This window comes from Polaribacter sp. IC066 (assembly GCF_007997085.1).
Lineage (GTDB): Bacteria > Bacteroidota > Bacteroidia > Flavobacteriales > Flavobacteriaceae > Polaribacter.
In genome coordinates, this window is record NZ_VORR01000007.1 from 1 (window position 1) to 57671 (window position 57671).

General features: G+C 31.4%; 43 protein-coding genes. 27 read left to right on the plus strand and 16 right to left on the minus strand.

From position 1 onward, the window contains the following. The first annotated feature begins 118 nt into the window (after window positions 1-118). From ES044_RS03410 to ES044_RS03515, 22 genes are all read left to right on the plus strand, one after another. The gene (locus ES044_RS03410) at window positions 119-826 is read left to right on the plus strand and encodes a hypothetical protein (protein ID WP_147119591.1); all 708 of its coding nucleotides are present in this window, start codon (window positions 119-121) and stop codon (window positions 824-826) included. Between the two features lie 418 nt (window positions 827-1244). Further along, window positions 1245-1778, plus strand: a complete 534-nt coding sequence (locus ES044_RS03415) for an ester cyclase (RefSeq protein WP_147119590.1) — start codon at window positions 1245-1247, stop codon at window positions 1776-1778. Window positions 1779-1892: 114 nt separating this feature from the next. Continuing rightward, entirely contained in the window at window positions 1893-2942 is a 1050-nt protein-coding gene (locus tag ES044_RS03420; RefSeq protein WP_147119589.1) for a proline iminopeptidase-family hydrolase, read from the plus strand. A 136-nt stretch (window positions 2943-3078) separates the two neighbouring features. Next, entirely contained in the window at window positions 3079-3594 is a 516-nt protein-coding gene (locus tag ES044_RS03425) for a nuclear transport factor 2 family protein (RefSeq protein ID WP_147119588.1), read from the plus strand. Window positions 3595-3754: 160 nt separating this feature from the next. After that, on the plus strand, window positions 3755-4270 hold the full coding sequence (locus tag ES044_RS03430; protein ID WP_147119587.1) for a hypothetical protein: 516 nt from the start codon (window positions 3755-3757) through the stop codon (window positions 4268-4270). A gap of 137 nt (window positions 4271-4407) precedes the next feature. Beyond that, window positions 4408-4869, plus strand: a complete 462-nt coding sequence (locus tag ES044_RS03435) for an alpha/beta hydrolase (RefSeq protein WP_147119586.1) — start codon at window positions 4408-4410, stop codon at window positions 4867-4869. Next, window positions 4862-5302, plus strand: coding sequence for a hypothetical protein (locus ES044_RS03440; protein WP_317131226.1), 441 nt, complete (start codon window positions 4862-4864; stop codon window positions 5300-5302). The genes ES044_RS03435 and ES044_RS03440 overlap by 8 nt, the downstream gene beginning before the upstream one ends. A gap of 156 nt (window positions 5303-5458) precedes the next feature. Then, window positions 5459-6139 carry a tRNA (guanosine(37)-N1)-methyltransferase TrmD gene (trmD, locus tag ES044_RS03445; protein ID WP_147119584.1) on the plus strand — a complete coding sequence of 227 codons (681 nt, stop codon included), beginning with the start codon at window positions 5459-5461 and terminating at the stop codon, window positions 6137-6139. Next, window positions 6129-6887 carry a glycosyltransferase gene (locus ES044_RS03450; RefSeq protein WP_147119583.1) on the plus strand — a complete coding sequence of 253 codons (759 nt, stop codon included), beginning with the start codon at window positions 6129-6131 and terminating at the stop codon, window positions 6885-6887. Before trmD ends, ES044_RS03450 begins: the two co-directional genes overlap by 11 nt. A 5-nt stretch (window positions 6888-6892) precedes the next feature. After that, complete coding sequence (locus ES044_RS03455) at window positions 6893-8290, plus strand: ArnT family glycosyltransferase (RefSeq protein ID WP_147186885.1); 1398 nt, start codon at window positions 6893-6895, stop codon at window positions 8288-8290. A gap of 183 nt (window positions 8291-8473) precedes the next feature. Then, the gene (rplS, locus tag ES044_RS03460; RefSeq protein ID WP_147119581.1) at window positions 8474-8824 is read left to right on the plus strand and encodes a 50S ribosomal protein L19; all 351 of its coding nucleotides are present in this window, start codon (window positions 8474-8476) and stop codon (window positions 8822-8824) included. Between the two features lie 645 nt (window positions 8825-9469). Beyond that, window positions 9470-11692, plus strand: a complete 2223-nt coding sequence (locus ES044_RS03465; protein ID WP_147119580.1) for an NADP-dependent isocitrate dehydrogenase — start codon at window positions 9470-9472, stop codon at window positions 11690-11692. Between the two features lie 94 nt (window positions 11693-11786). Next, complete coding sequence (locus ES044_RS03470; RefSeq protein ID WP_147119579.1) at window positions 11787-13034, plus strand: efflux RND transporter periplasmic adaptor subunit; 1248 nt, start codon at window positions 11787-11789, stop codon at window positions 13032-13034. A gap of 6 nt (window positions 13035-13040) precedes the next feature. Beyond that, window positions 13041-14411, plus strand: a complete 1371-nt coding sequence (locus ES044_RS03475; protein WP_147119578.1) for an ABC transporter permease — start codon at window positions 13041-13043, stop codon at window positions 14409-14411. Window positions 14412-14413: 2 nt separating this feature from the next. After that, window positions 14414-15868, plus strand: coding sequence for a TolC family protein (locus ES044_RS03480; RefSeq protein WP_147119577.1), 1455 nt, complete (start codon window positions 14414-14416; stop codon window positions 15866-15868). 82 nt (window positions 15869-15950) lie between these two features. After that, window positions 15951-18320: a TonB-dependent receptor gene (locus tag ES044_RS03485; RefSeq protein WP_147119576.1), complete on the plus strand. Its 2370-nt coding sequence runs from the start codon at window positions 15951-15953 to the stop codon at window positions 18318-18320. A gap of 44 nt (window positions 18321-18364) precedes the next feature. Next, a complete protein-coding gene (locus tag ES044_RS03490; protein WP_147186887.1) occupies window positions 18365-19195 on the plus strand; it encodes a DUF4249 family protein in 831 nt (276 codons plus the stop codon). Window positions 19196-19413: 218 nt separating this feature from the next. Further along, on the plus strand, window positions 19414-20226 hold the full coding sequence (murQ, locus tag ES044_RS03495) for an N-acetylmuramic acid 6-phosphate etherase (RefSeq protein WP_147119574.1): 813 nt from the start codon (window positions 19414-19416) through the stop codon (window positions 20224-20226). Next, window positions 20223-20468 carry a DUF6095 family protein gene (locus tag ES044_RS03500; RefSeq protein WP_147119573.1) on the plus strand — a complete coding sequence of 82 codons (246 nt, stop codon included), beginning with the start codon at window positions 20223-20225 and terminating at the stop codon, window positions 20466-20468. Before murQ ends, ES044_RS03500 begins: the two co-directional genes overlap by 4 nt. Window positions 20469-20593: 125 nt before the next feature. Continuing rightward, complete coding sequence (locus tag ES044_RS03505) at window positions 20594-21607, plus strand: DUF6695 family protein (protein WP_147119572.1); 1014 nt, start codon at window positions 20594-20596, stop codon at window positions 21605-21607. Between the two features lie 132 nt (window positions 21608-21739). Further along, window positions 21740-24655 (plus strand): PEP/pyruvate-binding domain-containing protein, encoded by a 2916-nt coding sequence (locus tag ES044_RS03510; protein ID WP_147186888.1) that lies wholly within the window; start codon window positions 21740-21742, stop codon window positions 24653-24655. Further along, a complete protein-coding gene (locus tag ES044_RS03515; RefSeq protein WP_147186890.1) occupies window positions 24655-25962 on the plus strand; it encodes a serine hydrolase in 1308 nt (435 codons plus the stop codon). The genes ES044_RS03510 and ES044_RS03515 overlap by 1 nt, the downstream gene beginning before the upstream one ends. Here ES044_RS03515 and ES044_RS03520 read toward each other — a convergent pair. After that, window positions 25959-28787 carry an Npt1/Npt2 family nucleotide transporter gene (locus ES044_RS03520; RefSeq protein WP_147119569.1) on the minus strand — a complete coding sequence of 943 codons (2829 nt, stop codon included), beginning with the start codon at window positions 28785-28787 and terminating at the stop codon, window positions 25959-25961. The two genes, ES044_RS03515 and ES044_RS03520, sit on opposite strands and share 4 nt — an antisense overlap. Before the next feature lie 19 nt (window positions 28788-28806). After that, window positions 28807-29718: a serine hydrolase gene (locus tag ES044_RS03525; RefSeq protein WP_147119568.1), complete on the minus strand. Its 912-nt coding sequence runs from the start codon at window positions 29716-29718 to the stop codon at window positions 28807-28809. 794 nt (window positions 29719-30512) lie between these two features. On the opposite strand from ES044_RS03525, the gene ES044_RS03530 reads away from it, so the two are divergent. Further along, entirely contained in the window at window positions 30513-31421 is a 909-nt protein-coding gene (locus tag ES044_RS03530; protein ID WP_147119567.1) for a hypothetical protein, read from the plus strand. A gap of 211 nt (window positions 31422-31632) precedes the next feature. Here the strand turns inward: ES044_RS03530 and ettA are convergent, their stop codons facing one another. The 4 genes from ettA to ES044_RS03550 form a co-directional block, all read right to left on the minus strand. Continuing rightward, window positions 31633-33324: an energy-dependent translational throttle protein EttA gene (gene ettA / locus ES044_RS03535; protein WP_147119566.1), complete on the minus strand. Its 1692-nt coding sequence runs from the start codon at window positions 33322-33324 to the stop codon at window positions 31633-31635. Between the two features lie 62 nt (window positions 33325-33386). After that, window positions 33387-33569, minus strand: a complete 183-nt coding sequence (locus tag ES044_RS03540) for a CAL67264 family membrane protein (RefSeq protein WP_147119565.1) — start codon at window positions 33567-33569, stop codon at window positions 33387-33389. A 109-nt stretch (window positions 33570-33678) separates the two neighbouring features. Beyond that, window positions 33679-34671: a UDP-3-O-(3-hydroxymyristoyl)glucosamine N-acyltransferase gene (gene lpxD, locus ES044_RS03545; RefSeq protein WP_147119564.1), complete on the minus strand. Its 993-nt coding sequence runs from the start codon at window positions 34669-34671 to the stop codon at window positions 33679-33681. Window positions 34672-34760: 89 nt separating this feature from the next. After that, the gene (locus ES044_RS03550) at window positions 34761-36785 is read right to left on the minus strand and encodes an NADPH-dependent 2,4-dienoyl-CoA reductase (RefSeq protein ID WP_147119563.1); all 2025 of its coding nucleotides are present in this window, start codon (window positions 36783-36785) and stop codon (window positions 34761-34763) included. 447 nt (window positions 36786-37232) lie between these two features. Between ES044_RS03550 and ES044_RS03555 the strand changes: the two genes are divergently transcribed. Beyond that, the gene (locus ES044_RS03555) at window positions 37233-38615 is read left to right on the plus strand and encodes an NAD-dependent succinate-semialdehyde dehydrogenase (protein WP_147119562.1); all 1383 of its coding nucleotides are present in this window, start codon (window positions 37233-37235) and stop codon (window positions 38613-38615) included. A gap of 232 nt (window positions 38616-38847) precedes the next feature. Here ES044_RS03555 and ES044_RS03560 read toward each other — a convergent pair whose 3' ends face one another. From ES044_RS03560 to ES044_RS03595, 8 genes are all read right to left on the minus strand, one after another. After that, window positions 38848-39555, minus strand: coding sequence for a pirin family protein (locus ES044_RS03560; protein ID WP_147119561.1), 708 nt, complete (start codon window positions 39553-39555; stop codon window positions 38848-38850). Between the two features lie 137 nt (window positions 39556-39692). Next, window positions 39693-40559: a pirin family protein gene (locus ES044_RS03565; RefSeq protein ID WP_147186892.1), complete on the minus strand. Its 867-nt coding sequence runs from the start codon at window positions 40557-40559 to the stop codon at window positions 39693-39695. A 124-nt stretch (window positions 40560-40683) separates the two neighbouring features. Next, complete coding sequence (locus ES044_RS03570) at window positions 40684-41121, minus strand: MarR family winged helix-turn-helix transcriptional regulator (RefSeq protein ID WP_147119559.1); 438 nt, start codon at window positions 41119-41121, stop codon at window positions 40684-40686. A gap of 544 nt (window positions 41122-41665) precedes the next feature. Beyond that, on the minus strand, window positions 41666-41914 hold the full coding sequence (locus ES044_RS03575; RefSeq protein WP_147186894.1) for a glutaredoxin family protein: 249 nt from the start codon (window positions 41912-41914) through the stop codon (window positions 41666-41668). A gap of 2 nt (window positions 41915-41916) precedes the next feature. Next, on the minus strand, window positions 41917-42453 hold the full coding sequence (locus ES044_RS03580) for an NADPH-dependent FMN reductase (protein ID WP_147119557.1): 537 nt from the start codon (window positions 42451-42453) through the stop codon (window positions 41917-41919). 3 nt (window positions 42454-42456) lie between these two features. Beyond that, window positions 42457-42843, minus strand: a complete 387-nt coding sequence (locus tag ES044_RS03585) for an OsmC family protein (RefSeq protein ID WP_147119556.1) — start codon at window positions 42841-42843, stop codon at window positions 42457-42459. Window positions 42844-43185: 342 nt separating this feature from the next. Continuing rightward, entirely contained in the window at window positions 43186-44877 is a 1692-nt protein-coding gene (locus ES044_RS03590; RefSeq protein ID WP_147186895.1) for a hypothetical protein, read from the minus strand. 656 nt (window positions 44878-45533) lie between these two features. Next, window positions 45534-46118, minus strand: a complete 585-nt coding sequence (locus ES044_RS03595) for an NUDIX domain-containing protein (RefSeq protein WP_223269199.1) — start codon at window positions 46116-46118, stop codon at window positions 45534-45536. Window positions 46119-46482: 364 nt separating this feature from the next. Here ES044_RS03595 and ES044_RS03600 point away from each other — a divergent pair, with 364 nt between their 5' ends. Continuing rightward, complete coding sequence (locus ES044_RS03600; protein WP_147186897.1) at window positions 46483-51009, plus strand: T9SS type B sorting domain-containing protein; 4527 nt, start codon at window positions 46483-46485, stop codon at window positions 51007-51009. A 68-nt stretch (window positions 51010-51077) separates the two neighbouring features. Here the strand turns inward: ES044_RS03600 and ES044_RS03605 are convergent, their stop codons facing one another. Together ES044_RS03605 and aceB are read right to left on the minus strand one after the other, a co-directional pair. Beyond that, window positions 51078-52709, minus strand: coding sequence for an isocitrate lyase (locus tag ES044_RS03605; protein WP_147118807.1), 1632 nt, complete (start codon window positions 52707-52709; stop codon window positions 51078-51080). 84 nt (window positions 52710-52793) lie between these two features. Next, window positions 52794-54389 (minus strand): malate synthase A, encoded by a 1596-nt coding sequence (gene aceB, locus ES044_RS03610; protein ID WP_147186899.1) that lies wholly within the window; start codon window positions 54387-54389, stop codon window positions 52794-52796. A gap of 128 nt (window positions 54390-54517) precedes the next feature. On the opposite strand from aceB, the gene ES044_RS03615 reads away from it, so the two are divergent. After that, the gene (locus ES044_RS03615; RefSeq protein ID WP_189663233.1) at window positions 54518-56002 is read left to right on the plus strand and encodes a helix-turn-helix domain-containing protein; all 1485 of its coding nucleotides are present in this window, start codon (window positions 54518-54520) and stop codon (window positions 56000-56002) included. 38 nt (window positions 56003-56040) lie between these two features. After that, window positions 56041-57669 (plus strand): acyl-CoA carboxylase subunit beta, encoded by a 1629-nt coding sequence (locus ES044_RS03620; protein WP_147186901.1) that lies wholly within the window; start codon window positions 56041-56043, stop codon window positions 57667-57669. The last annotated feature ends 2 nt before the right edge of the window (window positions 57670-57671 follow it).

Sequence of the window (57671 nt, forward strand, 5' to 3'; positions counted from 1 at the left end):
TTAGAGAAAAGGTAATCGAATTCTTAGAAAGTCACTCTTGGAAAAATGAGGAATTCAAAAATATCCTAACAGATAATTTTCAAATTATTAAACCTAATTTTTCGGGATCCTATTTGTAATGAGTATACAATTTGTAAAAACAAAAGAAGATATATATCTGAACATTCCGATTATAAAGCAAGTTAAATTTCTATTCGACCTTATTCGAGATCAAAAAGAATTAAAACTGACGAACAAAGGTTTTTTACCCACAAAAATTGTGGCAGAACTTTATAAAAAAGGATATATAAAAGATTATTTGATCGAACAAGGTATCTCTAAATTATATAAAGAAACGGACTCACCTTCCATTCATTTGGCCAAAATTTTAGTGGAATTATCAACTTTGGTAAAAAAAAGGAATAATAAATTAAGCTTAACAAAAAAAGGAATTGACCAAATAGACGACTATCACAAATTATTCAAAACTATCTTCGAAACGTTTACTACTAAATTTAACTGGGCTTATTTCGATGGTTTTAGTAACGATGAAGTAGGACAATCTGGATTTGGATTTACATTAATTCTTTTAGAAAAATACGGAAAAGAATATAGAAGTCCTGAATTTTATGCCGATAAATATCTAAATGCCTTTAATTTTGAAACCAGAAATGACGCTTTAAGGTTTGCAGATAATCCTGAAACAACCTACATGGTAAGAACATTTAGACGCTTTCTAGACTATTTTGGGTTTATTGAATTTGAGAATGATGAAAGGAATTCAAAAATAAGAATAACCAAAACATTTGCTGAATTAATTAAAATACAAGCTCATAAAACGATTTAAATTAATTGTTGCTAAAAGCTTTTCTATAAAATTCCTAAAAAACTTTAGTGGTAGTTTGTGCATCAAATGGAGTATTTAAAAAAACAAAAATCATTCGACACAGCAATATCATCCAAAAAGAACAACAGCCTTTTTTATTGCCAAAGAAAAAAGAATAAACTGAATATTTTAGATAAAGCGCATAAAAAGTAGACTTCCTAAAAAAGAAGTAGCGATAAATATCCTATTGAGAACAAAATATTCGAGATAATACAATCTCTATAAAGATAAAAAATCCAAAGAAAAGATGTTTGTTAAATTAAAAGGTTTAGCTTCACCAATAAATAGCATTAATTTAACAGCTTAAAACATTGATTATCAAAATACGGGTAAGCCGAAAACCGAATTAGAGTAGGCCTATATTTCTTTAAATATAATTATGAAATTAACCAAAACTATTTCCATCGTATTATTTGCTTTGCTACTCTCGTTCACAATTATTAGTTGTAAAAATGAGACTATAAAAGAACCATCAGCTGAACATCTTGCTTTAGAAAAGGCTGAAAAAGAATTAAGTGATAATCTGAAAATGTATAAAACTATTTGGGATGACATTATTAATAAAGGAGAAATTGATAAAATTAATGAAACTAATTTTGATAAAAATATCACATTAATCTATGCACCTGAAAATATAGTCGGAATTGAAGGTTTTAAGGAGTATTATCAAAATTACTTAACCGGATTTTCAGACATCACTTTTACACTTGTTGATGTTTTTGGTCAAGGTGATAAAATTGTGAAACATTGGAACTTTAAAGGAACGCACACAGGAGATTTTTTTGGAATACCTGCAACAGAAAAAAAAGTTGATATTGATGGTGTTACGCTTGTAAAAATGAAAAACGGAAAAATAGCACAAGAACAAGATTTTATGGATAATTTATTATTTAACCAACAACTTGGTTTTTAATTTTTGCAAATTCTTTGAGCATTGATTATCAGAGCTATTTGCAAGTTATGCCTTGTTTTTAAAAAAATATTTCTGCTTGACTAAAAATAATACATCAACTAAAACCGAAAAATTATGAAACCTTTAATCTCAACAGTATTGATTCTTTTGATAATCATGACAAGTTGCACAAATCAAACAAAAGATAAGATTACAAATAATGAAAAAAATAGTTATTTTGACTATTCCAATAGTGATGACCAAGCTACAGGTGGCATTAAAATGATTCCTATAGAAACACCAAAAGGCACTTTTAATGTGTATACAAAACGTATGGGCAACAATCCTACAATGCGTGTACTTTTGCTTCACGGAGGTCCTGGAGTAACCCATGAAATATTTGATAATTTTGACGGATACTTTCCTAATGAAGAAATTGAGTACATTTATTATGATCAATTAGATTCTTATTACAGCGATAAACCCAACGATTCAACCCTTTGGACAACCGAACATTTTGTGGAAGAAGTTGAACAAGTAAGAAAGGCATTAAACCTTAATAAAGATAATTTTTACCTGCTCGGCCAATCATGGGGCGGAATATTGGCTATGGAATATGCTTTAAAATATCAGGATAATTTAAAAGGACTAATTATTTCAAATATGATGGCAAGTGCTCCTGAATATACCAAGTATGCCAATGAAGTTCTCGGTCCACAAATGGATCCGGAAGTGTTAAAAGAAATTATGGACATGGAGGCAAATAATGATTTTGAAAATCCGAGATATAATGAACTTTTAATAAATCATTATTATACAAAACATATTTTGAGAAAGCCTGTAGAGGAGTGGCCAAAATCAATGAATTTGGCTTTTGAGCACCTAAATCCAAATATTTATATTTTTATGCAAGGTCATAGTGAATTTGGAATGACGGGTAATGCATCCTTAAAAAATTGGGATGTATCTGGGAGATTAAAAGAAATTAGAACACCTACTTTAATGCTTGGGGCTAAATATGATACAATGGATCCAAAATATATGGAATGGATGGCTACAGAGGTGCAAAACGGTAGAAGTTTCACTACAAACGGAAGCCATTGTTCTCAATTTGACGCCCCAGAAACCTATTTCCCTGCGTTAATAAAATTTATCAAAGATGTAGACTCGAAAGAATTTAAATAAACGATCTCTGTAAATGTTTGTATAAAGTTCTTTTGATAATCATTAAACTCATATGCATTAAAATTCATAGAAATTTAAAACAGATACGGGTCAGCTGAAAACCGGTTAGAGTAGGCGTATCTTTAAAAAAAAAATTATGAGACAATTAACCCTTACAATCTTTACTATAGCATCATTTTTACTCGTATCATGCAATACAAGCAAAGAGAACATACTTACCGATCAAGATAAAGCAACCATTAAATCTGAAGTGCAGGCGGTAATCAATAACATTGTTGCGAACAGTGAAGCTCTTAATTTGGAGAAAGCAACTGAATCTTATTTAAATAATCCTGATTTTATTTCTATCAGCAATGGAGTAATTGCAGATTATAAAAGTTTTTTAAAAGGAAATAAAGAGTATTTTAATGCAATCGTTTCTCAAACGTATACTGAAAACGATTTGATATTCACAATTATTGATAAAAAAACTGTCATTCTAACGTTCGGTGGATCAGCCTTGGTGACAATGAAAGATCAACAAAAAGTAAAAGTTGACCCATTTTTAGCAACATTAGTGTTTAGAAAAATTGATGACTCATGGAAAGTACTCTACACTAATGAATTTGCAACATTTGCTCCGATAGAGAATGATTCAATAATAAATCAATAGTTAGAAAATTTAATAATCACCTCTTTTATTAAAGTAAAACTAAAAGAGTGCACTGTTAAAATTAGGTGAAATAAAGAGAACAAATAATAGCGTTTAAAAATAATTTTAACACTTCGCTCAACAAAGCTGAAGTAATGCCAACAAACACAAATTAATCGAAATGAAAATAATTCAAAACAAAACAGCACTTATAATTATTATAGGAACAATCTTTTTTCTTTTCCTTACATCTTGTAAAAATGAAGTTACAGAACTGTCATCAATAGAGAAAGAAACTGCCAAAAAAGAAATTTCAGCACGTATAAACGAAATTGTAGAAGGTGCAAAACAACTCAATATTGAGATGGCTATGAATCCGTATTTAGATTCCAAAGATTTTCTTATTATTAATGCTGATGGATCTTCTTTAGATTATAGTGGAATGAAAGAAATGAACTCGGAATCTTTTAAACAAATGAATGTACTAAAGTTTACGACCATAAATGAGAAGTTTCGATTTCTTACAAAAAACAAAGTACTACTTACTTGGTTCGGAAAAAATGAGCTTGAACTAAAATCTGGTGAGAAAATGAAAATTGAATCTTACACAGGAACAATGCTTTTTGAAAAAATAAATAATGAATGGAGCATAGTATATGCGCACGAATCCGCATCTCAACCACAACTGGAAGAATAAGTTTAACAAGACTAAACCCTTACTTTATTAATAGAAAAGATATTTTACTTGATTTTATGAACTTTCATGAAACACTCATATAAAAACTATTAACTTATTTATGCACTAATTGATAGTTTCAATTAGACTCAATCAATATGAAAAATGTAGTACTATACTTAACAATTGCTTGTTTAGCGCTCATGCCATCCTGTACAAAGAAACTCACTAGTATTGAAGACAAATCTTTAGTCCAAATAGCAGCTTTATACGAAGTGCATAAAGATATTCCGTACGACACAGATTCTGAACAAAAAATGGATGTATACGTATCTAAAGAAGCGGCAACTTTTGGCAAGCGTAATTATACGATTCTTTTTTTGCATGGTGGTGGCTTTTATTTTAGTGATAAAAGTGAAGAAGAAAAATATATTGAGCCTTATCTAAAAAAAGGCCTAAATGTGATCAATATGAACTACAGATTAAAAAAGGGAATTCCGATTGCAACAAGCGATTTAACAACAGCATTAAACTTTTTAAAAGCCAATAACAACTATTATAATTTAAATTTAGAAAATATTATTCTGACCGGTTTTTCGGCAGGGCACTCTTATTGCTAACAATGTTGGCTTTTCGCAAAACAATGCAACCTACCCAAATAAACTAAATGAAGGCATAAAAATAACTGGAATTCTAAACTTTTCTGGAGGAGTTGATAGATTAGACCTTGTAGAAAAAACATTTATCGATCATGTGATTGAAGTCTATAGCCAACTAGGCAAGGCATTATTTGTATCCGAAGGTTACGTAACAAAAGCCAATAGTAAAATTTACGAGCCTGCTACTTACATTGATCAAGAAGATCCTCCACTATTTTTATGGCAAGGTGGCATGGACGAACAAATTATTCCAGAAACCTATACCTCTTTTATTCCGATGTTAAGAAAAAACAAAGATGTTCATGTTTTTGTATCCGACGGAGAACACAGCCCCACAGAAACCGAATTTAAGAATGCCTATATAACTATATTTCACTTTTTAGATGCGTTATAAAAAGAGCAACTAAAAATTAAACAAACCAATACTAATTGCTCCTTAAAATCTGCTGGTAAAATGGCGTTTTATAGCGCAATAAGCTAAAAACAAACTACCAAAGGAATTCTACTAAAAACCATTTTACAAAACCACTAAAAAACCTACATTTGTAGCATGCGAATAGATATTATTTCAGTGGCACCAGATTTATTAGAAAGTCCGTTTAATCATTCTATAATAAAACGTGCAAAAGAAAAAGGTTTGGCAGAAATTATAATTCACGATTTACGAGAATATGGTTTAGGCAATTACAAACAAATAGATGACACACAGTTTGGCGGCGGTGCGGGTATGGTAATGATGATAGAACCTATTGCCAACTGTATTAAAAAACTGCAATCAGACCGTGTTTATGATGAAGTTATTTACATGACTCCAGATGCAAAAACATTAAATCAATCTACCGCGAATACGCTTTCTTTAAAAGAAAACATCCTTATTTTAACAGGGCATTACAAAGGCGTAGATCACAGAATTAGAGCATTATTTATCACAAAAGAAATTTCTATTGGAGATTATGTTTTAACAGGTGGCGAGTTAGCTGCTGCGGTTTTAGTTGATGCCGTAGTTCGATTAATTCCTGGTGTTATTGGTGACGAACAATCTGCTCTGACAGATTCTTTTCAAGATAATTTATTATCACCTCCGGTATATACAAGACCTTCAAATTTTGAAGGAAATAAAGTACCCGAAGTGTTATTATCTGGTAATTTCCCTAAAATTGATGATTGGCGTAGTGAACAAGCATATAAAAGAACCAAAGAAATAAGACCCGATTTGTTAGATGGATACTAGGAATAAAAACTTTGAACTAGGCATTATTATTCCTTGTTATAATGAATCTAATCGTTTAAAAATTGAGGACTTTACGCAATTTTTAGAGCACCATAAACAGGTGTTTCTTTGTTTTGTAAATGATGGGTCTTTAGACAATACAGCTGCCATAATTGAACAATTTAATGTTTCTTTTAATGAAAATAGCACACTTTTATCATTAGAAAAAAATCAAGGAAAAGCAGAAGCCGTTAGACAAGGTGTATTATTTGCTAACAAAAATTATTCTCTTCAAAAAATTGCCTATTTAGATGCAGATTTAGCCACCTCAATAGAAGAATGTTACCAAATTAGCAAACAAATTAAAGAAGAAACTGTTTTTGCTTTTGGGTCTAGAATTTCAAAAATAGACAATACCATCGATAGAAAAAAGTACCGTTTTTTTATTGGTCGCTTTATTGCAACCTTAATCTCTATGCAATTAGGTTTAAGCGTTTATGATACACAATGTGGCTGTAAAGTATTTAAAACAGAAATTGTAGCTGCAGTCTTCAAAGAAAAATTTATTTCTAAATGGTTGTTTGATGTAGAAATTTTTCATCGTTTAATGGCACTTTTCGGAAAACAAGAAATGCACAAAATTTGCAAGGAGGAACCACTTAAATCTTGGGTTGATACGGATGATAGCAGGTTAAAAATGACTTATTTCTTTAAACTTTGGTTCGATTTATTATCGATCAGAAATAGATATAAAGCAGCTTTAAAATAATTTAAATGAAAGAACTAATTCAAAAAAAACATTTTTTTACTGTTGCCATCATCCTTTTAATTCTTTGGAGAGCTTTCTTAAATGCTGCGATTCCTTTAATGGATAAAACAGAAGCTCGGTATGCCGAAATTGCTAGAATTATGGCAGAAACGAATGATTATATAACCCCTCAAATAGATTACGGAATTCCGTTTTGGGCAAAACCACCGCTATCAACATGGTTATCTGCATTAAGTTTTGATGCTTTTGGAGTGTTTGAGTTTACAGCTAGATTACCTTATCTAGTATTCAGTATTTTGTTAGTCTTTTTAATAGGAAAATATGCTAAAAGAGAAAACCTTCCCTTTTTTCTACCTGGATTTATTGTCCTGACAATTCCACAATTTTTTATTCATGCTGGGGTAGTTTCTACAGATACATCATTAGCTTTTACCGTTGCTTTAGTAATGCTTTCTTTCTGGGAAGCCATAAAGTACCCCGAAAAAAAAATATGGAAATATTTAATTTTTGTTGGTTTTGGTTTGGGACTGCTAGCCAAAGGACCAATCATTTTTATTTTAACGGTACCTCCTATTTTTATGTGGACGTTAATTTCAAAATCGTTCAAAAAGGTGTTTTCTACATTTCCAATACTTTTAGGGATTCTAATTATGGCATTTGTTGCCGTTCCTTGGTATTATTTAGCAGAACAAAAAACACCTGGATTTATTGATTACTTTATTATTGGAGAGCACTTTAAACGCTTTTTTGATAGCAGTTGGTCTGGAGATTTATATGGTTTTCCCAAACAGCAACCTTTAGGAATAATTTGGATTTTTCTTTTCCTATTTGCATTGCCTTGGATACAAGTTGTGGTTGGTAAATTATGGAAAAACAAAAAACAACTATTTTCTAATCAATGGATTCTTTTTCTGCTATCTTGGTTACTTTGGACACCCTTATTTTTTACGGTTTCTAAAAGTTTAATTCATCCTTATATTTTACCTGTAATGATTCCTATCGCTCTTTTAGGACTTCATTTTTGGAAAGAAATAAAACAAAAAAAGTTAATTATTAGCATCAGTTTAATAATTCCTTTTGCAAGCATAATAACCTATGGTGTTGGTTTATTTGATGGTAACATTGAAAAATATGCAAATTCAGATAAATATTTAATTGAACAATCTGCCAAAAAAGAAATTTCGTTATATCATTACAACACTAAAAGTTATTCAAGTCAATTTTACAGTTTAGGGCAAGTAAAGTCGATGAATTATGAAAAATTGAATATCCAATTAAAAAATGAAAACAAATTTTATTTTATAATTTCTAAAAATGATTCAGAAAAAATTAGTGTATTGATTGATAAAAACTTCAAACTACTAGCTAGTAATAATAAAAAGAACATGTATGTACATCAATAAAAAAAGTGTGCATAACAGAATAGCTGTTTTCACTAGTTTCGATGAATGATGTAGTACAAATAAAGATTTTTAAATAATTTTAATTAATTCTACTAAACTTTTCACTACTTTTGCAACCGCTAAAAGAACCTCTGACGAAGAAATCGTGAATGTTATTTTTGTAAAAATTATAATTATCAAAATATGGAAGCTTTATTAAAATTTGTTCAAGACGAATTTGTAACAAGAAAAGAATTTGCAGAATTTGCAGCAGGTGATACTATTACTGTGTATTACGAAATCAAGGAAGGCGAAAAAGTGCGTACCCAGTTTTTTAGAGGTGTCGTTATTCAAAGAAAAGGAGTTGCAGCTTCTGAAACGTTTACAATCAGAAAAATGTCTGGTACTGTAGGTGTAGAAAGAATTTTTCCTGTAAATTTACCTTCTATTCAAAAAATTGAAGTTAATAAAAGAGGAAAAGTACGTAGAGCTCGTATTTATTACTTTAGAGGTCTTACTGGTAAAAAAGCTAGAATTACTGAAAAAAGAAGATAATCTCTTTTTAAAAATTATATTACAAAACGTTGTGAATTTTCACAACGTTTTTTTTATGCACAAATGTTTATAACCTATGTTAATAACATGTTGATTTTAAATTGATTAAAAATTATGCTATTCCCTAAATCATCTCTACATTTAATTTATAGTTTATAAATTGTCCGTAACGCTTGGTTTCAACAGCCAAAAAAATGGATTATAAATTAATAAAGTAACGTGCTTTATGATTTGCTAGTCTTAATCATTACAGTTCTAAAGGATGTATAACCTTAACAAGTTTTCTTTTACAAATTTTAATCTTTAAAAAATGGCTATCCAAACAATCCCAAAATAGTGAAGACTTATTTCTTCTAACACAAAGCAATATGAGCGTAATCTTATTTATTTTGTAGCAATACAAAATAGTGCTGTTACTATTTTAAAAAAGCCATACCACAACAAGAAATTGTTTCGTATGGCTTTTATTTTTAACTTCTTCGAAATCGATTTCAAAAATTATTGAAAATGTAATAAAACGGCCTAATTAATAGCATTTTTCCAATACAAATATCAACTAAAATGCATAGATTTGCTCGCTTTCAAAATGATGAATTTTCATCGAAAGAATACTATATTCTTACAATTATTTAAAACACAAAATACATGAGCAAAATAGCTAAAATAATATATACAAAAACAGATGAGGCACCTGCTTTAGCAACCCGTTCTTTTTTGCCTATTGTAAAAGCATTTACAAAATCATCAAATATAGAGATTGAAATAAAAGATATTTCTTTAGCAGCTAGAATTCTTTCAAATTTTTCTGATTATTTAACAGAAGAGCAAAAAGTAGAAGATGCGTTAGCTATTTTAGGAGATTTAGCAAATCACCCAGATGCCAATATTATAAAATTACCAAATATTAGTGCTTCTGTATCTCAATTAAAAAGCGCAATTTCAGAATTACAAGCGTTAGGTTATGCTTTACCTAATTTTCCTGAAGGAGCTAAAACAGATGAAGAAAAAAATATTTTAGCCATTTATAATAAAATTAAAGGTTCTGCTGTAAACCCTGTGTTAAGAGAAGGTAATTCAGACAGAAGAGCACCAAAAGCAATTAAAAACTACGCTCGTAGAAACCCACATTCTATGGGTGCTTGGAGCGCAAGTTCTAAAACACATGTTGCTACAATGACCGAAGGAGATTTTTTTCATAACGAAAAATCGATAACGACAAAGAAAGCAACGTCTATAAGTATTCATCATATAGCAGAAAACGGAACTAAAAAAGTTTTAAAAGAGAATTTCAATTTACTAGAAGGAGAAATTATTGATGCTACTATTATGAGTAAAAAAGCATTAATAGATTTTTTAGAAGAACAATATGAAGATGCTTTAGACAAAAACTTGCTTTTTTCTTTGCATATGAAAGGGACAATGATGAAGGTAAGTGACCCAATTATTTTTGGTCATGCAGTTCGTGTATATTTTGCTGATTTGTTTAAAAAGCATGGAAAAACTTTTAAGAAGGTTGGGGTTGATGTAAATAATGGTTTAGGAAACCTCCTTGGTAAATTAAGCGAATTACCAAAAGAAAAACGTGATGAAGTAAGAGCAGATATAAGATATGCTTTTGATCACGGTCCTGAAATAGCAATGGTAAACTCTGATAAAGGAATTACAAATTTACACGTACCATCTGATATTATTATAGATGCTTCAATGCCCGCTATGATTAGAACCTCAGGTAAAATGTACAATTCAGACGGAAAACTACAAGATACAAAAGCAATAATTCCTGATAGTTCTTACGCAGGTATTTACGCAGCAACTATAGATTTCTGTAAAAAGAACGGTGCATTTGATCCTACCACAATGGGTACAGTACCTAATGTTGGTTTGATGGCTCAAAAAGCTGAAGAATACGGTTCTCATGATAAAACTTTTGAAATTGCAAAAGCAGGTAAAGTTGTTGTTTTAGATACAGCTGGTAAGGTTTTAATTGAGCATACTGTTGAAGAAGGAGATATTTGGAGAATGTGCCAAACGAAAGATTTACCAATTCAAGATTGGATTAAATTAGCCGTTACAAGGGCTAGAGCCTCTAATACACCTGCCATTTTTTGGTTGGATAAAAAAAGAGCGCATGATGCAGAAATCATCAAAAAGATAAATTTATATTTGCCAAGCCATAACACTACTGATTTAGATATCAAAATATTATCACCAATAAAAGCAACTGAATTTACTTTAGAAAGAATTGTTAAGGGACAAGATACCATTTCTGTTTCGGGCAATGTTTTACGTGATTATTTAACAGATTTATTTCCAATTTTAGAAGTTGGTACTTCTGCAAAAATGTTATCGATTGTACCGTTAATGAATGGTGGTGGTTTATTTGAGACTGGTGCCGGAGGTTCTGCACCAAAACATGTGCAACAATTTTTAGCAGAAAATCATTTACGATGGGATTCTTTAGGTGAATTTTTAGCACTGGCAGTATCTTTAGAACATTTAGGTACTAAAAAAGAAAATGCAAAAGCATTGGTTTTAGCCGAAACTTTAGAAGAGGCTACAGACAAGTTTTTAGAAAACGATAAATCGCCATCAAGAAAAGTAGGTGAAATAGACAATAGAGGTTCTCACTTTTATTTAGCCTTGTATTGGGCGCAAGGTTTAGCCAATCAGAATAAAAATATCGAACTAAAAAATGAGTTTACGACTCTTGCAGAATCTTTAGCTAAAAATGAAGACAAAATAATTTCTGAATTGAATAAAACTCAAGGTTCTTCGGTAGATATTGGTGGATATTACAAGCCAAATGAAGAGTTAGCTGAAAACGCAATGAGACCTAATAGTATTTTAAACAGTCTTTTAGGTGCATAGCTTAACATCCCTTTTCTCAAAAGATTAACAGAAAGAGTGCTATTTAGCACTCTTTTTTTTGTTAGTTTTGATTTCTAATCAATCCAAAATACTAATGAATAAAAAGCGCATTGCTATTATTGCTGTAATAGCATTAATTTTAATTTACCTGGGCTATAGTTACTTTTCACCTTCTTCTGATGATGCAATGTACTTAACAACAAAAGTAAAAAAAGGCAATTTTACCAGTGAAGTTATTACTTCTGGCGAAGCACAATCCACGAGTTTAAAAATAATTAATGGCCCTACAAATTTAAGAAAATTTAAATTACGAGATATTAAAATTCAAGATTTAGTAGCAGAAGGTACTATTGTAAAGATTGGCGATTATGTAGGTAGACTTGACCCTAGCGGAGTAAATGAACAAATTATAGACGAGCGTTTAAATCTAGAAACAGCAGAATCTAGATATACACAGCAGCAACTAGATACTACACTAACTTTAAAGCAAGAAAGAAATACTATAAAAGATTTAAGTTTTAGTATGGAAGAAACAAGACTAGAACTAAAACAATCTATTTATGAACCGCCAGCAACCATAAAAAGACTAGAAATTAATTTAGAGAAATCTGAAAGAGATTTAAAAGAAAAACTAGAAAATTACAATATTAAAAAAAGACAAGCAAACGCCAAAATGGTGGAAGTTGGTACACAAGTTTTTAAAATTAGAAAAACATTAAACAATTTACTAGAACTTTTAGAGTCTTTTACGATCTATTCTGATGGTGATGGAATGATTACTTATATAAGAGAGTGGAATGGTTCTAAGAAAAAAGTAGGTTCTTCAATAAGTCCTTGGGATCCTACCATAGCTAGTTTACCCGATTTAACTAAAATGGAATCTAAAACGTATGCCAACGAGGTTGATATCAGAAAAATTAAAAAAGACTTGTCTGTAAAAGTTGGTTTTGATGCTTTTCCGGATATAGAAATGGCCGGAATTGTTACTGATGTGGCTAATGTTGGTGAAAACAAAAGAGGTTCTGACATTAAAGTTTTTCAAGTTTCTATAAAATTAGAGGGTTCTGATAAAAATATTAGACCAGGAATGACGACTTCTAACAAAATTTTAACTTTTGAACGAAAAAACGTATTAAGCATTCCGTTAGAAGCTATTTTTTCTAAAGACTCTATTACTTATGTGTATAAAAAAGCTGGTTTTTCGGTAACAAAGAAACAAGTAAAAATTGGTGAATCAAATAACGATTCTGTGATTATTACAGCAGGTTTAGCAGAAGAAGATGTAGTGTACTTAAACAAGCCAGAAGGACTTGATGCTGCCCAAATAGTAACATTAAACTAGTTTTTTATGATTGATAAAATCTATATAGAAAAACTAAAATCTAATTTTAGTGAGGCTGTTCGTGTTATTTTAGCGAATAAAATAAGAACCTTACTCACCTCTCTAGGAATTATTTTTGGGGTTGCTGCCGTAATTACCATGCTAGCTATTGGTAATGGTGCAGAAAAAGAAATATTAGCACAATTAGAGTTAGTAGGTGTTAATAATATTGTAGTTACTCCAATTCCTGATGATAAAGACAATGAAAACCAAGATGAGTCAGAAGAAGGTGCTATAGAAGCTAAACGCTTTTCAAAAGGTTTAGATATGTTAGATGTTGCGAGCATCATCAATACAATACCTTCTGTTAAAACGGTAAGCCCAGAAATTATTTTAGAAACTTATGTCATCAAAAAAGGAAGACAGAATTCTGTAAAATTAATAGGTATTTCTGCTGATTATTTTGAAACTTCTAATATTACTATTGAAAGTGGAAAGAATTTTTCTAATCCACAATCAGAAAACGCGCTTCCTGTTTGTATTATTGGTAAAAAAATAGAGAAAAAATTGTTTACAGGAGAAAGTGCGGTTGGCAAACAAATTAAAGTAAAAGACGTTTGGTTGCAAGTTATTGGGGTTATCGAAGAAAAATTTATTTCTGATAATGCACAAGAAAATTTAGGCATTAGAGATATGAATCTAGACATCTATGTTCCTATAAAAACATTTTTGGTGCGGTATAAAGATCGTAAAATTATACGCGATAAACCAGTTGAAAGAAATGGTGGTATGGTTTTTTTTAGCGGAGGAGAGCAAGGACCTAAAAAGAGAATCCCCAGAGGTAACTACCATCAAATTGATAAATTAGTTGTTCAAGTTGAAAACTCTTCTCAATTAAACGCAACCGCAGATGTTTTAAGTAGAATGCTAAAAAGAAGGCATAATGGTATGTTAGATTTTGAAATTTCTATACCTATTCAGCTTTTAAAACAGCAGCAAAAAACCAAACAAATATTTAATATTGTGTTGAGTATTATTGCTGGTATTTCGTTATTAATTGGCGGAATTGGTATTATGAACATTATGCTGGCTTCTGTTTTAGAACGAACAAAAGAAATCGGAATTATTAGAGCTATTGGTGCCACACAAGAAGATGTAATTCTGCAATTTTTAACAGAATCTGTTTTGGTAAGTATTGGTGGCGGAATTATAGGTATTTTTCTAGGTATTTTTGCCTCCTATATTCTAGAAATAACCACAGGAATTGAAACTATATTAACGTTAAGTTCAATTTTACTATCATTTTTTGTTGCCACACTTATTGGATTAATTTTTGGTATTGCACCCGCAAAATCTGCCGCAAGCAAAAGCCCTATTGAAGCTATTAGACACGAATAACTATGAAAAATATTTTAATCACTTTTTGCTTTTTACTATCGATTAAAGCCTATTGTCAACAACAAATTACGCTAGACCAAGCCATTGAAATTGCTCAAAAAAAATCTCCAGAATACAAAGCCCTTATCAACCAAAACCAGGCAAGTTACTGGAGATATAGAAACTTTAAAGCTAGCTTTTTGCCACAGTTGCGGTTAGATGCAACCTTACCCTCCTACTCTAACTCCATTAACAGACTTACAAATGATCAAGGAGAAGATATTTTTGTGCAAACAAATCAAGCAAGATTTGAAGGTAATTTATCTTTAAATCAAAATTTAGCTTTTACTGGAGGTACGTTATCTTTTAGTTCTCAAGTAGAACGAGTAGATCTTTTTACGAATGATGCTACTAGATTTGCTGTAATTCCGTTTTCTATTAATTACCGACAAAATTCTTTATTCTACAACGAGTTTAAATGGAATAAAAAAATAGAGCCTTTAATTTATGAAGAGGCAAAAAGAGATTTTATTGAGGGTATGGAAGATATTTCTTTAAATACCACTAGAAGATATTTTGCCTTGTTAAAAGCACAAGTTCAATCTAAAATTGCCCAATCTAATTTTTCAAATCAAGATACTTTATTTCAAATTAGTAAAGGACGCTTTAGAATGGGTAAAATTGCAGAAAACGACTTATTACAAATAGAATTATCTGTTTTAAACTCTAAAAATGAAGTTACTACAAACGAAATAAATATCAAAAGAACATCGCAAAATTTATCTCGTTATTTAGATTTAGAAAGCGAAAACCTACTATTAAATACTCCTAAAGAACTATCAACATTTACGGTTACTGTTGAAAAAGCTTTAGAGGAGGCAACATCGAACAGAAAAGCTGTTATAGAATTTAGAAGAAGACGTTTAGAAGCAGAACAAGAGGTTGCAGAAGTAAGAGGTAATAATAGATTACAATTACGACTAAATGCTAATTTTGGAGTATCACAACAAGGAGATGTTTTTAATGATTTATTTCAAGACTATAATCAGCAACAAAATGTATCTGTTTCTGTTGGTGTGCCTATTTTAGATTGGGGCGTTTCTAAATCTAGAAGAAAATTGGTAGAGGCTAATAAAGATTTAGTAAACACCTACGTTGAGCAAGATGAACAAGAGTTTGAGCAAGAAATTTATTTACATACGTTAAACTGGCAAAACCAACGAAGCTTTTTAGAAATTGCCAAAAAAGCGCAAGCAATAGCTTTAAAAAGATACGATATTACTAAAAAAAGATTCATTTTAGGTAAAATTACCATCACTGATTTAAACATTGCTTTACAAGAAAAAGATAGAGCTGCTTTGAGCTATTTAAACTCTTTAGAGAAATTTTGGACTGATTATTACACTTTAAGAAGATTAACACTCTATGATTTTATCAAGAATGAAAAAATTGAAGTGGCAGCCTTAATTTATGACTAACCTTTTTTTAACGTTTTTTTTCATTTTATAATAGTACTTTTGTTAACCTAATAAATGATTTAATCAAACAAAGAAAAATAATTTGAAAAAGATTTACTTTCTATTTTTTTTGCTATCGTTCTCTGCCTATAGTCAAGAAAAATTTACAGTCAGTGGCACTGTTTACGACAATTCGAGTAACGAAACCTTAATAGGGGTTTCTGTATATTTCCCAGAATTAAATGCTGGCACAACAACAAACGAATATGGTTTCTATTCAATAACAATTCCAGAAGGATCTTTCAAAATTCAAGTAAGCTATTTGGGTTTTACTACGATTGTAGAAACCATTAACTTATCAGAAAAAATAACTAAAAACTTTGATTTAAAGGAGGAAGCAGAAAGTTTAGACGAAATAATTATAGCCGCAGATATTGAAAAAATCAATATAAAATCACCTCAAATGAGTGTGAATACATTAACATCTGCAACTATAAAAAATATTCCTGTAGTTTTAGGTGAAGCCGATATAATTAAATCTTTGATTTTGTTACCTGGTGTTACAAGTGCTGGCGAAGGCGCATCTGGTTTTAATGTAAGAGGTGGCGCAGCAGATCAAAACTTAATCTTATTAGATGAAGCAATTGTTTTTAACTCATCACATTTATTTGGTTTTTTCTCGGTTTTTAATCCTGATGTTATTAAAGATGTAAAATTGTATAAAGGCGGAATTCCGGCTCGTTTTGGAGGTAGATTGTCATCTGTTTTAGATATTTATCAGAAAGAAGGAAACAGCAAAGAATTTAATGTTACTGGCGGAATCGGTTTAGTTTCTTCTAGATTATTAGTAGAAGGCCCAATAGAAAAAGAAAAAAGTTCATTTGTTGTTGCAGGTAGAGCTTCTTATGCGCATTTATTTTTACCTCTTTTTGACAATGATAACAAAGCATATTTTTACGATTTAAACGGTAAATTTAATTACCGCATCAATGACGAGAATAACATATTCTTATCAACTTATTTTGGAAAAGATGTATTTGGTGTGAGCGATAATTTTGTAAATGAATACGGAAATACAGTGGTAAATCTGCGTTGGAATCATCTTTTTTCGGATAAAATATTTTCTAACCTGTCTTTAATTTATTCTGATTATTTCTATGGTTTAATCCTAGATTTTGTTGGTTTTGAATGGGATTCTGGAATTACAAACTACAACTTAAAATATGACTTTAAACATTATTTAAATGATAAATTTAAGTTGAGCTATGGTATCAATAATATTTACAACCGATTTAATCCAGGAGAAATTATTCCGAATAGAGAAGATTCTGGTATCCAAAGAGAAAAATTAATTGATAAATATGCCAACGAATTTGCAGCATATTTAGAAGCTGAACATAAAGTAAATGATAAACTGACATTGCAATATGGTATGCGTTTTAGTAATTTTACACGCTTAGGGCAAGATGAATTAAATGTTTACGAGAACGACCAAGCTGTTATTTATAATGAAGAGTTTAAGCAATACGAGTCTGCAGAAGCAATTGGTACCGAATCATTTAAAAGAAGCGATGCCTTGGCAACCTTCAGTAATTTTGAGCCAAGACTATCGTTATCTTATGTTTTAGATGATAATACATCGATTAAAGCAAGTTATAACCGAATGGCACAGTATTTACATTTACTAACCAATACGGCCTCTCCTACCCCATTAGACGTTTGGGCGCCAAGTGGTCGTTTTATAAAACCTCAATTATTAGATCAGTATGCTTTAGGCTATTTTAAATCAATAAAAGACGGAGATTATTCTTTAGAAACAGAAGTGTTTTATAAAGATGTACAAAACAGAATTGACTATATAAACGGCGCAAATTTAGTTGCTAACAACGAAATTGAAACTGTTATTTTAAACGGACAAGCAAGAGCTTATGGTTTAGAAGTTTTGTTCAAAAAAAATTCTGGAGATTTTAAAGGTTGGTTTGCTTATACTTTATCTAGATCAGAGCAACAAACTTTAGGAAGAACCGCCGATGAACCCGGAATTAATCAAGGCGAATGGTACAGTTCTCCTTTTGATAAAACACACGATATCTCTTTAAACGGAAGTTATGAAGTATCTGAAAAATGGACTTTTAACGCCAACTTTTTACTACAAACTGGGCAACCTACAAATTATCCTGTTGGGCAATATGAAGTGCAAGGCATAAATGTTCCTATTTTTGATGATAATAGAAGAAATGCAGACAGGCTGCCAGCATACCACAGATTAGATGTTTCTGCAACGTTAACACCAGAAAAGAATAAAAATAGAAATTGGCAAGGAGAATGGGTTTTTGGTCTTTATAATTTGTACGGAAGACAAAATGCAGCCTCGATCAATTTTAGACAGAATAGAGAAACTTTTAGAAATGAAGCAGTGCAAACTTCTATTTTTGGTTTGGTGCCTTCTGTGACGTATAATTTTGAATTTTAACAAGAGACTAAAGTTCCTTGCAATTCTGTGCAATACATAAAAAAATGAAAAAAATATTTATTCTAATACCAGTATTATTTCTCTTTTTTACAGGCTGTGAAAAAGTGGTAGATATTGATGTTCCGTCTATCACACCAAAATTAATTATAGATGCCGCTTTTGAAGTGTACTTTGATGAAACTCCTGTTACTGCAAATACAACTGTAAAATTAAAATTATCTGCTGATTATTTTGATGAAACAATTCCTGTCGTTACAGATGCTATTGTTTTTGTTACAAATTTATCAAACAATACAATTATAAATTTTTCTGATGCCGATGCCGATGGAAGTTACGAACCTGTAACAACCTTTATTCCGATAGACGCTATTGAGTATGAGTTAACTGTAATTCACGATAATGAAACCTATAAAGGAAAAGCAACCAAAGTAAAATCTACACCACTAACAAGTGTTGTACAAGGCGATGAAACCCTATTTTCTGGAGAAGAAACAGAATTAAGAGTAAATTTTACAGATTTAGGCCCAGAAGAGAACTTCTATTTATTTGATTTTACAAATAATCTATTCACCTCTATTGATGATCGTTTTTTTAATGATGCACCTTATAATTTTTCGTTCTTTTACGGTGAAGATGAAATTAATTTACCAACGGCAGTTACTGTAAAAATGTCTGGAATTTCTAGAGCGTATTTTACTTATTTTAGAATTTTAGTAGGTCAAAGTGGTCAAAATTCTGGTGGTCCTTTTGAAACCGTACCTTCTTCTTTGCTCGGTAACATGATCAATACCACAGACGATGATAACTTTCCGTTAGGATATTTTCATATTGCCGAAACAGATACTTTTACACTGTTTTTAGTTGAAAAAGAATAAGTTAAGAGAATTTAAATTGCTTTCTTAATTTGCTATAAAAGTATCCAAAGAAATAGTTTCCTTGGATATTTTTTTGTCCTAATTTTAAAACATCATCTCTAATATACTCATTTTATAAATTTGTAAAACAAGAACGTAACTAACTTTTCTCTAAACAAAATTTGTGATACCGCATAATAATATGCTGAAAAACTGTAAAAAATCAGTATTTTTGAAAGATGACTTTTATAAAAACTACAGAACAAGATTCTAACTACTCGCATCTAGAAAAGATGTCGGTCATAGAAATCCTGACCAACATAAATAACGAAGATAAAAAGGTGGCTTTAGCAGTCGAAAAGTCTTTGCCTCAAATAGAAGCTTTAACAACTAAAATTGTTCAGAAATTAAAAAATGGCGGAAGACTTTTTTATATTGGTGCAGGTACTTCTGGCAGATTGGGTATTTTAGATGCATCAGAATGTCCGCCAACCTTTGGTGTTTCTCATGAATTAGTGGTTGGTTTAATTGCTGGTGGCGATTATGCCATTAGAAAAGCCGTTGAATTTGCAGAAGACTCTAAAACACAAGGCTGGTTAGATTTACAAAAACATACTATAAGTGCAAAAGATGTGGTGGTTGGCATTGCGGCATCTGGCACCACGCCTTATGTAATTGCCGCTTTAGAAAAATGTAACGAAAACGCTATTATTACAGGTGCTATTTCTTGTAATAAAGACAGTCCGCTCTCAAATACAGCACAATTTCCTATTGAAGTGATTGTTGGTCCAGAGTTTGTAACAGGCAGTTCTAGAATGAAAGCAGGTAGCGCACAGAAACTCGTTTTAAACATGCTTTCTACCACAACAATGATTCAACTTGGTAAAATAAAAGGGAATAAAATGGTTGATATGCAACTATCTAACGATAAATTAGTAGATAGAGCAGAAAAAATGTTAGTTAAAGAACTACATATCGGCCAAAAAGAGGCAAGTGAATTATTATTAAAATTTGGCAATGTAAGAACTGCTATTTTAAATTATAAATTATGAGTACAGATACAAATTTATTAAGCAAAGGTTTGATAAGATTAGGCATTTTAGTTTTTTTATTTATTGCATCCCCTATAACCATTACAATGGGGTTTAAAGCGTTTGACAGGTTTACAGAAGCTCCTAAAATTTATTTTGCATATCTAATTTTAGTTGCAGGTTGCGTGCTTTTTATGTACACGTTATACTTTGCTTTTAAAACGTTTGCCATATTGCGAAAAGCTATTTTTACTGATAATTAAATGCTAAAAACGACGCTGTATTCTAAAAATTTATTTCGATTACGAGTTTTTTTCATTCTTAATTTACACAAAAAAAAAATTAGTTAAAACGCTTAAGAAAAAAGTAGCTCTCAATAGAAGGATGCATGATCAAAAATAAAAGTATGAATTCTGATGGGATTGTTATTATACTGTCTTACCCAGACACCGTTGTTAGACCTGCTTATTGGGAATCATTTAGTAGATTTTGGACAAAAATTGGCATCGGTAGCGAGCATGCAGTGCAAGCTGGGCATACTGGATTTCTTTTGATAAAAAAAAACGAGCCTGAAATAAAATACTTTGATTTTGGCAGATATATTACCTCTTATGGCAATGGAAGAGTACGATCTTTTGAAACAGATCCTGAACTCTATATTCCGTTAAAAGCAACTTTTAACAACAATACCTTAACAAATTTAACAGATATTCTTCTTTGGTTAGAAAGGCATCCCGAAAAAACACACGGAAAAGGAAGGTTAATTGCAAGTATGAATCATAAAATTGATTTTGATACTGCCTTGAATTTTATCCATCAATTAATTGATAAAAAAGAACTCCCTTATGGTGTATTTCTAAAAAGAGGTAGCAATTGCGCGCGTTTTGTAACCGATACCATGATTAATTCTTGTACTAAAAAAAGGATTCAAATAAGGCTAAAATGCTCTTACCTGCTTACGCCTAGCCCAATTGGTAATATCTTAAAAGGAAAAACAATTCATGAAATTTATGAAGTACAAAATCAAAAAATAAAAGAATATAAAAACCGCTCAATTTTAAGAGAGTACAAAGAAAATTTTTTCAATAAGTTTACGCATCAACTTAATTTAATAGGCACCGAATTACCAGATATTAACACTTTTAATTTAGAGAATGCTACCTGGCTATCGGGAATTGGAAGCGGTGCTTGGTTTAAAATTGAAGAGCAATTAAACACCTCTATATACCGAATTTCAAGATATACTAAAGATGGCAATAAAGACTTTGAAAGCTTTTTTGATACGCATGATCCTTCCTTTAATTTCAATCAAAACTACAATTTCATTCACCCTACCAGTTGTAAAGAAATACACATTAAACAAAGAGAACAAGAATTTGTTTTTAAACAAATACAGTTGTAAACTTTATAGAAGTAGCTCACGTTAAAAATTATAAAATGTTGAGTTTTTTTTTAAATTTTATGAGCATCTAAATATTATTTTAAACTTTTTATATTGTTTTATAGACTAAATTTGTACCCAAAAAAACAAAAAATGCTAAAACAATTACTTATTACTTTTCTTTTCTTTTTCTTTATTTTTTCAGGAAAAATAAACGGACAACAAAAAACTACAACCCAAATTAAACAATTGATAGAAGCTTTTAAAAGTGATATTAGAGGTCCTTATTATAGAATAAAATGGTTCTGTAAAGATGGCAGCACTAGAGTTGCTAAAGATCCTTGTCCTGACGAAATTGGCGGCGGAATACAACATGCTAGCTTCAAAGAATCTGCTTTACTATTAAGAAAAACGAATCATTTATTTTTTGGCGAAATTTTAGCAGATACAAAAACAGATGATTTTTTAGACGCCTCTAATCATTACAGCAGATTAAAACAATATCAATTTGGTAAATATTTAGCCAGTATAGATGATGGTTGGGTTTTAAGAAAAGGACAATATTATAGAGGCGCTATTCAATCAGAAGATGAAGAAGCTTGGGGTAAAGATTTTTTTGAAAATATCTTAAAAAATGAAAAACTATTAAAATCTCATTTCTATTTAATAAGACAAGCTCTAAAAGATATTCCGCATAATGGCGATACCAATTTAGGACAGTTAATGAGAAGCGAATCTAAAATTTTAGCAGAGAACATTTCTAGTTTTATGGATGTTAGAATTAAAATTCATGGAAACCCGCAAAAATCTGATATCATTTTAGTAAACGCCTTTTTAAGTAAAAATAATGCGACACTCTCTAATAAAGAAGTAAAAGACATCACTAAATTATTAGTGACTATGGAGCTTTTTTATGCGCCGTTAAACCTAAAAAAAATAGAGAATGAGTTGATAAACTTAAAGGGAAATAATGCTGTTTTAGAAGAAATTAAAAGTTTTTCTAAAAGCTTTACAAAAGATAATTCATCACAAAAAATAGTGCAAAATTTAGCAAGTATATTAGCTAATATTCGCAGCAATATAACCGATTTTAAAACATCTAAAGACAAATTACAGATTTTAGATATAAGTAATCAACTAGAGAATTTATTACTCATAGAAACTCAAAATTGGGAAACTACAACATTAATTGAAACAGTTCAGAAAATAGAGACACTTACTAGCGCTTCATTTGGCTCAGGTCTTTTAGAATACAGGGAGTACAACACTATAAAGCAAAACTTTAAAACTTTTACAAGCAAAGAAAAAGTAACTGTTGGCGAACTGACCGAATTATTAACAATTTCTAGAAGTATTGTTGAATGGAGTGCCTCGTTAATCAAAGCCAATTATAATGAAGATGTTTTAAACTACACTAAATTTGAGCCTTTAACATACGGTTTTATTGATGATCGAGTTCGTAATAGTGTTGCCTTAAGTTTGGGTGAAACCGTAAGCAAAATGGGCGCTTTTGTAGCTAAAACAGCAAATATTAATAACAATGTAATGTCTATTGAAAATCAAAGTGCTATTCGGGGTTTAAACCCAGGCTATGCTTTTGGAGAATTAGTAGTAGTTGATGGCAATCCGGATGAAATAGAAGTAAACACCAACAAAATATATATTTTTCAAAATCCGCCATCAGATTTAAAACCTGTTGCAGGTATTATGACGGTTTCTGAAGGTAATTTAGTTTCTCATGTGCAGTTATTAGCAAGAAATTTAGGAATTCCGAATGCCGCATTATCAAATGCTAATTTAATGGCTTTAAAAAAGTTCAATGGTAAAAAAGTGTTTTATGCAGTTTCTCATAAAGGAAATGTAATTTTAAAAGCAGCGAACAATATGACTGGCGAAGAACAAAAACTTTTTGAAAAAAAAGAGCGCAATCAAAATATGATTGAAGTACCTGTAAAAGACATCCGTTTAGAAGTTTCTAAAGTGATAAACATGCGCAATGTAAATGCCAAAGATTCAGGAAAATTATGTGGACCAAAAGCGGCTAATTTAGGCGAGTTAAAACAACTTTTTCCGGATCACGTTGTAGAAGGTTTAATTATTCCTTTTGGGGTTTTTAAAGCACATATGAATTTGCAAATGCCAGACGAAAACAAAACCTATTGGCAGTATTTAAGCGATGCTTTTAAAGAAGCAGATACTAAAAAGAAAATGGGTACCTCTGAAGAAGTTATAGAAAATTACGTATTAATTTCTTTAGAAAAACTGCACAAAGCAATCTTAAAAATTCAATTAAATACAGATTTTGTAAGTGATTTAAAAAGCAATTTTCAGTCGGCTTTTAAAAACGATATGGGTCAAATTCCTGTTTTTTTAAGAAGTGATACCAACATGGAAGATCTAAAAGAGTTTACAGGTGCTGGTTTAAACTTAACCTTATTTAATATTAAGGATGAAAATAAAATTTTAGAAGGCATTAAAAGAGTTTGGGCTTCGGCGTATACAGAACGTAGTTTTAAATGGAGACAAAAATATTTATTGAATCCAGAAAATGTATATCCTTCAATTTTGATTATTCCAAGTGTAGATGTAGACTATTCTGGAGTACTCATTACAAAAGGGATTAATACGGGTACAGAAGACGATTTAACAGTTGCTTTCTCTAGAGGTGCTGGTGGTGCAGTAGACGGCCAATCTGCAGAAACCAGACTCATCACCAAAAATGAAAACTTTTTATTGGCACCAGCAAGGCAAGCAGATTATATTCGATTGCCAGATACAGGAGGAACAAAAAAATACTTTACATCTTTTGAAAATGAAATATTAAATGAAGGAAATATCAATGATATTAGAAAAATTGCAAAAGAAATAAGAAAAAGAATAGGCGAAAAATCAGACAATAAAAGTCAAGCTTTTGATGTAGAACTTGGTTTTGAAAATAACAAACTGTGGTTGTTTCAAATAAGGCCCTTTGTAGAAAATAAACAAGCCAAAAGTTCTGAATATTTAAATTCAATTTCACCAAAAGTAGCGAACGATAAAAAAATAAATAGTACCGAAAAAATAGAGTAATGAAGAAAAAATATATTTTAATAATTACCTGTATCGTACTTTCTTTAGGGTTTGTAAAATACCCAATAGATGGGTATGAATATTCTGGAATTAAAAGATTGTATCAAATAAGAAAGATGCAATTAGATAGCATAAAATATGGCAGAATACCTGCTGGAGCTTATAAAAAATTACGCGACATTCAACTAAACCTCACGAATAAAACCACAGATAGCATCCATGATTTATTAATTGCAGATGTTAATTTTGAGCGAAAAATTAAGCAAATTACACCCGAAGGAAATTTCTCTTTTGCAGTGATGGATATGAGTAAGCCAGATAATTTACGGTATGCCTCTCATCGAGAAAATGTAGGCTATCAGCCAGGAAGTGTTGCTAAAATTGCCGTATTATTAGCCGTGTTTGATCAACTTCAAAAACTATGTCCGGATTCTTATGAAGACAGAGTTAGTTATTTAAAAAACATAAGAGTTACTAGCAGATATTGGGGTTTAGGAGACGAGCACACCATACCAATTTATGATATTGAAAAAAATAAATTAATCAAAAGACAAGTAGTTGCGAATGATGAATTTTCACTTTTTGAGTGGTTAGATCATATGGTTTCTGTGAGTAATAATGGCGCAGCAAGTATCATGTATAGAGAGGCTATTTTAATGGCTGCTTTTGGGCAAGAGTACTTTTCTTTAGATGCTGAAAAAGCAGAAAATTATTTTAAAAATACACCGAGAAATGTGTTAACCAATTTAGCAAATACCGTTGTAAATGAACCTTTGAGAAAATTAGGTATTGCAGAAGATGAATATAGGCTTGGAGGAATGTTTACAAGAGGTCCTGAAAAATATGTGGGTAGAAAAGGGGGCAGTATCGGAACCACAAAAGGACTAATGAAATTTTTAGTAAAACTAGAGCAAGGAAAAGCCGTTGATAAAGAATCTAGTTTAGAGATGAAGCGTTTGCTGTATATGACCGATAGAAGAATTAGATATGCAAAATCGCCAAGGTTAGACAACGCTGCAGTATATTTTAAATCTGGAAGTTTATATAAATGTGATAAAACAAAAAACCCAAATTGTGCAAAATACGCTGGAAATGTGTTTAACTTTATGAACTCTATAATTATTGTAGAGCACCCAAATGGTATAAAATATATTGTTTGTTTAATGAGTAATGTTTTAAACAAAAACTCTGCGGGTGCGCACTTGTACTTGGCTAGCAAAATTGATGATCTTATTAATGTTAAAGAAAACATTAAAAAATCAGAAATTAAAGAGATTGATTATAAAGATGAGAAAGACACTAACTAACCTTGATAAGATATTAATTTTTGATGCGTACTTGTTGCCAATTCTTTAACTTCACTATTTTTAAATTTACTTAAAGGTAAAAGTAAAGAGATGTACGCTTTGTTTTTTGATAGACCAATATATTTTATAACAAGAATTTTTAAATGAGACCCGCCCATTTCCATGACTCTTAACAAGTACTTTTCTTCGGTAAGCAATTCAAAATCGATGGTTTTAGAGCTAAAATGGGCATCATTAACTACATAATTTTCTATTAGGGGCAATACGCTCATTTTAATTTTACTCTCTAAAATGTTGTCTAAAAATTCTAAAGAATTTATTCTAGCTTCTTTAATTTCGCTTTTAATACCCACAAACGTCATGCTAATATCTTCTTCGTTATAAATTAAACTTAATAAGTTAAAAATACATTTTAAATTATTTTCTAATAATTCTTCTAAAGAAATTATAATTTGTTTGCGGGCATTAAATATAAGTTTGTTGCTGACTACTGTTTCGCTTTCTATTTCTGCAGAAACCACACTTTGTATCGAATTAATAATTTCTAATGTTTTTTTGTAATACTTACTCTCTTTTACAATTTTAGTTTTAATGATGCGTGCACCAACTTGTATATTATCATTATTTTTTCTTAATTTTTTGAGTGATACCGATGCTTCTAAACGTGTTATCGCATTTTTACTACGTAAAAGTTTTAATAAAATTTTTGCCGCTTGGTCATTATTAAAGGATTCAATTACTTTGGGTATGTATTTTCTTATAGAACGTTTCAATTCATTATTTTTCTCTATTTGTAAAATACTGTCCATAATTTTTGGTCCATATTCTTTGAGTGCTTTGATCGCCTTTTTTCGATGCTTTCTATTTTCTAAAAGATCGAGTAAATCATTGATAAATACTTCATCTGATGCAATGCCTGCGGCAATCGTTGCCGACTTCGCAATAGCGCCAGACTCGCTTTTAAGATGTATTTGTATATAGATATAATAAGGGCTTAACCTAGCAAGCGCAATACTAATTAATAACGTTGATAGAATTTCTTTTTTAGTGTGAATGTCTTCTGATGTTAAAATCGGAATTTCACGTTCTAATCGATCTATCAAATGATATTGTTCTGCTAATCTTGCGTTATTAGAACTTACTTTGGCCAAAGAAAGTAAAGCACCATTGCGTATTATCTCTTCTTGATGGTCTAAATACTTTTTAAAAAATAAAGTTTCTGTGGTAGGTGTATGTCTTAAAACATAATTTAAAGCAATATTTACTAAAAAAGGATCTTTCTCAAAAACTAATGTTTCTATTTTTTCTAAAATATCTAAATTCTCAAAAGCATCAAGATTTTTGATAGCTTTTGCTTTTATTTTATTTGAAGGATGGTCTAACAATTTTATAATTCTAGGACTAAAAGCAGTTTGCTTATACTCTTTTAATCTATTTAACATATTTAAAATAGCTGTTTCATCTCCGTTTTCTAAAATGTTTTTCACATCAGAAATCGTGTTTTCTTCTCTTAATTTTTTATTGCTTTTTGTATCCGAAAAAAGAGAATTTTTTATATTTAATTTAAAAGAATTAAAGTAAGCCTCTCTTAATCGGTAAATAAATAAAATCCAAATAAATGTAAAAAGTAAAATAATAACAGTGATATACGTTGAATCTAAATCTAATTTTTTTATTAAAAAAATCAACAGAAATCCGGCAAAACCAGCAGCTATACTATCTACAACAACATCTATATAAGATTTTGCTTGATTTTTTTCTAATAAAGGAATTGGCATTATAGAAAGCTCTACAGCCGCTTTATTTAAAGACTGTTTTGCACTACCATCTATTCCTTTTATCAACACTAAAACCCACAATTCAGGAAATGTTAAAAATAATAAACCGCCCAAAGCAATACTTAATGGTAATATTAATAAAGTAGAGGAAACCCCTAATCTGGTTAAGACTCGATTGGTAAAAAAAAGTTGAATTACTAGCGCAACCACATTAAAAGTAGAAAACCAGAAACCAAAAAAAGCCGCTAAATCATCTGGATCTGATATTGCTTTATCGGCAAAATCACTAAACTGAAAATCTACTAGTTTTGCCACAATAACCCCAATACCTGTTATAGAGGCGATATATATTAAATGTTTCGATTTAGAAATAACACGTAAAGAAGAGTTTTCTAAACGTTCTTGATTCGAAATTACTTTTTTTCTTTTAAAGATAGTTAAATATTGAATTTTTAAAGTCCAAATACTTTTTAATATAGGAATACAAATTAAAAGGAATAGTGCTGCCAAAAAGATTGCAAATTCATTCCCAAAACTAGAAGCGATAATACTTGTTAAGTAGCCTCCAAAAATTCCGCCAGCAATAGCTCCTGCCCCAATAAAACCAAAATTTCTTCTTGCTTCTCTTGCATTAAAAACCATATTTGCCAATAACCAAAATTGCGAAGTTGCAACCACGGCAAATAAGGAAATAAGTACATAATAAGCATAGAGAATCCAGTTATTTATAAATGTATATTTTAAGAAAACACCTAAAATAAAAAAACTTAAACTAAAAGTGATTAATGAAATTACTGCAACTCTAACTAAAGAAAAAACTCTGATTGCGCTATTGTAAAAATAGGAAGCTAAAACTGCCGTAACCGCTACTAATAAATATCCGAAAGGTAAATTTTCTGCACCTAAAGTAGATACAAAAAGGGCGTTTACGGTAGGTTTTACAATTAATAAAACGGTAATGATTATAAAGATATACAAAAGCATTAAAAAAGAGATGCTCAGTTCGTCATCTCTTAATCCAAATGCGTTCATTATTAATTTTCTCATAGCACTATTAACTCCCTATTTATTTTAAACCTACCTTTTTAAGTACTTTTTCTAAAGGTCTTACTAAATTTCTAATAATTTGTTCTCCTGAATTGCTATCAATTAAAGCTACAATAATATACTTTCTTTGAGGACCCCAAACCAAGGCAGAATCTGAATGGTAGTTTTTCCAAGAGCCAGATTTTCTATAAACGGTTGCCGTTGGTGCAATAACATCTAACGTGTTTACAAATTTATGATGTAATTTTGGATCTTTTAAAATTTCTAGCATTTCTTTTGAGCGCTCTTCACTAATTAAATTACCGAGTGCTAATTGATAGTAAAATCTACAAACTTGCCTTGCTGTTGCTGCATGACTTAATCCTTTCATAGGATCAGGATTTCTCTTACCAGCTGCCGCATATCGTTTACCAACCCAAAGACCGCCGCCAGTCTCTTCATCATATAATTTAATTTTGGGTGATCTTAAAACCTCCTCTATTTTATCATAACCTAATCGATCAATCATTCTTGTAGATGCTTGATTGTTAGATTTACTAATCATCAACATTAAATCATTTTTAATTTCATCTGTATAGTCTAATTCGCCTTTATCAATGGCATCCATAGAAGCCAGAAGAATTGCAATTTTAGGCAAACTTGCTGCATACATCATAAAATCATCATTTAAACCTGCATATCTATAGTTTTTAGGATCACTTAAATCTACAATACCAACCGACATTTTTTTACTGTCAATTAAACGTTTCCAAGTTTTATTTGAGTTAATTTCTTTTTTTAATATTGCTTTTAATTTTATATCTTCTATTTCTGAAATCGGATCTATCTCATTACCGTGCGCTATTGGTAAAGAATTTTGACCATAAATTAGTATTGAGAACAGTAATAAAGTGATTGCTAATACAGATTTTTTTATATTTTGTGAGTACATGATTTTTTTGTTTTTGGATAACTAATTAAGATAATAAAATTAAATTAATTACCAACAGATAAGTGTTAATTTTGTTCTAAATTTTTGTTCAAAAACAACTTATTTTTATGAATACCCATTAGTGTCCGATTAAAAATAAGATAAGTTAATCAAACATTTTTAAATAAAGGGCTACAGTTGTTTTTAGAATTAATTCTAAAATTAAAAATGTATCCTTTTTTTTTATCTAATTTTAGGTTAGTTATAATCTAGTTTTGGCTCTTGGTGCTAAAAGCAAAGCAATTTTGCATCATTTATCGGACAAGAATAAATGAATATGTACACGACCAATTTTTGTTTATTATAGTGCATTTCTTCTGAACTCCGAGGTGTTTTTGATAAAGTTTTATTCAAGTTTTGTTTGTTTTTAAGTTTTAAAGTTGATAAAATACATCCTGAATATACCTATAACTATTCAACTTTTATCAAACATCCGTTAGTTTGTATGGTTTTATCTTTTATTCGATAAAAATTTAAAAGCATCATTCCGTTTACAATTAATATTTTGCTTTCCCATCTCTAAAGGGTATTTTAGATCTATATGTACTTTAAATAAAAAAGTAATTAATTGCTGAACTATGCATTCTAAAATATTTTTATCGCAAAATCAATAAGCTAAAAATCAATCTATTACTCCCACAAACAGAGCTCTCACAATGCAGCATTTCATTTTTGGCACACTCTTTGGATTTCTTTTATTGAAATGCGAAAGTCGAAAAGCAATTAGAGTAGACAGAACCCTTAAACCATACAACATGAAAAAAGGAATCTTTATTTTATTAGGAATGCTCTTAATGGTTTCAACTATTGAAGCCAAAAAGAGCCAAAACACAGCGAACAACTTTAGCTTTACTTATGCTTACAACAATGCTGTTAACTTTATAGAAAACGGAGTGGAATTCTTTATTTTTACGAACGGAGACTTTGATTTTGATACGCGTACAAATGATAGAAGAGTTCGTATTCACCGGGATTTTAACGGTAGAATTAGAAGCATCGGCAATGTTCATCTTCGGTACGATTTGCGGGGAAATGTTACAAGAATTGGTGCGATTTCTATTCGGTATTTTAGAGGAAGATTAACGAATGTTGGTGATTTAAGAGTGCGTTATAATCGCTGGGAATACCCTGTTTTTTATGGCAACGTCAGAAATTTTTATTACAATAACGGTGTACGATTTAATGTTAGCTTTGGCGATATTTGTAATTATAATGACACTTATTTTTTTAGAAATGATTTTAGTAGAAATTATACGCAAATTAGAGAAGACAGAAATTTCTATTACTATCAAGCAAATCCGAATGCAAGAATTGGAAAAAGAAGTACCATTTTAAAAAGAAGAAAGCCAATTTCAGTAAATAATAATAATAATAGAAGAAAAAACTCGGCTACAAGTTCTAACAATTCTTATCGAAAGCCACAAAGAACAACTAATACTAGAAATACAGCAATTAAGAGGAGTACAAGGAATTCAAATACAACTTCGAAAACCGATGCTGACAGAACACCAGCAATAAAAACAGAAAGAGAAACTTTAAAAGAAAGACGTAGTTTTAAAAAAAGCACTAGAAATGAAGCGAAAACTTTAGAGAGTACTAGAAATAAATACGAAGTAAAGACAAAAAGCAGAAGAAATACAAGAAACAAGTCCGATAGATCTTAAAGAGTGCTAAAGATTTTAAGGTTTTAGAAAAACACGGCTTACTCGTTATTTCATAGAAAACCCCACTTTAAAAAAGCGGGGTTTTTCTCTAGATAAAACAGGGGTAATTCCTGTAAATTAAATCAATAATAATAAATAAATTTACCTCATATTATTTATTTGAATTATTAAAAACTAAAATCCTCATTTTTAATTAAAATGAGGATTTTATTTATCGTATTAATTTTTTATACTTGATTCGTTTTGGCATTAAATCTCCGCCCAAACGTTTCTTTTTATTTTCTTCATAATCAGAAAAAGAACCTTCAAAGAAATACACTTCACTATTGCCTTCAAAAGCTAAAATGTGTGTACAAACTCTGTCTAAAAACCATCTATCGTGACTAATTACAACGGCACAGCCAGCAAAATTTTCTAAACCTTCTTCTAATGCTCTTAATGTATTTACATCTAAATCGTTTGTTGGCTCATCTAAAAGTAGCACATTTCCTTCTTCTTTTAAAGTCATTGCTAAATGCAATCTATTTCTTTCTCCTCCAGAAAGCGTGTCTACTTTTTTATTTTGCTCACTCCCAGAAAAATTAAAACGACTTAAATAGGCTCTAGAATTTACCTGCCTTCCTCCCATCATGACTAAATCTTGTCCGTCAGAAAAGTTTTCCCAAATTGTTTTTTCAGGATTAATATTAGAATGCGCTTGATCTACATACGCAATTTTTGCAGTATCACCCACATTAAAACTTCCTGCATCCGGATTTTCCTCACCCATAATCATTTTAAAAATCGTTGTTTTACCAGCACCGTTTGGCCCAATAATTCCAACAATTCCTGCTTGTGGTAAATTAAATTCTAAATTTTCATATAGTAATTTATCTCCAAAAGCTTTAGAAACGCCGTTTGCCTCGATTACATTTGTTCCCAATCGTGGTCCGTTCGGAATATAAATTTCTAGCTTTTCATCAACTTGCTTTTGATCTTGACTCATTAATTTGTCGTAGTTTTTCAAACGCGCTTTTTGCTTTGTTTGACGACCTTTTGCACCTTGACGAACCCATTCTAATTCACGCTCTAAAGTTTTTTGACGTTTCGAAGCAGTTTTACTTTCTTTCGCCATTCTTTGCGATTTCTGGTCTAACCAAGAAGAGTAATTTCCTTTCCAAGGAATTCCTTCACCTCTATCAAGCTCTAAAATCCAACCCGCAACATTGTCCAAGAAATATCTATCATGCGTAACGGCAATTACAGTTCCTTTATATTGTGCTAAATGGTGCTCTAACCAATGCACAGATTCTGCATCTAAATGGTTTGTTGGTTCATCTAATAATAAAATTTCTGGCTCTTGCAATAACAATCTACACAAGGCAACCCGTCTTTTTTCACCTCCAGAGAGTACACCTATTTTTTTATCAGAATCTGGTGTTCTTAAAGCATCCATTGCTATTTCTAGTTTGGTGTCTAATTCCCAGGCATTTGCAGCATCAATTTTATCTTGCAGCTCTGCTTGTTGGTTCATGAGTTTTTCCATTCTATCGGCGTCTGAATACACTTCTTCTAAACCAAATAGGTCGTTTATTTTATTGTATTCATCTAGAATTGCCACTGTTTCTGCAACGCCTTCTTTTACAATTTCTAAAACCGTTTTTTCAGGATCTAATTGTGGTTCTTGTTCTAAATACCCAACATTATAGCCAGGAGAAAACGTTACATCTCCTTGAAAATTCTTTTCTACACCTGCAATAATTTTTAATAATGTCGATTTTCCTGATCCATTTAAACCAAGAATACCAATTTTTGCACCGTAGAAAAAACTTAAATAAATATCTTTTAAAACTTGCTTTCCTGTCGATTGATAGGTTTTTGAAAGCTTATTCATCGAAAAGATTACTTTCTTATCATCACTCATTATCTTTCTTGTTTATAAAATTTATACTGAAAAACTGCTACTGAAAACTGTAGACTTCCTTTTTAAACTCTTCCTTTTAACGCGTTAAAAACCCAGGCTATACAGAAAAAACCAATTCCTACAGTTGCAAAACCCCAACCAGCAACATCTTTGTATCTGTAAGCACCTAGTAAGATTAGAACAACACCCATAATAAGCATTAAAAGAGTTGCCCAACCAAGAACCGTATTTTTATTCATTCCCATATTTCTTAATAACTTAATTGATCGACAAATATCGTTATTTATATGGTATTGTCAAATTATAGGTTTGATAAAAAATATCTAAATTAAACAAGTCAAAAAAAATGAACAATTAATTTCTTACAAGTTTGCGCAAAGCAACCCATTGTTTCATTTTTTCTCTAGAATCGCAAGCCGGATACCCAACTACTGTTTTGCCAGCGGCAACATCACTTATAACCCCAGAACCAGCACCTACTTTTGCACCAGAATGTATCGTAACATGATCTTTTATCGAAGCACTTCCGCCAATAATAACCCCATCTCCAAGAGTTACAGAACCTGCTAACCCACTGTTTCCAGCCATTATACAGCATTTTCCTAACACAGAATTATGGCCTATTTGAACTAAATTATCAATCTTACAACCATCACCTATGGTAGTAGCACTAAATTTACCACGATCAATACATGAATTAGCACCAATCTCTACAGCATCGCCGATAACGACGTTACCAATATGTTTTATTTTCACCAAACCTCTGCCATCGGCACTTGCCGTATAACCAAAACCATCTGCACCGATACTTACGTTTGCATGAAAAATACAATGACTCCCAATTTTACTGCGCTCTCTAATAACAGTTCCCGACCAAACCACGGTCTCATCTCCAATTACGCTATCATCAAAAATAGCAACATTCGGATAAATGAGTACATTTTCTCCTAGCGTAACATTTTTACCAATATAGCTATTTGCACCAATTTTACAACCAATTCCTACTTTTGCAGTTTTGCTTATTACGGCTGTTGGATGAATATCTGTTTCAAAATATGGCGAATCTGGCTCAAAAGCTTCTAAAAGAATAGCCATTGCCAAATCAGGATTTTTCACTTTCACAAATCCTTTTCCTTCTCCTGGTTTAATTTTTATTTGTTCAAAAACAATAGCGATACTTGCGTTTGAAGTTTCCCACAAACGCGCATATTTAGAATTTCCGATAACCGTAACATCCCCTTTTTTTGCATGTTCAATTTGTTCTGGTGCGTATATTTTGTCTTTACAGTTTCCTATAAGCTCACCGTTTACGAGTGACGTAATTTCCTCGAAAGAAAATGATTTCATAAATAAAATTTATATATTTTGTTAAAAATACAGTTAAATACACTCCAAAAAGTTTTGAATGAACAGTATTTACAAAAAAAACAAAAACCTTATAAGGTTGCCGCTAATCTTGCCCCTTGATCAATGGCTCTCTTTGCATCTAATTCTGATGCAAAATCTGCACCGCCAATTATATGAACCTTTTTATTGGCATCTAATAATGGTTGATAAAGTTCTTTAAAAGGCATTTGACCTGCGCAAATAACAATATGATCTACTGCGAGTATTTTAGCTTCTTCATTTTGAACATAATGCAGCCCTTGATCATCAATCTTTGTGTAAGAAACCTCACCAATAAATTGCACTTTCTTTTTCTTTAAACTAGATCGATGAATCCAACCTGTGGTTTTACCAAGATTACCGCCAAACTTACCTTTACTTCTTTTAAACATAAAAATTTCTCTTGGCGATGGATGAAACTCTGGCAGTATACCTTCTGTGCCACTTCTAGCTTTTAAAGATTTATCAATACCCCATTCTTTTAACCAAGTATCAATATTTAAAGTTGATGATTCGCCTTCATGAGATAAATACTCTGAAACGTCAAAACCAATGCCACCTGCCCCAATTACAGCCACTCTTTTACCTACTGGTTTTTTATGTTTTAAGACATCAATATAACTTACTACTTTTTGATGCTCAATTCCTTCAATGTTTAAAGTTCTTGGTTTAATTCCGGTTGCAATAATAATTTCATCAAAATCAGATTTCAATAAGTCCTCTACAGAAACTTTTGTCTTTAATTTTACAGTAACCTTGTGTAACTCAATTTGTCTTTTAAAATAGCGAATCGTTTCGTAAAATTCTTCTTTACCTGGTATTTGTTTTGCCATATTAAACTGTCCACCTACCTCTTTATCCGCATCAAATAAGGTAACTTCATGCCCTCTTTGTGCAGCAATAGTTGATGTTGCTAACCCTGCAGGACCAGCACCAATTACAGCAATTTTTTTCTTATTTTTTGTTGGATGATAGTTCAATTCGGTTTCATGGCAGGCTCTAGGGTTTACCAAACAACTTGCTACTTTGCGCTGAAAAACGTGATCTAAACAAGCCTGGTTACAACCAATACAAGTATTAATTTCGTCTGCTTTTTCTGCTGCTGCCTTATTTACCCACTCTGGGTCTGCTAAAAACGGACGTGCCATAGAAATCATGTCTGCATCGCCTTCGGATAGAATTTTTTCAGCAGTTTCTGGCATATTAATTCTGTTTGAAGTTATCAACGGAATTGATAATTCTTCTTTCATTTTTTTAGTAACCCATGTAAAAGCTCCTCTCGGAACTGACGTTGAAATCGTAGGAATTCGAGCTTCATGCCATCCTATTCCTGTGTTTATGATTGTCGCTCCTGCTTTTTCAATTTCTTTTCCTAGTTGAACTACTTCTTCCCAAGAACTTCCGTTTTCTACCAAATCTAACATCGATAATCTGTAGATAATGATAAAATCTTTACCCACAGCTGCTCTCGTTTGTTTTACCAATTCAATAGGCAAACGCATTCTATTTTCATACGCACCGCCATAATTATCTGTTCTTTTATTGGTTCTTTTCGAAATAAATTGATTGATTAAATAGCCTTCAGAGCCCATAATTTCTACCCCATCATAACCAGCCATTTTAGCAAGTTCTGCACTATTTACAAAATCACGAATAGTTCTTTTGATGCCAGCTTGCGTTAATTTAAAAGGTTTAAAAGGTGTTATGGGTGATTTTATTTTTGACGGAGCCACATTAAATGGATGGTATCCATAACGCCCTGAATGCAAAATTTGCATACAAATTTTACCGCCTTCTTTGTGAACAGCTTCTGTTATTTTTTGATGATGAATTGCGTGCTTTTCACTAGACATTCTTGCTGCAAACGGCCCCGTCCAACCTTGTATATTGGGTGCAATTCCACCTGTAATAATCAAGCCTACGCCACCTTTTGCTCTTTCTGCATAATAAGTTGCTATTTTTTCTATTCCGTTTTTCTCCTCTTCTAAACCTGTATGCATAGAACCCATTAAAATTCTATTTTTTAAAGTGGTAAAACCTAAATCTAATGGTTCAAAAATATGCTTATATTTCATTTATATTATCTTGAATTTACTATGCATGCATAGCAAACGGAAAGATACTCTTATTTCGTGACATTAAAAAGATAAGTTTTTTAAAGAATATCACTGGTGTCCGATAAAAAATATTTTTAGCTTGATAAACCCTTTCCAAATAAAAGATTCCATGAATTTTTTAAATAACAACTTACTTTTTTCAAAATAATTTCATCAATAGAAAGTAAACTATTTTTATTGTAGTCATGTTTGTTTGTCAGATAGTTATAATCAAGTCTTGGTTCTTGGCTCTAAAAGCGAAACAAACTTGATTCTTTTATCAGACAAGAACAATTTAAAATTTAAAACTATTACAGTTAAATACAACAGCAAATGAGTTAAATAGAACTTTAGTTTAAAGCTAGTTTTGTTAAAACGAATAAAAATCATGTTCAAAATTCACTTTTTGAACAAAAATATTACAAAATGAGCAAAGAAAAAATTATTACAATAAACCCAGCAACCGAAGAAAAGATAAATGAGTTTCCTCATTTGTCTGATAAAGAACTCAAAGAAAGTATTGATAATTGTCAAGAAGCATTTTTAGAATGGAAACATGAATATATTGAAAATCGTGCTAAAATTATTCAGTTAATAGGGAAAGAATTAATAAAGCATAAAGACGACTTAGCGAAGCTAATGACCCAAGAAATGGGTAAATTAATAAGTCAAAGTGAAACAGAAGTAGATTTATGTGCAGGAATTTGTGAATATACTGCCGAAAATGGTCCTAAAAACTTACAGAATGAAGAGCGTACCTTATCTAACGGAAATAAAGGAACTATTGCTTATTCTCCTATTGGGATTGTGTATGGAATTCAGCCTTGGAATTACCCTTCTTACCAAGTAATTAGATATGCTATTGTAAACTTAATGGCAGGCAATGCTGTGTTACTAAAACATGCATCAAATGTTACAGGAACAGGACAACTTTTAGAAAAAATATTTGTGACCGCTGGTTTACCAAAAAATTTATTTAAAGCTTTAATTATTTCACACGATCAATCTGACATGATTATTAAAAACAAAAATGTGAGAGGTATAACTTTAACGGGGAGTTCTGATGCAGGTAGAAAAATTGGCCAAAAAGCGACTGCCGAGCTTAAAAAAGTAGTTTTAGAATTGGGGAGTAATGATGCTTACATTGTTTTAGAAGATGCCGATATTAAAAACGCTATTGAAGAATGTGTAAAAGGTAGAATTTATAACAATGGTGAAACTTGTATCGCCGCTAAAAGATTTATTGTTGTAGAAAAAGTGTACGAAACTTTTAAAGAGGGTTTTGTAAAGGCTATGAAAGCTGTTATAGTTGGCGACCCTTTAAAAGAAGAAACAGAATTAGGCCCCATCGCTAGAGAGGATTTAAGAGAAACCTTGCATGAGCAAGTAGAGGAAAGTGTAAAAAATGGAGCTGAAATTTTATGTAAAGGAAAAATTCCGAATGAAAAAGGTTTTTATTATCCTGTTACTGTTTTAGGCGATGTAAAGCCTGGACAACCTGCTTATGATGATGAATTGTTCGGACCAGTTGCCGCATTAATTATGGCTAAAGACGAAAAAGATGCTATGCGAATTGCAAACGATAGTAAGTTTGGTTTAGGTGGCGGAATTTTTTCTAAAAATATTGAAAATGCTAAAAAACTAGCACAACATCACTTTGATACTGGTATGATATTTATTAACACATTCGGAATTGCAGACCCTACAATGCCCTTTGGAGGTGTTAAAAATTCTGGCTTTGGCAGAGAACATGGCGGCTTCGGAATCAAGGAATTTGTGAATATAAAATCGATTGTTGTTAGTAAATAAAGTATTCACAATCAAAAACATTAGCAATTAATAGCACATTTTTTTTCACGTTCGGCAAAGAGGTTTGCTACCTTTTTATCAGAATATAGTGTTGTAATAAATCCTATGTTGATTTTTTATGACTTTAATGAATTCAAAATATTTGATTTGTTTTGCGTCACTTTGCAATACAACCCTGTTCTTTTTATGAGAATAGGGTTTTATTTGTAATCTAATTACGCAGCTAGCTCGTCTAGCTCATAGGAACATCGATAATTAGTAGTTTACTTTTTTTAGTTGCCTTTATAGATACCTTTTCTACTTCAGAAATACCAACAGCATCTCGCTTTCCTAAACTAATTTCTTCTATCGAAACTTCACCATCAATTAAGAAAAAATAGGCTCCATTTTTAAGTTGATAATCAATCTCAAAGTCGCTATCTAAATCAATCATAGAGAGTGAACCTTGCTGGTTTATTGTTAATGAACCTTCTACTTTTTTACTTTTTGGAGAAACCAATGTTTGGAATTTATTTTTTCTCCCTGCCTCATCAAAAAACTTTTGATCATATACGGGTGTTATATTTTCTGATTCTGTAAGAATCCAGAGTTGTAAAAAATGAACAGCATCTGTTGTACTATCATTAAATTCTGAATGCGTTACACCAGTTCCTGCGCTCATTACCTGCACTTCGCCTACTTCTATAGAACGTTTGTTCCCCATACTATCTTTGTGAGAAAGTGCACCTAAAATGGGAATAGAAATAATTTCCATATTTCTATGCGGATGTTCACCAAATCCCATTTTTGGTTGCACGATATCATCATTTAATACCCGTAACATTCCGAAATTCATTCTTTCTGAATCTTGATAATTGGCAAAACTGAATGTATGGTACGATTTTAACCAACCATGATTTGCTGATCCTCTTGTTGCTGCTTTGTGTAGTACTTTTTTCATTTTGATTTCCTTTTATTTTTTTGCGTTAGGGATTAAGGCATTTGTTGAAGCTCATTTTCTTTTTCAGAAAATAGCGACTGCCGAAAGCGCGACTTTAGTCCTGAATGCTTTCAGGACAAAGGAACGCCCAAATAATACTATAAATAGCCCATTTTTCCTTGCTGATAATCTCGCATCGCTTCTAAAATTTCGGTTTGCGTGTTCATCACATAAGGACCATATTGCGTTATTTTCTCTTTGATAGGCTCTCCTGAAAGGATTAGAATTGTACTTTTCTCCTTCGCTTCAAATTTGATTGTATTTCCATCTTGATGAAACGTAATCATTTGATTTTTTCCTTTCTTTAAAACTTCAGCATCATTTACCAAAATTTCACCTTCTAATAAATAGATTAAAGATTGATGACTTTCTGGAATTTCAATTTCAATACTTCCGTTTTCATCGGCATTTGCAGTAAAAACATTGACAGCCGTTTGAGTTTTTATCAATCCTTTTTCTGTTAATTGATTTCCTGCAATTACATTTAATTGCACTTTTTTATCCTCAGAAAATATCTTCGGAATTTGTGAATCTTCTAAATGTTGATAATTTGGGGGCATCATTTTATCTTTTGCTGGCAAATTTAACCACAATTGAATTCCTTCTAAATCACCTCCTTTTTTCACAAACTCCTTGGTTGGTGCTTCTGCGTGCACAATTCCTCGTCCTGCAGTTGTCCATTGCACTCCGCCTGCTTTTACCACCATGTCATTGCCCAGAGAATCTCGATGCAATTGCTCGCCTTTAAATAATAAGGTAATCGGTTCAAAACCTCGATGAGGATGTGCGCCTAAATCAAACGGATTTGAAAATTCGCTAATTGCGTAAGGACCATAATGATGCAATAATAAAAACGGATCTACATTTTCAATTCCCGCTGTTGGTAGCGGTTGACGCAATTTTAATGCTCCCATATTTACAAACGGACTTGCTACTTTATACTGTATTGTTTTATATTTTTTCATAGTTGCGGACTATTTGTGTGTTCTCGATACAATTCGGATAAAAAGTTGAAATGACACGAACTAACATTTCTGTAGTATCTTCGTTTCATTTATTTTCCAAGGAAAATATTTTTTTAAATTTTTTTTATCTAATTTTATCTAATAAATTAGTTAATATAATGGCTTCTTCTTCGGTAATGTTCTCTAAAAAAGACACATTTTCGTTGTTATCTATGGCTAATAATAACTCTAATCCTACTTCGTTAATTTTCACATAAACCACTCTTCGATCATGTTCGCAACGTTCCCTTTCAATTAGTTTTTTATCACATAATTTATCCATTAAACGGGTTGCATTTGGCGCCCTTTCGATCATTCTGTCCTTTACAATTTGCACTTTAATTCGGTCTTTTGCTCCTCGTAAAATTCTTAAAATATTGTATTGTTGAGGCGAAATTCCGTGCGGCTTAAAAAATTCATTCTCTTTGCTGCTCAACCAATTTGCTGTATATTTTATATTGATGAGCGCCTTTACTTTGTTATTTACAAACTTCGAATTAATATCTTTAGAAATATCTCCCATATTTAGTGTTTAGTGTTTGGTGTTTAGGGTTGGGGGTTAGTGGTTAGTGGTTAGGGGTTAGTGGTTAGTGGTTAGTGGTTAGTGGTTAGTGGTTAGTGGTTAGTGGTTAGTGGTTAGTGGTTAGTGGTTAGTGGTAGAAAAATAAAAAATAATACTAGAAATATTCTTTAATCTCAAATTATTATCTCAATTTCTTGGCTCTTGGCTCTTGATTCTTTTAAATCTAAAGACTCATATATAAACCTATTCCCTTATCTCTTGGCTCATGAATCTTGCTTTTGGCTTTTAGCTGTTGATTCTTATCTTTTTAAATCTAAAGACTCATATGTAAACCTATTCTCTTGTCTCGTGGCTCTTGATTCTTTTGGCTTTTAGCTTCTGACTCCTGTTTCTTTTAAATCTAAAAGCTCATATATAAAACCTATTATCCTGTCTCGTGGCTCCTGAATCTTGCTTTTAGCTCTTTATTCCTGTCTCTTTTAAATCTAAAAGCTCATATCCATAATCTAATCTCCTGCCTCTAAAATCTACACGATAAAAAACTTTATGCTCTCAACTTTAAATCTTGCATAATTTTATTAAATTCTTCTGTGGTTGGAGTTAAGTACACAGCATCATTAATAAATAATGTTGGATATTTTACGGCTCCGTTGTACAACTCTTTGCTGTGTTCTCTTGCCTCTGCATCTAGAGCAACATCTTTAAAAATATAAGGTTCATCTGTAGAATTTAAGAAATTTTTAAAGGCTACCGTATAAGCATGTCCTTTTCGTCCGTATAAAATTATCTTCATGTTTACTGCTGTATAGAATTATGAAATATTTGTATTTGTTCTTTTAATAAAATCAATACATCTTCATTTATTAGTATTCCGGCTTTAAAATTATCATAAAAACTAGAAAGAGAAAAATCTGCCACAATATTACCACCCATATAAGGAAATCCGTTTTTGGCAATGGCTAAAACTGACGCTCCACCTTGAGACCCTGGCGAAGTAGCCATTAATAACATCGGAATATTATTCCATAATTTTGGTTCTATTCTCGAAGACCAATCATAGATATTCTTAAAAGCAGCTGAAAAATTGCCATTATGTTCTGCAAGTGACAAAATAATTCCGTCTGCACGATGTATATTTTCTAAAAACTCAATTGCTTTTTTAGGAATTCCGTTTTCTGTTTCTTCGTCCATACCGTATAATGGAACCTCAAAATTATTTAAATCTAAAATATCAATTTCCACATTTTTAAGCAAGCTAGCTGCATAAACTGCTAATTCTTTATTGATTGATTTTTTGCTATTGCTGCCCGCTAAAACTGCTATTTTTTTCATGTTTTATATAATTTTTGTTGCTATTGGCGTTTCGCCTTTTACCATTCTTGCCACCGGACATTTACCTGCAAATATGAGTAATCGTCTTTTTTGATCTTCTGTGATCTCTTTTTCAAAGGATATTTCTTCGCTTAAATACGTCTGATTATTTTCTTTAGTTTGAAAAACGTTGACAGTTATTTCGCCCACATCCCAGCCTTTTCTGTCCGCATACATTCTTAACGTCATTGAAACACAGCCACCAATCGCAGTTAAAAGATATTCTACGGGTGTTGCACCATTATCGCCACCACCAGAAGAAATTGGTTCATCTATGACAACAAAATGATTTCTCATTTTTGCTTCTGCTAAATATTTTTTATTTGTTAATGTTACTTTAGAGTTCGCCATAAAAGTGCTTGTTTTAAACGACAAAGTTACACTAATTAATTTTATTTTCCAAGGAATATAATTCTACGGGAAATTATTCCGTTAAATTCACTTTTAAAATATTTAATACGATTTTCAAATAGCGTTAAATAGGGTAGAAATTACTTGTATTGAGCAACAAGTTTAGTCCTGATTGCATACTTGTTTGAGCTCTTGCGCTTTTAGGTACAAAGCGAGTGCCTTTCTGCTTCACTCCAGATAAACGGCAAGCAGTAAACCTGATTACCGACCCGCAGTTAGCTTCAAATAAAAAAACATGCAAAACTTAAAGAGGATTTATAAAATATGCCACAAGGCAAAAAATTATTGATTTATTTTAATAGAATCTATTTGTTTTTGAAGTCTTTGTATGTCTTGAATCTTTTTTTGCTGTGCAGATAAAAGCTGAATAGAATCTAAAATTTGACGATTTTTCTCTAAAACAGTTTTCTCTTTTTCAAAATAAATGTTGATGTGTTCGCTAGATCTCCAAGCTTCATTTAATTGGTTGTAGATTTCCTCGTTCCAGCTACTTGGTTTTTTAGCATTAATCCAAACTACATCTCTATATTCACTATCTACCAATGCTAAATCTGGTGTTGCAGAGCCGTCGAACTGTTCAGGATTTGTACTGCTAATTGTGGAAACCGTTCCAAGAAAAAACATTCGTTTTCTACCCGCAATATTTTTAATATAAGGTCTAAATTCTACGGGAGTGTTTGAGCTCCAATCGTATTCTTTTTTAGATTCTTTTACTTTTAAAGGCATTGCAGAAACGCCTGCATACCCTTCCTTTTTAGACGCATGATCGTAGTAGTATACTTTATTTGTGCCATCGGCAGGAATAATAACACTGTAACTTAAACTGGTTCTTTCATCGCCAATAGGCTCTAGACCAAACCAATGGTATAAACCAGAATAGGCGCCAATTTTAGTATCAGAAAAATCGAAATCGGTCACATACGGTTGACCGTTTTGATCTTTTGGTGCTATCGGAATTTTAACTGCACTTTTCATATTCCAGGGTAACGGATCAGAAAAGCCGCCTAAAAATTTTAGACTTTCTGCTTGTAATCGCGATACTTTTTCAGATAAGATATTTTGTCTGTTTAAAAAATCATAATTTTTCATTTCTTCAGGAGAAATATACGTTCCTTTTCCGATGGTAATTCTTTCTAAATAATCACCAAAACTATGCTCGCCATTCTCTACAAGCATCACACCACCAAAACTAGGATACGGAAAAAAGAACCCTTTCCATTTGATCAAACTAACCACTTGTACCCAAGCACCTGAATCGTTTTTCATGTAAAAAGTTTCACTTGGCTCATAATTAAATAGCATCCAAGGGTTTAAACGCTGCACAACCGCATTATACGTATTTCTACTAAACTTTAAAGATTCGCCTATTGAGAATGTAACCGGAATTCTATTTTCGCTAGAAAAACGCGGAAACGGCGTGGTACTTGACACAGAAAAAACCTCTTCTATATTGTCTTTTATTCCTTGCCAAACATATTTTTCGGTTGGCTGAATGGCCATTGTCCATTGGTTTGAACCGTCTACCCTCACTAAATGCGGCATTGAAACATCTTTGGTTTCGGCAACTGACTCATTTGCCATTGAATAGATATTTCTTAAAGGTTGAATTCTTTCATTTTGAGTTAAGGGTAGTTCTACAATTTCAAAACGATTTAAATTGTTGAAAGCGCTGTAGGTTTTCATATAATCGTACATATTATAATAAAAACCAACAAAATAAAGCGCCCCAAAAAATAGTGTTAACACAAATAAGATTCCGATTTTTTTTATGACGCCTGTTGATTTTCTAAAACTTCTGACCCCAAGAAATAGCATAAGAAAACAAAAAAATATTATGAAAATATATTTTCTAAAAAATAGCAATGCAGGCTGATAATCATCTCGTAAAAAGAATAACAACCCTATTAAAATTAAGCTAAAAAAGAGAACTCTCTTTTTTTGCTTTGCTCCTTTATTCCAATAATTCTTTATCATAATAAGTCTCTCTAAATTTTTTTATTCCGCCAAGTTCTATTTGAACTCGATAAAAATTACAGTGTCATGAACTGTAATTTATATTTTAAATACTCCATAATTTATTCATGTTTATTTACATGAATAATGCTAACCGTCATTGCAATAATTATTAGAATCTCAAAAAAAAAGAAAGTAGATTCTTCCAACTAAAAAATTATCGGCATCAATCAAAAAGAATTGAAAACAATTAAAATTACCGAAGCAATAATTCCAAAATATCTAAATTTATTTATCCTTTTAACACTCTTTTTTAATTAAAAATTTCTCTTGTACTGTTTTCTTATACGTTTAAGCTTTTAATTGTTTTGTGTTGAATGCAAATTTCCTATAAATTATTTTCTTTCACTACAAAATATTTAAAATTCTGCAACCTGTAAATTCGGGTTAAATAGACTAGCGGTCAAAAAAACATTTTTCATGTTTTGCCGCAAAACATGCTAGCTATAAACCTAATATATAGGCATATAATAAGACAAAAAAATAATTATAATGCGAATGACAAAAATAAAATTAGAACAACTCCTTGAAAGTAAAGATTAAAGAGACTAATAACCCTTAATCAATACTAGCTTTTTCAAATCTTCCTCGATAATTTTCGAATTCTTCTAATCCACTCATTTCATTAACTTATGAATTTGTAAATACTGCAACAACATAATTGTTCTTGCATCAATAATTTCTTTATTTTCAATCATTTTTAAGGCATCTATAAAAGTGGTCTCTAATACTTCGATTTCTTCATTTTCTGACGCTAAACCCCCTCCATCATTAATCTTATCATCCTCTTTATATTCGGCTATATACAAATGGGTTTGTTCTTTCATTAATCCTGGGGATAAAAAAATAGTACTCACTTTTTCTAATTTAGAAATAGCATACCCAAGTTCTTCTTTTGTTTCTCTGATAACGCTTGTTTCAGCAGACTCGTTTTGATCTATGGCACCACCACAAACTTCAATTGAAAAACCGTTATTTACTCCTGCAACATATATCGGCATTCTAAACTGTTTCGATAAAAGCACTTTCTTCGATGTTATATTGTATAACAAAACGGCAACTCCGTCTGCTTTGCCATAAACTTCATGGGTTAAATGCACTATTTTTCCGTTTTTAAAGGTAAAATCGAAACTTACTTGTTCTAATTTTGCCCATAAATTTGAAATCACTTTATACGATACATTATTAATTATCTTTTTCATTTTCATTTTCATTTTTTACGCTTTTTCTTACTTCTAAACAGCTTTATAATTTAACAATGCTGCTCTTACTTTTCATATTAACATCTGTATTTGAGCTATTTGCTAAATTGTTTACACAAAAAACACCTCTTATTTTTTAAGCTGAACAATTTATAAACAAGCAATTTCGATATTTTTATGAAGCATCAGAAATATTCTCACTGCAATTATAGGCAGTTTATTTTCATTAACTGGTGCACTTCGTTTTAAAATCTACTTAAAATACACCTTTTTTAAGTACATTTTTGTATTTTATGGTTGTTAAAAAAATGAACTTCTGCAACTTTTTAAATATATTTGACACAAATTAATCAAACACTAGTAAATGAAGAAATTAGTACCTGTTTTAATCATTTTTTTTGCATTAAATGGATTCTCTCAAAAAGAAGCTAATTTTTGGTATTTTGGCGAAAATGCTGGTTTAGATTTTACATCAAATCCACCAGATATTTTAAATAGCTCTTTATCTACAGATGAGGGATCTGCTTCTATTTCTAATTCTGAAGGAATTCTACAATTCTACACTGATGGCTCTACTGTATTTAACAGTACAGGCGCAATAATGGATAATGGAACAGGATTACTAGGTGATTCCTCAAGCGCGCAGTCTGCTATTATCGTTCCGAAACCCTTAAATTCTAATATTTATTATGTTTTTACGGTTGGAAGGCAGCAAAATAGAAATTTAGGAAATGGCGTAGCCTACTCAACCGTAGATATGACTTTAAATAGCGGACTTGGTGGAGTTACATCAAAAAATATTTTTTTAAATGGCTCTAGTAATGCAAGAGAAAAAATAACCTCTGTTAGAGGTGATGCTTGTAATACTTTTTGGGTAATTACTTCAGATATTAATAATTTTTATGCTTATCTAATTACTGACAGCGGAGTAATTAATAATGCACAAAAGTCTTTACATAATAATAATTTAACTAATTTAAGAGGCTATTTAAAAATTTCTCCAGACGGAAAAACATTAGTGAATGCGAGCGCAAATTCTGGTACTTATATTTTTGATTTTAATGCTTCTAATGGTGAAATAACAAATGGAGGTAGTCTTTCTAGCTTAAGTTACGACGGTTACGGAGTAGAATTCTCTAGAGATGGACAAAAACTATATATTTCTACTGGAACATTTAGTCAATTTAATAATAATTCTGGTGTTAGAAATCCACCTGACTATGCCAGTATTAGTCAATTTAATTTAGAATCGAGAAATATTACTGACATAAATACTAGCATTAAATTAATTTATGATACAAATTCAGGATATAGAGGAGCTTTACAATTAGCTTCTAATGGTAAAATTTACTACGCTAGAAGTCGTACATCTTTTTTAGGTGTTATTAATTCTCCTGAAAAAGATGCGTCTGAAGTTAATTTTATAGAGGACGGTCTGAATTTAGGTGGCAAAATTTCGACAGAAGGTTTACCTCCATTTATTCAATCTTTTTTTCTCGAAATTGAAATTAAAGACTTGGCAACCAACATTGTATTAAATAGTCAAGATTTAAAGTTTTGCACAGGTCAGGATAAAGTCATTTCTCCAGAGCCTATTACTGGCACTGATATTAACTATTTGTGGACTTTTGATAACGGAACTACTATAACGGAGACAATTTCATCTTCAGCAACTCAAAAAAATTTAGAACTCGACAACATAAACTATAACGATAAAGGTACTTACAAATTAAAAATAACATTAAAAGACCGTTGTAAAAATGATGTAATATACAACGCCACTTTTAATATAGAAGTTTTTGAAGCTTCAGTCGCCACTAGACCGTCAGATGTTTTTTTCTGTGACACGGATAGAGATGGTTTTAATAATTTTGATTTACAAGCGGATATAAGTAATGAAATCCTAAACGGTTTGGATCCTGCTATTTTTGAAGTTTTATATTTTTCAAATGACGTAGATGCAATTTCTGGAGATAACCCGTTGCCAAATCCGTATACAAACCCTACCGCTTTTAGTTCTCAAACTATTTTTGCAAGAGTTCAAAATAAAAATGCAACTGATGCGTGTTTTGATATTATAGATTTTGTTTTAGCAGTAACCGATTTACCGGTTCCGGTGCAACCAACACCTTTAAGAATATGCGACGATTTAGTAAGTGGTGATGATACCGATGGAATTGTAGATACCTTTATTTTAATTGATAAAGACGATGATATTTATGGTTCGCTAGATCAAACACAATACACTATTAGTTATCATACCACACAAACTGGCGCAGAAATAAATGATGTAGCCACTATAATTGATAAAAATGTAGGTCACCCGGTAACCAATACTCAAACGGTTTACATTAGAGTAGAAAACAAAGACAACATAAATTGTTATGATGCGGATAAAACTTTAGAACTCATTGTTGATGCCTTGCCTGTTACAAATTTGAATCCAACATTGAATCAATGTATAGAAGGAACTGATACTGCTACAACAGTAAATTTAACAATTGCTGAAATAAATATTTCTAATAATTATGAAAATGAAGATTTTGAATATTATTTAGATCCAGACGGTTTAGACCTAATTACCAACCCAACTTCATATCCTGTTCAAGTTAATATACCTCAATCTGTATTTGTCAAAGTTAGAAATAACTTTAGTGGTTGCTCTGGAGATTTAGTTGAATTAAAAATTAATGTTGGCCGAATTGTAAACAACGATTTTAATGATGTTCAAACCCCTGAATGTGACGATTTATTTGATGCCGACGGAAATATTACTGATGATACAGATAATGTCAAAAATTTTACTTTAAATAAAGAACAAATAGTAATCAACATAAAAGAAAATATATCTAATTCAGAAAATACAACTGTTTTTTTCTATGAAAACGAACAAGACCGAACAAACTCCTTAAATGCAATTGATATCTCAAATTATAAAAATGATATTGATAAAATTGAAATTACAACTATTTCTGGCGGAATTCAATTTCCAATCTATTATAAAATTTTAAGTGATGTAAATAATAATTGCCAAGGTTTAGGTGAATTTTATCTACAAATAAATTCAATCCCTTTAATAAGTAGTGAAATTCTTTCTCCTATCAAAGAGTGCGATACTGATGATATTGATGGAAATTACTCAAATGGTAGCATTCCTAATATTAATTTAACAGAAAAAATTGATGAACTTTTTCAAGGAACTGGTCAAGCTCAAAACGATTTTACTTTTAGTTTTTATAAATCCGAAGCTGCTGCCTTTTCTGGTGACATAACAAATACTGATTATATCTTAAATCCTAATGATTTTACAAATGATATTCCGCTAGGCTTTTTAGAGGGTGATGTTGCAAAACAAACAATTTATATTCGTGTAGAAAATGCAAACGGTTGCATAAACACCCACGCTAGTTTTGATATTATTATAAATCCTTTGCCAATAATTACGAATATAATTCCTAATTTAGAAATATGTGATATTGGTACAAAAGATGGTAATATTAGAAATGGACTTGCTCAAAACGTAAATATTTCAGTCAGAGATATTGATTTTTTAGGAAATAAAAATGCCTCTGACTTTACGGTTACTTATCATAAAACATTAATAAATTTAAAAAATTTAAATTCTACAGGCGTTGACAAAAACAACTATGATTCTGATCGAGATAGAGTAAATATTAACCTAACAACTAATGTTAGCGAAGAAGTTTTATATGTAAGAATTTTAAATAATAATACGGGATGTATTTTTGACCTATCTGAATTAACAATCATTATAAATCCTGAACCAGTTTTTGAAGTACCCACTAATTTACCCTATTGCGATAATAATAACGATGACGATGATGCTAACGGAATTGTGCAAAACATAGATTTGGATAGTAAAATTCCTGAAATATTAGGTAGTACGCAAAATTCGAATGATTTTATCGTTACTTTTCATCTTTCGCAAACAGATGCAACTACTGGAGATAATGCTATTGAATCTCCTTATGAAAATACAAATCCGACAGAAACTATTTATGTACGCATTCAACAAAAACAAACCTTGTGTGTAAATGACGATGCTACGTTTGATGTGATTATAAATTCATTACCAGATTTTACAGTTACCACACCTCAAATTTTATGTTTAATCGATGCCCCTTTAAATATTGCAGTAGAGAATCCACGTGATGTTTATAGCTATGAATGGAAAGATGAAAGGGGTGCAACTATTGGCACAGACAGCAATATTAACGTATTTTCTGGCGGAACTTATCGAGTGACAGCAACCACAACAAACGGTACTTTTTGTGAAAGAGAAGAAACCATCGTCATCAATGAATCTGATCCAGCAATTTTAGAACGTAGTTTTGTAACTATTATTGATGAAGGAAATAATCTTGGAAGTACTAATAACTTATCAATCTCTATTGATACCATCAGTAATAACATCGGTATTGGAGATTATCAGTTTGCTGTTTTAAACACCGATAATAATGAAAGATTCCCTTTTATTGGTTTTCAAGAAGAACCGCTGTTTGAAAATTTAGAAGGCGGAATTTATCAAATTATTGTGAATGATAAAAATGGTTGTGTACCCGATACTATGCTGCTAGTTTCGGTAATTCAGTTTCCGAAATTCTTTACACCAAATGGGGATGGCGACAATGATTTTTGGGTGGTAAAAGGTGCTAATCAAACTTTTTATCCAAATGCAAGTATCAATGTATTTAATAGATTTGGGAAATTAGTTGCACAAGTACCCATTGATAGTGAGGGTTGGAACGGAATTTATCAGGGTAAATTATTACCCTCTGATGATTATTGGTATAATATCACCCTAATTCCTGCAGATACCACAAAACCAAGCATCACTAAAAAAGGAAATTTCTCGCTTTTAAGAAAATAAAATTTAAAAAATAAAACCTCTTTGAAGTATTCAAAGAGGTTTTACAATCTATTAAACAAACTAACTCATTACGCTACTTTTCCTATTTTATTTCTAACCTTTTTAGGTGTTTCAGAAACCTCAAACTGATTCGAAGTATTATTCGTTCCGCCTGCTTTTAAGGCTTTATCACCAGCAAAAAATGTTTTATGAGCATCCCCTAAATCAGAACCTGCCATTCTTTGATGTTTTACACAAGAAACTCCTTTTCTAATTTCTTGTCTTTGAACACCTTTTACATAGGCTAACATTCCTTCTTCACCAAAATAACCTTCGGTAAGATCATTCATATGCAACGCTGTTGTATGATAGGTTGGTAAGGTAATTAAGTGGTGAAAAATACCTGCTTCTCTTGCACCATCAACCTGAAACGTTTTTATTTTTTGATCTGAACGATACCCTAATTCAGAAGTATCGTATTTTTCATCCATTAAATTATTTCGATCGTACGCTGTCATATTTTCTCCTTCGGCAGTCATTTCTTCATATACCTGATTTCTAAAGTTTAAAGTCCAATTAAAAGAAGGAGAATTATTATACACCAACTTCGCATTTGGTACCACTTCTTTAACCCTATTTACCATATTAGCAATTTGCTGAACATTTGGTGTGGGAGTTTCAATCCATAATAAATCTGCGCCATTTTGTAGACTTGTAATGCAATCTAACACCACTCTATCGATATTAGAACCTTCTTTAAATTTATACAATCCGTTTGATAATCTTATTGGGCGTAATAATTTACCATCTCTTTTTAGTAAAACATCGTCTTCATTCGCCTCCTTTAAGGTAATTTCCTCTGCATCCACAAACGCTAAATATTGAGAAGCTAAATCTCCTGGCTTTAAACTTACAGGTAATTTTTGTGTTAAGCCAGCTCCTTCAGAATCTGTTCTAGCCACAATAACGCCATCATCTATCCCTAACTCTAAAAATGCATATCGGATAGCATTTAACTTCGCAATAAAATCTTCATGCGGCACGGTTACTTTTCCGTCTTGATGACCACATTGTTTTGCATCAGAAACTTGATTTTCAATTTGAATTGCACAGGCACCTGCTTCAATCATCTTCTTCGTTAATAAATACGTTGCCTCTTCATTTCCAAAACCTGCATCAATATCTGCAATAATAGGCACAATATGTGTTTCGAAATTATCTATTTGATCTTGTACATCTTCTCCGTTTTCTACTCTTTTAAATAAATCATTTAATTCAATAGCATCTGCCTGACGAAGAAAATCATAAATTTCACTTATTAATGACGGAACCGCAGTTTTTTCATGCATTGATTGATCTGGTAAAGGTCCAAATTCTGAACGCATAGCAGCAACCATCCATCCTGAAAGATATAAGTAACTTTTGCTTGTAGTTTTGTGATGCTTTTTTACCGCAATCATTTTTTGCTGGGCTACAAACCCGTGCCAGCAACCCAAAGATTGTGTATAGTTAGAAGTATCTGCATCATAATCTGCCATATCTTTTCTCATAATAGCAGCGGTATATTTAGCAATATCTAAACCCGTTTTAAAACGATTTTGAGTTGCCATTCTTGCAGAACTTTCTGCACTTATTGCATTCCAAGAAGTACCGTATTTCTCTTTTAAGTTTTTTACCGTTTCTAATGCCGAACTGTACTTACTTTGTGCTAAATTTTTCATAATTTTGTGTTTTAATTATTAAGATTTTCTTGATTTTGATAATTTAGTCTCGCACACTATTGTCGTAGTTGCGAGACATTTTTTTTAAATATGAGTATATGCTGATAAAGTTAAAAATTCTTTATATTCTTTGGATACAACTAATTCATCAAATAACGTAATTGCTAATTCAAATTTTCCGTTAGAAAAATGATCTTCACCAACTAATTTTTTAATTTTTACTAATTCTTCTTTTTTTAAGTGTTGATACATTTCTTCTTTAAAAAAACGACCATCTTCTAATTGAACATTATTGTGCAACCAATGCCAAACTTGTGTTCTAGAGATTTCTGCTGTGGCAGCATCTTCCATTAAATCATAGATTGCTGCGGCTCCGTTTCCACGCAACCAACTTTCTATGTATAAAATACCAACATTAATATTTTTACGAATTCCCTCCTCTGTAATGCTTCCTTTTGGCATCTCAACCAAATCATCAACACTAATATTTACATCGTTTCTTTTTATATGAATTTGATTTTTTGTCGTCATATTTTCATCAAAAACATTCATTGCCACAGCAACCAAACCTGGATGCGCAACCCAAGTGCCATCATGTCCGTTTTTTACTTCTTGCTCTTTATCTGCTTGTACTTTTGCAAAGGCATTTTGATTCGCAATTTCATCATTTTTAATCGGAATTTGTGCTGCCATTCCCCCCATGGCGTGCACGCCTCTTTTATGACATTTCTGAATAACTCTCAAAGAATACGCTTTCATAAAAGGAGTTTTCATCGTTACCTGATCTCTATTAGGAACCATAAAATTTCTGTGATTTCTAAACTTTTTGATGTATGAAAATATATAATCCCAACGACCACAATTTAAACCAGCCATGTGATTTTTTAACTCATATATAATTTCATCTAACTGAAAACTTGCGGTAATTGTTTCTATTAAAACCGTTGCTTTGATTGTTTTTTGTGGAATGTTTACATATTCTTGCGCAAACACAAAAACATCATTCCATAATCTTGCTTCTAAATAATGTTCTAATTTTGGCAAATAAAAATAGGTTGCCGAATTTTGCGCTTGCAACGCTTTTATATTATGAAAAAAATACAATCCGAAATCTACCAAAGAACCAGACATCTGCTCGCCCTGAACCAAAAAATGTTTTTCATTTAAATGCCACCCTCTTGGTCTCACTATTAAAGTTGCCGTTTCTTTATTTAATTGATACGACTTCTCTTTTTGCTCATTGTAGAATGAAATGGTTTTATTATTCGCATCTCTTAAATTAATTTGACCTTGTAAATTATTATGGATGTTTGGAGAATTACTATCTTCAAAATCGGCCATAAAAGTTTTAGCGCCAGAATTTAAAGCATTAATGACCATTTTACGATCTACAGGTCCTGTAATTTCTACTCTTCGGTCTAATAAATCTTCTGGTAGCGGTGCACAAACCCAATCAGATTCTCTTATGTTTTTTGTTTCTTCTGGAAAAGAAGGATAGTTCCCTGCATCAAAATAAGCTTGCTCAATTTCTCTTTCTTCTAGTAACTTTAATCTTCTTTGATTAAAGTTTTCATGCAATTCTAACAAGAACAATTGAGCTTCATTTGTTAAAACATCCGGATAGTCGTTAACTTTAAACCCTTTAAAGCTAATTTCTTTCGTAATCGTATTTTCTTCCATTATTAGATAATTTTAATTCCTACTCTGCAATGATATAAATTATTTTTGAGCTCCACAAGCGAACGTTCGCTAAATTATAAAAAAACTTTATTTTTAATAATTCGCTATTTATTCTTATATTTGATTTTATGATGATAGAAGACGAATACATTCGATTAATCTTTGGTTTAAAACTCAAACAAATTAGAACAGAGAAAAACCTTTCTCTTTTTGGTTTGGCAAAATTATCTGGGCTTTCTAAATCTTACTTAAACGAAATCGAAAAAGGAAAAAAATACCCTAAAACAGATAAAATCTTATTACTTTCTGAAAGTTTAGAAGTTCCTTATGATCATTTTGTTTCTTTAAAATTAGATAAAAACCTTGCGCCCATTGGCGAGATTCTACAGTCTAAAATCTTAAAAGAAATACCACTAGAGCTTTTTGGCATTAAAGAAAATAATTTAATAGACATTATTGCAAATGCCCCTGCAAAAGTAAATGCGTTTATTAGCACTATTATAAAGATTGCTCAAAACTATAATCTTACTCGAGAAAGTTTCTTTTTAGCCTCTTTACGTTCTTACCAAGAAGCACATAATAATTATTTTGAAGACATTGAAACAGATGTAGAGAAATTTGCTAAATCGTATCATATAGACTTATCAAAAAGAATAAAATCTATTGATTTAGAAGAAATTTTAATTGAAGAATTTGGCTATACAATTGACGATAATGAACTTTCTAAATACGATAGCTTAAGTGTTTTAAGAAATATTTATATTCCGAAAAAGAAAACACTTTTAATCGATAAAAACATTTCTGAAGCACAAAAAACATTTATTTATGCAAAAGAATTGGCGTATAATTACTTAAAAATTAAAGATAGACTATACACGTTTCCTTGGGTGAAATTTGAAAATTTTGATCAAGTTTTAAATAATTTTATTGCCTCTTATTTTGCTGGCGCCTTAATTATTCCGAGAAAAAGCCTAACCGAAAAACTCACAAATTTCTTTGAACTTGAAGACTGGAAACCGTTAAAATTGCATCAGATCATAAAGCATTTTAACTGTTCTCAAGAAACTTTTTATCAGCGTTTGACCAATATTTTACCCAAATTTTTCAAAATCAAAAATTTATTTTTCCTACGTTTTACACACAAAGAAAATTCGCCTGAATTTAAATTAACCAAAGAATTACATATTACACAACAACAAGCACCGCATGCAAACAGAAATAATGAACATTATTGCCGACGCTGGGTTTCTATTAAAATCATACAAGATTTAGAAAACTCATCAAAAGAAAGAGCCACTTTTGGAATTCAAATTTCTTCTTATGAAAATCAAAAAAATGAATATTTAGTACTTTCTTCTGCAACCCCAGATCCTTTTAAAAAAGACATTAACAGAAGCGTAAGTATTGGTATGTTGCTTTCCCCTCATTTAAAAAAGAAGCTTACGTTTTTAAAAGAAAACACTTTTGAAAAAAACATTGTTGGCGTAACTTGCGAAACTTGCGCTGTAACAAATTGTGCAGAAAGAATTGCAGAACCCACGCGTTTAGAAAAACGAAATCAACATAGAGAAATCGCGAAAACAGTTGACAATATTATTAATTCTTACAATTAAAATTTGCTTATTTTAGCACATAAATACAAATATTCTTTATGGACATCAACTTCAATAAAAACGAAGATTACAATAAACTTTTAGTTTCTGATTTAAAAAGACGTTTTGCCAAAGTAAAATTAGGTGGTGGACAAAAAAGAATAGACAAACATCACGAAAAAGGAAAAATGACGGCTCGTGAACGCGTTGATTACTTGTTAGATAGCAAAGCTAAATCGATTGAAATCGGTGCTTTTGCCGGCGAAGACATGTATGCAGAACATGGAGGCTGCCCTTCTGGTGGTGTTGTTGTTAAAATGGGATATATTAAAGGAAAACAATGCATTGTTGTTGCAAATGACGCCACAGTAAAAGCTGGTGCTTGGTTTCCTATCACCGGAAAAAAGAATTTAAGAGCCCAAGAAATATCCATAGAAAACAGATTGCCTATTATTTATTTGGTAGATTCTGCTGGCGTTTACCTACCGATGCAAGATGAAATTTTTCCGGACAAAGAACATTTTGGACGAATTTTTAGAAATAATGCAGTAATGAGTAGCATGGGAATTACACAAATTTCTGCGGTTATGGGAAGCTGTGTTGCCGGTGGCGCCTACTTACCAATTATGAGTGATGAAGCTTTAATAGTTGATAAAACCGCAAGTATTTTTCTTGCAGGAAGTTATCTTGTAAAAGCTGCAATTGGCGAATCTATTGACAATGAAACTTTAGGAGGTGCCACCACGCACTGTGAAATTTCTGGAGTTACCGACTACAAAGCAAAAGACGATAAAGATGCACTTGATAAAATAAAATTTATTGTTGATAAAATTGGCGATTATGACAAAGCTGGTTTTAGCAAAACACAGTCTTTTGAGCCTAATGAGAATCAGGATGATATTTTTGGAATTCTGCCAAAAGAAAGAAATGCGCAATATGATATGCTAGAAATCATAAAACGCTTGGTAGATAATTCTGAATTTGAGCAATACAAAGAAGGGTACGGAAAAACTATTTTAACCGGCTACGCAAGAATTGATGGTTGGGCAGTTGGCATCATTGCCAATCAGCGAAAATTAGTGAAAACTAAAAAAGGAGAAATGCAATTTGGTGGGGTAATCTATAACGATTCTGCAGATAAATCGACTCGTTTTATTGCCAATTGCAATCAGAAAAAAATACCGCTGGTTTTCTTACAAGATGTTACTGGTTTTATGGTGGGTTCTAAATCTGAACATGGTGGTATTATAAAAGACGGCGCAAAAATGGTAAACGCGGTTAGTAATTCTGTGGTACCTAAATTCACCATTATTATAGGGAATTCGTATGGCGCAGGAAACTATGCCATGTGCGGTAAAGCCTACGACCCACGACTAATTGTTGCGTGGCCAAGTGCAGAACTAGCAGTTATGAGTGGGAATTCTGCTGCAAAAGTTTTATTACAAATAGAAACGGCATCCCTTAAAAAAAGAGGAGAAGAGATTACGCCTGAAAAAGAAAAAGAACTTTTTGATAAGATAAAATCACGTTATGACAAACAAATTTCTCCTTATTATGCGGCTGCAAGAATTTGGACAGACGGCATTATAAATCCTTTAGAGACAAGAACTTGGATTTCCATGGGAATTGAAGCTGCGAACCACGCTCCTATTGAGAAGAAATTTAATATGGGGGTTTTGCAGGTTTAGTA

What these genes read in the sequence shown, in the direction of transcription:
- ES044_RS03565 (WP_147186892.1), bottom strand. Translation starts at nt 40,559, where the DNA reads ATGAAAAAATATAAAACAATACAGTATAAAGTAGCAAGTCCGTTTGTA.
- ES044_RS03555 (WP_147119562.1), top strand. Translation starts at nt 37,233, where the DNA reads ATGAGCAAAGAAAAAATTATTACAATAAACCCAGCAACCGAAGAAAAG.
- ES044_RS03620 (WP_147186901.1), top strand. Translation starts at nt 56,041, where the DNA reads ATGGACATCAACTTCAATAAAAACGAAGATTACAATAAACTTTTAGTT.
- ES044_RS03420 (WP_147119589.1), top strand. Translation starts at nt 1,893, where the DNA reads ATGAAACCTTTAATCTCAACAGTATTGATTCTTTTGATAATCATGACA.
- trmD (WP_147119584.1), top strand. Translation starts at nt 5,459, where the DNA reads ATGCGAATAGATATTATTTCAGTGGCACCAGATTTATTAGAAAGTCCG.
- murQ (WP_147119574.1), top strand. Translation starts at nt 19,414, where the DNA reads ATGACTTTTATAAAAACTACAGAACAAGATTCTAACTACTCGCATCTA.
- ES044_RS03435 (WP_147119586.1), top strand. Translation starts at nt 4,408, where the DNA reads ATGAAAAATGTAGTACTATACTTAACAATTGCTTGTTTAGCGCTCATG.
- lpxD (WP_147119564.1), bottom strand. Translation starts at nt 34,671, where the DNA reads ATGAAATCATTTTCTTTCGAGGAAATTACGTCACTCGTAAACGGTGAG.
- ES044_RS03510 (WP_147186888.1), top strand. Translation starts at nt 21,740, where the DNA reads ATGCTAAAACAATTACTTATTACTTTTCTTTTCTTTTTCTTTATTTTT.
- ES044_RS03590 (WP_147186895.1), bottom strand. Translation starts at nt 44,877, where the DNA reads ATGATAAAGAATTATTGGAATAAAGGAGCAAAGCAAAAAAAGAGAGTT.
- ES044_RS03430 (WP_147119587.1), top strand. Translation starts at nt 3,755, where the DNA reads ATGAAAATAATTCAAAACAAAACAGCACTTATAATTATTATAGGAACA.
- ES044_RS03605 (WP_147118807.1), bottom strand. Translation starts at nt 52,709, where the DNA reads ATGAAAAATTTAGCACAAAGTAAGTACAGTTCGGCATTAGAAACGGTA.
- ES044_RS03425 (WP_147119588.1), top strand. Translation starts at nt 3,079, where the DNA reads ATGAGACAATTAACCCTTACAATCTTTACTATAGCATCATTTTTACTC.
- ES044_RS03600 (WP_147186897.1), top strand. Translation starts at nt 46,483, where the DNA reads ATGAAGAAATTAGTACCTGTTTTAATCATTTTTTTTGCATTAAATGGA.
- ES044_RS03570 (WP_147119559.1), bottom strand. Translation starts at nt 41,121, where the DNA reads ATGGGAGATATTTCTAAAGATATTAATTCGAAGTTTGTAAATAACAAA.
- ES044_RS03525 (WP_147119568.1), bottom strand. Translation starts at nt 29,718, where the DNA reads ATGTACTCACAAAATATAAAAAAATCTGTATTAGCAATCACTTTATTA.
- ES044_RS03575 (WP_147186894.1), bottom strand. Translation starts at nt 41,914, where the DNA reads ATGAAGATAATTTTATACGGACGAAAAGGACATGCTTATACGGTAGCC.
- ES044_RS03480 (WP_147119577.1), top strand. Translation starts at nt 14,414, where the DNA reads ATGAAAAATATTTTAATCACTTTTTGCTTTTTACTATCGATTAAAGCC.
- ES044_RS03595 (WP_223269199.1), bottom strand. Translation starts at nt 46,118, where the DNA reads ATGAAAAAGATAATTAATAATGTATCGTATAAAGTGATTTCAAATTTA.
- ES044_RS03490 (WP_147186887.1), top strand. Translation starts at nt 18,365, where the DNA reads ATGAAAAAAATATTTATTCTAATACCAGTATTATTTCTCTTTTTTACA.
- ES044_RS03465 (WP_147119580.1), top strand. Translation starts at nt 9,470, where the DNA reads ATGAGCAAAATAGCTAAAATAATATATACAAAAACAGATGAGGCACCT.
- aceB (WP_147186899.1), bottom strand. Translation starts at nt 54,389, where the DNA reads ATGGAAGAAAATACGATTACGAAAGAAATTAGCTTTAAAGGGTTTAAA.
- rplS (WP_147119581.1), top strand. Translation starts at nt 8,474, where the DNA reads ATGGAAGCTTTATTAAAATTTGTTCAAGACGAATTTGTAACAAGAAAA.
- ES044_RS03540 (WP_147119565.1), bottom strand. Translation starts at nt 33,569, where the DNA reads ATGGGAATGAATAAAAATACGGTTCTTGGTTGGGCAACTCTTTTAATG.
- ES044_RS03550 (WP_147119563.1), bottom strand. Translation starts at nt 36,785, where the DNA reads ATGAAATATAAGCATATTTTTGAACCATTAGATTTAGGTTTTACCACT.
- ES044_RS03530 (WP_147119567.1), top strand. Translation starts at nt 30,513, where the DNA reads ATGAAAAAAGGAATCTTTATTTTATTAGGAATGCTCTTAATGGTTTCA.
- ES044_RS03455 (WP_147186885.1), top strand. Translation starts at nt 6,893, where the DNA reads ATGAAAGAACTAATTCAAAAAAAACATTTTTTTACTGTTGCCATCATC.
- ES044_RS03450 (WP_147119583.1), top strand. Translation starts at nt 6,129, where the DNA reads ATGGATACTAGGAATAAAAACTTTGAACTAGGCATTATTATTCCTTGT.
- ES044_RS03585 (WP_147119556.1), bottom strand. Translation starts at nt 42,843, where the DNA reads ATGGCGAACTCTAAAGTAACATTAACAAATAAAAAATATTTAGCAGAA.
- ettA (WP_147119566.1), bottom strand. Translation starts at nt 33,324, where the DNA reads ATGAGTGATGATAAGAAAGTAATCTTTTCGATGAATAAGCTTTCAAAA.
- ES044_RS03515 (WP_147186890.1), top strand. Translation starts at nt 24,655, where the DNA reads ATGAAGAAAAAATATATTTTAATAATTACCTGTATCGTACTTTCTTTA.
- ES044_RS03500 (WP_147119573.1), top strand. Translation starts at nt 20,223, where the DNA reads ATGAGTACAGATACAAATTTATTAAGCAAAGGTTTGATAAGATTAGGC.
- ES044_RS03580 (WP_147119557.1), bottom strand. Translation starts at nt 42,453, where the DNA reads ATGAAAAAAATAGCAGTTTTAGCGGGCAGCAATAGCAAAAAATCAATC.
- ES044_RS03415 (WP_147119590.1), top strand. Translation starts at nt 1,245, where the DNA reads ATGAAATTAACCAAAACTATTTCCATCGTATTATTTGCTTTGCTACTC.
- ES044_RS03475 (WP_147119578.1), top strand. Translation starts at nt 13,041, where the DNA reads ATGATTGATAAAATCTATATAGAAAAACTAAAATCTAATTTTAGTGAG.
- ES044_RS03470 (WP_147119579.1), top strand. Translation starts at nt 11,787, where the DNA reads ATGAATAAAAAGCGCATTGCTATTATTGCTGTAATAGCATTAATTTTA.
- ES044_RS03615 (WP_189663233.1), top strand. Translation starts at nt 54,518, where the DNA reads ATGATGATAGAAGACGAATACATTCGATTAATCTTTGGTTTAAAACTC.
- ES044_RS03560 (WP_147119561.1), bottom strand. Translation starts at nt 39,555, where the DNA reads ATGAAAAAAGTACTACACAAAGCAGCAACAAGAGGATCAGCAAATCAT.
- ES044_RS03410 (WP_147119591.1), top strand. Translation starts at nt 119, where the DNA reads ATGAGTATACAATTTGTAAAAACAAAAGAAGATATATATCTGAACATT.
- ES044_RS03520 (WP_147119569.1), bottom strand. Translation starts at nt 28,787, where the DNA reads ATGAGAAAATTAATAATGAACGCATTTGGATTAAGAGATGACGAACTG.
- ES044_RS03505 (WP_147119572.1), top strand. Translation starts at nt 20,594, where the DNA reads ATGATCAAAAATAAAAGTATGAATTCTGATGGGATTGTTATTATACTG.